General features: G+C 64.6%; 51 protein-coding genes (1 of these 51 cut by a window edge). 7 read left to right on the top strand and 44 right to left on the bottom strand.

Translation table 11 applies throughout. The annotated features are described in order from the left end of the window. From BraRD5C2_RS12550 to BraRD5C2_RS12505, 10 genes are all read right to left on the bottom strand, one after another. A protein-coding gene (locus BraRD5C2_RS12550) for an ABC transporter ATP-binding protein (protein ID WP_223968729.1) crosses the window boundary here: on the bottom strand, positions 1 to 393 show its 5' portion. Its footprint begins 306 nt before the window's first position; 393 of the gene's 699 nt are visible here — the first part of the coding sequence; its start codon is at positions 391 to 393; the stop codon falls past the left edge of the window. Beyond that, positions 380 to 1,111 (bottom strand): ABC transporter ATP-binding protein, encoded by a 732-nt coding sequence (locus BraRD5C2_RS12545; protein WP_223968727.1) that lies wholly within the window; start codon positions 1,109 to 1,111, stop codon positions 380 to 382. Before BraRD5C2_RS12545 ends, BraRD5C2_RS12550 begins: the two co-directional genes overlap by 14 nt. Position 1,112: 1 nt before the next feature. Next, a complete protein-coding gene (locus tag BraRD5C2_RS12540; protein WP_223968724.1) occupies positions 1,113 to 2,426 on the bottom strand; it encodes an ABC transporter substrate-binding protein in 1,314 nt (437 codons plus the stop codon). 46 nt (positions 2,427 to 2,472) lie between these two features. Continuing rightward, on the bottom strand, positions 2,473 to 3,561 hold the full coding sequence (locus tag BraRD5C2_RS12535; RefSeq protein ID WP_223968722.1) for a CobW family GTP-binding protein: 1,089 nt from the start codon (positions 3,559 to 3,561) through the stop codon (positions 2,473 to 2,475). Continuing rightward, positions 3,561 to 5,228, bottom strand: coding sequence for an amidohydrolase (locus tag BraRD5C2_RS12530; RefSeq protein WP_223968720.1), 1,668 nt, complete (start codon positions 5,226 to 5,228; stop codon positions 3,561 to 3,563). The genes BraRD5C2_RS12535 and BraRD5C2_RS12530 overlap by 1 nt, the downstream gene beginning before the upstream one ends. 247 nt (positions 5,229 to 5,475) lie before the next feature. After that, the gene (locus tag BraRD5C2_RS12525) at positions 5,476 to 6,477 is read right to left on the bottom strand and encodes a SphA family protein (RefSeq protein WP_223968718.1); all 1,002 of its coding nucleotides are present in this window, start codon (positions 6,475 to 6,477) and stop codon (positions 5,476 to 5,478) included. Positions 6,478 to 6,625: 148 nt separating this feature from the next. After that, the gene (locus BraRD5C2_RS12520) at positions 6,626 to 6,940 is read right to left on the bottom strand and encodes a helix-turn-helix domain-containing protein (RefSeq protein ID WP_223968716.1); all 315 of its coding nucleotides are present in this window, start codon (positions 6,938 to 6,940) and stop codon (positions 6,626 to 6,628) included. Positions 6,941 to 6,964: 24 nt separating this feature from the next. Continuing rightward, a complete protein-coding gene (locus BraRD5C2_RS12515) occupies positions 6,965 to 7,621 on the bottom strand; it encodes a hypothetical protein (protein ID WP_223968714.1) in 657 nt (218 codons plus the stop codon). Between the two features lie 91 nt (positions 7,622 to 7,712). After that, positions 7,713 to 9,290 carry a gamma-glutamyltransferase family protein gene (locus tag BraRD5C2_RS12510; protein WP_223968713.1) on the bottom strand — a complete coding sequence of 526 codons (1,578 nt, stop codon included), beginning with the start codon at positions 9,288 to 9,290 and terminating at the stop codon, positions 7,713 to 7,715. A gap of 356 nt (positions 9,291 to 9,646) precedes the next feature. Further along, entirely contained in the window at positions 9,647 to 10,321 is a 675-nt protein-coding gene (locus BraRD5C2_RS12505; RefSeq protein ID WP_223968711.1) for a helix-turn-helix transcriptional regulator, read from the bottom strand. 224 nt (positions 10,322 to 10,545) lie between these two features. Here BraRD5C2_RS12505 and BraRD5C2_RS12500 point away from each other — a divergent pair, with 224 nt between their 5' ends. After that, on the top strand, positions 10,546 to 11,748 hold the full coding sequence (locus tag BraRD5C2_RS12500) for a serine hydrolase domain-containing protein (RefSeq protein WP_223968709.1): 1,203 nt from the start codon (positions 10,546 to 10,548) through the stop codon (positions 11,746 to 11,748). A 22-nt stretch (positions 11,749 to 11,770) separates the two neighbouring features. Beyond that, positions 11,771 to 13,360, top strand: coding sequence for an ABC transporter substrate-binding protein (locus tag BraRD5C2_RS12495; RefSeq protein WP_223968706.1), 1,590 nt, complete (start codon positions 11,771 to 11,773; stop codon positions 13,358 to 13,360). Between the two features lie 108 nt (positions 13,361 to 13,468). Here BraRD5C2_RS12495 and BraRD5C2_RS12490 read toward each other — a convergent pair whose 3' ends face one another. From BraRD5C2_RS12490 to BraRD5C2_RS12450, 9 genes are all read right to left on the bottom strand, one after another. Next, positions 13,469 to 14,872: an amidase gene (locus BraRD5C2_RS12490; RefSeq protein ID WP_223968704.1), complete on the bottom strand. Its 1,404-nt coding sequence runs from the start codon at positions 14,870 to 14,872 to the stop codon at positions 13,469 to 13,471. A gap of 16 nt (positions 14,873 to 14,888) precedes the next feature. Further along, positions 14,889 to 15,650 carry an SDR family NAD(P)-dependent oxidoreductase gene (locus tag BraRD5C2_RS12485; RefSeq protein WP_223968702.1) on the bottom strand — a complete coding sequence of 254 codons (762 nt, stop codon included), beginning with the start codon at positions 15,648 to 15,650 and terminating at the stop codon, positions 14,889 to 14,891. A 63-nt stretch (positions 15,651 to 15,713) separates the two neighbouring features. Continuing rightward, complete coding sequence (locus BraRD5C2_RS12480) at positions 15,714 to 16,424, bottom strand: ABC transporter ATP-binding protein (protein ID WP_223968700.1); 711 nt, start codon at positions 16,422 to 16,424, stop codon at positions 15,714 to 15,716. Continuing rightward, positions 16,414 to 17,133 (bottom strand): ABC transporter ATP-binding protein, encoded by a 720-nt coding sequence (locus BraRD5C2_RS12475; protein ID WP_223968698.1) that lies wholly within the window; start codon positions 17,131 to 17,133, stop codon positions 16,414 to 16,416. Before BraRD5C2_RS12475 ends, BraRD5C2_RS12480 begins: the two co-directional genes overlap by 11 nt. 3 nt (positions 17,134 to 17,136) lie before the next feature. Continuing rightward, complete coding sequence (locus BraRD5C2_RS12470) at positions 17,137 to 18,210, bottom strand: branched-chain amino acid ABC transporter permease (protein WP_223968696.1); 1,074 nt, start codon at positions 18,208 to 18,210, stop codon at positions 17,137 to 17,139. Between the two features lie 13 nt (positions 18,211 to 18,223). Next, positions 18,224 to 19,090 carry an ABC transporter permease subunit gene (locus BraRD5C2_RS12465; protein ID WP_223968694.1) on the bottom strand — a complete coding sequence of 289 codons (867 nt, stop codon included), beginning with the start codon at positions 19,088 to 19,090 and terminating at the stop codon, positions 18,224 to 18,226. Between the two features lie 94 nt (positions 19,091 to 19,184). Continuing rightward, entirely contained in the window at positions 19,185 to 20,399 is a 1,215-nt protein-coding gene (locus BraRD5C2_RS12460) for an urea ABC transporter substrate-binding protein (protein WP_223968692.1), read from the bottom strand. Between the two features lie 55 nt (positions 20,400 to 20,454). Further along, positions 20,455 to 21,450, bottom strand: a complete 996-nt coding sequence (locus BraRD5C2_RS12455) for an acetamidase/formamidase family protein (RefSeq protein ID WP_223968690.1) — start codon at positions 21,448 to 21,450, stop codon at positions 20,455 to 20,457. Between the two features lie 17 nt (positions 21,451 to 21,467). Then, positions 21,468 to 22,868, bottom strand: coding sequence for an amidase (locus BraRD5C2_RS12450; protein ID WP_223968688.1), 1,401 nt, complete (start codon positions 22,866 to 22,868; stop codon positions 21,468 to 21,470). Positions 22,869 to 23,287: 419 nt separating this feature from the next. On the opposite strand from BraRD5C2_RS12450, the gene BraRD5C2_RS12445 reads away from it, so the two are divergent. Continuing rightward, positions 23,288 to 24,451, top strand: a complete 1,164-nt coding sequence (locus BraRD5C2_RS12445) for a transporter substrate-binding domain-containing protein (protein WP_223968686.1) — start codon at positions 23,288 to 23,290, stop codon at positions 24,449 to 24,451. Continuing rightward, on the top strand, positions 24,448 to 25,035 hold the full coding sequence (locus BraRD5C2_RS12440; protein ID WP_223968684.1) for an ANTAR domain-containing response regulator: 588 nt from the start codon (positions 24,448 to 24,450) through the stop codon (positions 25,033 to 25,035). Before BraRD5C2_RS12445 ends, BraRD5C2_RS12440 begins: the two co-directional genes overlap by 4 nt. A gap of 9 nt (positions 25,036 to 25,044) precedes the next feature. Here BraRD5C2_RS12440 and BraRD5C2_RS12435 read toward each other — a convergent pair whose 3' ends face one another. The 19 genes from BraRD5C2_RS12435 to BraRD5C2_RS12345 form a co-directional block, all read right to left on the bottom strand. After that, on the bottom strand, positions 25,045 to 27,333 hold the full coding sequence (locus BraRD5C2_RS12435) for a nitric oxide reductase activation protein NorD (protein ID WP_223968682.1): 2,289 nt from the start codon (positions 27,331 to 27,333) through the stop codon (positions 25,045 to 25,047). 14 nt (positions 27,334 to 27,347) lie between these two features. Then, positions 27,348 to 28,160 (bottom strand): CbbQ/NirQ/NorQ/GpvN family protein, encoded by an 813-nt coding sequence (locus tag BraRD5C2_RS12430; protein ID WP_275945287.1) that lies wholly within the window; start codon positions 28,158 to 28,160, stop codon positions 27,348 to 27,350. Between the two features lie 49 nt (positions 28,161 to 28,209). Next, positions 28,210 to 29,229, bottom strand: a complete 1,020-nt coding sequence (locus BraRD5C2_RS12425) for an alpha/beta fold hydrolase (RefSeq protein ID WP_223968680.1) — start codon at positions 29,227 to 29,229, stop codon at positions 28,210 to 28,212. A 34-nt stretch (positions 29,230 to 29,263) separates the two neighbouring features. Continuing rightward, positions 29,264 to 30,595 carry a purine-cytosine permease family protein gene (locus tag BraRD5C2_RS12420; protein WP_223968678.1) on the bottom strand — a complete coding sequence of 444 codons (1,332 nt, stop codon included), beginning with the start codon at positions 30,593 to 30,595 and terminating at the stop codon, positions 29,264 to 29,266. An 81-nt stretch (positions 30,596 to 30,676) separates the two neighbouring features. Then, positions 30,677 to 31,714 carry an aliphatic amidase gene (locus tag BraRD5C2_RS12415; protein WP_092125395.1) on the bottom strand — a complete coding sequence of 346 codons (1,038 nt, stop codon included), beginning with the start codon at positions 31,712 to 31,714 and terminating at the stop codon, positions 30,677 to 30,679. A 32-nt stretch (positions 31,715 to 31,746) separates the two neighbouring features. After that, entirely contained in the window at positions 31,747 to 32,439 is a 693-nt protein-coding gene (gene urtE, locus BraRD5C2_RS12410) for an urea ABC transporter ATP-binding subunit UrtE (protein WP_092125394.1), read from the bottom strand. Beyond that, positions 32,432 to 33,184 (bottom strand): urea ABC transporter ATP-binding protein UrtD, encoded by a 753-nt coding sequence (urtD, locus tag BraRD5C2_RS12405; protein WP_223968676.1) that lies wholly within the window; start codon positions 33,182 to 33,184, stop codon positions 32,432 to 32,434. Before urtD ends, urtE begins: the two co-directional genes overlap by 8 nt. Continuing rightward, positions 33,181 to 34,320, bottom strand: coding sequence for an urea ABC transporter permease subunit UrtC (gene urtC / locus BraRD5C2_RS12400; RefSeq protein WP_223968674.1), 1,140 nt, complete (start codon positions 34,318 to 34,320; stop codon positions 33,181 to 33,183). The genes urtD and urtC overlap by 4 nt, the downstream gene beginning before the upstream one ends. A 16-nt stretch (positions 34,321 to 34,336) precedes the next feature. Further along, on the bottom strand, positions 34,337 to 35,206 hold the full coding sequence (gene urtB, locus BraRD5C2_RS12395) for an urea ABC transporter permease subunit UrtB (RefSeq protein ID WP_223968672.1): 870 nt from the start codon (positions 35,204 to 35,206) through the stop codon (positions 34,337 to 34,339). 122 nt (positions 35,207 to 35,328) lie between these two features. Next, positions 35,329 to 36,579, bottom strand: coding sequence for a transporter substrate-binding domain-containing protein (locus BraRD5C2_RS12390; RefSeq protein WP_223968670.1), 1,251 nt, complete (start codon positions 36,577 to 36,579; stop codon positions 35,329 to 35,331). 127 nt (positions 36,580 to 36,706) lie between these two features. Next, a complete protein-coding gene (locus tag BraRD5C2_RS12385) occupies positions 36,707 to 37,348 on the bottom strand; it encodes an ANTAR domain-containing response regulator (RefSeq protein WP_092125390.1) in 642 nt (213 codons plus the stop codon). Beyond that, complete coding sequence (locus BraRD5C2_RS12380; RefSeq protein WP_223968668.1) at positions 37,345 to 38,499, bottom strand: transporter substrate-binding domain-containing protein; 1,155 nt, start codon at positions 38,497 to 38,499, stop codon at positions 37,345 to 37,347. The genes BraRD5C2_RS12385 and BraRD5C2_RS12380 overlap by 4 nt, the downstream gene beginning before the upstream one ends. Positions 38,500 to 38,773: 274 nt before the next feature. Further along, positions 38,774 to 39,223, bottom strand: coding sequence for a Zn-ribbon domain-containing OB-fold protein (locus BraRD5C2_RS12375; protein WP_223968666.1), 450 nt, complete (start codon positions 39,221 to 39,223; stop codon positions 38,774 to 38,776). Then, complete coding sequence (locus BraRD5C2_RS12370) at positions 39,220 to 40,416, bottom strand: thiolase C-terminal domain-containing protein (protein WP_223968664.1); 1,197 nt, start codon at positions 40,414 to 40,416, stop codon at positions 39,220 to 39,222. Before BraRD5C2_RS12370 ends, BraRD5C2_RS12375 begins: the two co-directional genes overlap by 4 nt. Further along, positions 40,413 to 41,696: a CaiB/BaiF CoA transferase family protein gene (locus BraRD5C2_RS12365; protein WP_223968663.1), complete on the bottom strand. Its 1,284-nt coding sequence runs from the start codon at positions 41,694 to 41,696 to the stop codon at positions 40,413 to 40,415. Before BraRD5C2_RS12365 ends, BraRD5C2_RS12370 begins: the two co-directional genes overlap by 4 nt. 53 nt (positions 41,697 to 41,749) lie before the next feature. Next, positions 41,750 to 42,973 carry an ABC transporter substrate-binding protein gene (locus BraRD5C2_RS12360; protein ID WP_223968661.1) on the bottom strand — a complete coding sequence of 408 codons (1,224 nt, stop codon included), beginning with the start codon at positions 42,971 to 42,973 and terminating at the stop codon, positions 41,750 to 41,752. A 24-nt stretch (positions 42,974 to 42,997) separates the two neighbouring features. Further along, entirely contained in the window at positions 42,998 to 43,960 is a 963-nt protein-coding gene (locus BraRD5C2_RS12355) for a PDR/VanB family oxidoreductase (protein ID WP_223968659.1), read from the bottom strand. A gap of 12 nt (positions 43,961 to 43,972) precedes the next feature. Next, positions 43,973 to 45,292, bottom strand: a complete 1,320-nt coding sequence (locus tag BraRD5C2_RS12350; protein ID WP_223968657.1) for a Rieske 2Fe-2S domain-containing protein — start codon at positions 45,290 to 45,292, stop codon at positions 43,973 to 43,975. 13 nt (positions 45,293 to 45,305) lie between these two features. Continuing rightward, positions 45,306 to 45,632 carry a hypothetical protein gene (locus BraRD5C2_RS12345; RefSeq protein WP_223968655.1) on the bottom strand — a complete coding sequence of 109 codons (327 nt, stop codon included), beginning with the start codon at positions 45,630 to 45,632 and terminating at the stop codon, positions 45,306 to 45,308. Between the two features lie 214 nt (positions 45,633 to 45,846). Here BraRD5C2_RS12345 and BraRD5C2_RS12340 point away from each other — a divergent pair, with 214 nt between their 5' ends. Next, on the top strand, positions 45,847 to 46,323 hold the full coding sequence (locus BraRD5C2_RS12340; RefSeq protein ID WP_223968653.1) for a MarR family winged helix-turn-helix transcriptional regulator: 477 nt from the start codon (positions 45,847 to 45,849) through the stop codon (positions 46,321 to 46,323). 20 nt (positions 46,324 to 46,343) lie between these two features. Here the strand turns inward: BraRD5C2_RS12340 and BraRD5C2_RS12335 are convergent, their stop codons facing one another. The 4 genes from BraRD5C2_RS12335 to BraRD5C2_RS12320 are packed head-to-tail and all read right to left on the bottom strand — an operon-like array spanning position 46,344 to position 51,532. Next, entirely contained in the window at positions 46,344 to 47,537 is a 1,194-nt protein-coding gene (locus BraRD5C2_RS12335) for a CaiB/BaiF CoA transferase family protein (protein ID WP_223968651.1), read from the bottom strand. 10 nt (positions 47,538 to 47,547) lie between these two features. Continuing rightward, complete coding sequence (locus tag BraRD5C2_RS12330) at positions 47,548 to 49,785, bottom strand: acyl-CoA dehydrogenase (RefSeq protein WP_223968649.1); 2,238 nt, start codon at positions 49,783 to 49,785, stop codon at positions 47,548 to 47,550. A gap of 14 nt (positions 49,786 to 49,799) precedes the next feature. Continuing rightward, complete coding sequence (locus tag BraRD5C2_RS12325) at positions 49,800 to 50,609, bottom strand: enoyl-CoA hydratase/isomerase family protein (protein WP_223968647.1); 810 nt, start codon at positions 50,607 to 50,609, stop codon at positions 49,800 to 49,802. 56 nt (positions 50,610 to 50,665) lie between these two features. Further along, on the bottom strand, positions 50,666 to 51,532 hold the full coding sequence (locus tag BraRD5C2_RS12320) for a FadR/GntR family transcriptional regulator (protein WP_223968645.1): 867 nt from the start codon (positions 51,530 to 51,532) through the stop codon (positions 50,666 to 50,668). An 80-nt stretch (positions 51,533 to 51,612) separates the two neighbouring features. Between BraRD5C2_RS12320 and BraRD5C2_RS12315 the strand changes: the two genes are divergently transcribed. Continuing rightward, on the top strand, positions 51,613 to 52,752 hold the full coding sequence (locus BraRD5C2_RS12315) for an acyl-CoA dehydrogenase family protein (protein ID WP_223968643.1): 1,140 nt from the start codon (positions 51,613 to 51,615) through the stop codon (positions 52,750 to 52,752). A gap of 43 nt (positions 52,753 to 52,795) precedes the next feature. Further along, positions 52,796 to 53,998 (top strand): ABC transporter substrate-binding protein, encoded by a 1,203-nt coding sequence (locus tag BraRD5C2_RS12310; RefSeq protein ID WP_223968834.1) that lies wholly within the window; start codon positions 52,796 to 52,798, stop codon positions 53,996 to 53,998. A gap of 47 nt (positions 53,999 to 54,045) precedes the next feature. Here the strand turns inward: BraRD5C2_RS12310 and hutU are convergent, their stop codons facing one another. Both hutU and hutH read right to left on the bottom strand, forming a co-directional pair. Beyond that, positions 54,046 to 55,716 (bottom strand): urocanate hydratase, encoded by a 1,671-nt coding sequence (hutU, locus tag BraRD5C2_RS12305; protein ID WP_223968641.1) that lies wholly within the window; start codon positions 55,714 to 55,716, stop codon positions 54,046 to 54,048. A gap of 18 nt (positions 55,717 to 55,734) precedes the next feature. Beyond that, a complete protein-coding gene (gene hutH / locus BraRD5C2_RS12300; protein WP_223968833.1) occupies positions 55,735 to 57,273 on the bottom strand; it encodes a histidine ammonia-lyase in 1,539 nt (512 codons plus the stop codon). Positions 57,274 to 57,286 lie beyond the last annotated feature (13 nt).

Here is a 57,286-nt window from a genome sequence, read left to right as displayed (position 1 = left end):
CGGAAACATCCGCCGCCGCTCATCCAGGATCGGGAACAGGTCGAACACCCGCCGCAGCGTCCAGCTGCCCTTGCGACGGTTGACGCTGCCCATCAGCAGGTTCTCCTCGATGGTCAGCGAATCGAACAGCAGCCGCCCCTCGGGCACTATGATGAGGCCGAGCCGCGACACCTCTTCGGCCGGCATCTGCGAGATGTCGATGCCGTCGAAATGTACCGTACCGCGCCGCTCCTCATTGAGCCCGACCAGCGCCTTCAGGAACGTCGATTTGCCGGCGCCGTTGGCACCGACCAGCGCCACCGCCTCGCCGTCGGCGACGGTGAAATTCATGTCGAACACGGCCTGGAGATCGCCGTAGAAGATCTGCAGGCCGTTCACATCAAGCAACGCCATCGGCCTTCAATCCCATGTAGATCTCGCGCACCACGGCGCTATCCATCACCTCGGCCGGCGGCCCTTCCAGCACCTTGCGGCCGAAATCGAGCACCAGGATCCGATCCGAGACCGCGCGCAGCGCGTGCGGAATGTGCTCGATCCAGATCATGGCGTGATCTGCCTTCACCGACTTGATGATGGCAACGAGGCGCTCGACCTCAGGCTCGGTCAGCCCCGCGGCGATCTCGTCGAGCAGGATCAGTTTTGGCTTCGAGGCCAGCGCCTTGGCGAATTCCAGCCGCTTGCGGTCGATCAGCGGCAAGGCGCCCGCGAGTTTGTCCGCTTTGGCGTCGAGCCCGGTCCGCTGCAGCACCTCCATCGTCCAGTCGGACGCCGCGTCGCCATAGAGGCCCGCACCGTAGGACGCTGCCACCAGCGCGTTCTCGTAGACCGACAGATGCGGAAACGGTTGCGGGATCTGGAACGCGCGCCCGAGCCCCATCCGCGCCCGGCGATGCGGCGGCAGGCTTGATATCTCCCTGTCGTCGAGCATGATCGAACCGCCGTCGGCCGCGAGCAGGCCGACGATCAGGTTCAATAGCGAGCTCTTGCCGGCACCGTTCGGGCCGATCACGCCAAGGCATTCGCCGCGCGCCAGCTCGAAACTGACGTTGTCGGCGACCACGATCTCGCCGAAACGCTTCGACAGCCCGCTGACGCGCAGAAGCGGTGCCATCTCAGGCCAGCTTGGAGAGCAGCTGGAGATCGGCCTGCTTCGGGATGAACGGCGCCGTCCCGTTGTGCACGATGAGCAGCTCGTATTTCGCCTTGCCGCCCTTAGTCTTGCGCCATTGCCCGCCCGACAGCGAGGTGACCGCGACGTTCTTGATCGGGCTGTCCTTGAACTTCACCCGGCCGACGACCGTCTCCATGTCGAGACCGGCGATCGCATCGCGCAGCGAGTTCTTGTCCTTGGGATCGCTGTTCTGCAGCGCCGCGAGCCCGACCTCCCACAGCGCATGCGCGTAGCCGATCGGCTGGGTCCACTGCTTGCCGGTGGTCTTCTCCCACTCCGCGGCGAGCTCGGCGGCGCTCTGCCCGGTCAGCGAGGACTTGAACGGATAGGCCGGCGTCCACCACACCTCAGTCGACATGCCGTCGCCGCGATCGCCGAGCGCGTTCACCGCGGCCGGGAACAGGAAGGCTGCCGCCACGGTGCAGATCTGCGGCTTGAAGCCGGCCTGCGCCGCCTGGTTCCACAGCGTCACCCAGTGATTGCTGAAGGTGAAGCCGGAGACGATGTCGACGCCGTTGTTCTTGAACGAAGCGATCTGGTTGGTGAAGTCGTCGGTCGCGATCTGGAATTTGCCGGCCGAGAATTCCTGATAGCCGGCGCCCGAGATGCCCGCCGGCAGGCCGAGCTTCGGATCGGAGAACGCCTGGCCCGGCGGGTTGTCAATGTAGAGCGTGCCAACCTTCTTGTTGGTCTCGACCGACTGCCACATGCCGAGAAAATTCCTGGCGACGTCATCGGCACCCCAGAAGAAATGGTAGCTGTAGGGGAAGCCCTTGTCCGGCGTCGACTTGCGCGGGAACATCCAGCCCTGCCACGGCACCTGGGTCGAGATGGTGGGAATGCCGCGGGCGTCGGCGAGCTCCTGCACCGGCGGCTGGGCGTCACCGTCCTCGATCAGGATCAGGTCGCACTTTTCACGGAGTACCAGTTCACTTGCGATCACCGACGAGCGGTTCGGGTCGGATTGATTGTCCTTGAATACCAGCTCGACCTGATAGGTCTTGCCGCCGATCTTCAGGCCATCCTTCAGCCGCGCCTTGATGCGCTCGTGGATCCAGGGATCGGGCTCGGCGAACTGGGCACGGACGCCGGAGAGGCAGCCGACCCAGCCGATCTTGATCGTGTTGCCGGCGGCCCGCGCGATGTTGACCAGCGGCACATTCATCGCAGATGCGAGGCCCGTGGCACCGGCCGCTTTCAGCAGCGTGCGCCGGTCGAGCCGGCCGGACGTCTTGTCATTCTTTGTCTCAGTCATGTCCCTCTCCCTCCATAACCAATGATGAAATTGTTCGATCTCGGGTTCACGCCGCCGATCGCTGGATCGCTGCGCGGCTCACCGCGCCAAACTTGCACAATGTGTTTTCGATGATCTGGCGCGGGATGCCGCGTACGATGAAGACGAGCCGCGAGCGCCGGTCCGCAGATGGCCAGCTGGCAAGCGTGATCGGCGGATGGAACACGTGCTGGACGCCATGCACCACGACCGGCGCATCGGGCTGTTCGGCGACATGCACGATCGCCTTGAAGCGCAGCAGGTCTTCGCCCCTCAGCGCCGCGACATAGTCCAGCCAGCGCGCAAACGCCTCGCGCTGGATCGGCTCGTCGATGATCAGGCTGTAGGAAGATACGCCGGCATCATGCGCATGGTGACTATGGTGGCCGCAGTCTGCGCCATCGCAATCGTGATCGGCGTGACGATGCGGCGCGTTCGCCGCCTGCGACGCCAAATCGAACCAGCGCACCACGTCTGCCGAGCGGGCCGACGGATCGAACAGTCCGGCATCGAGCACCTTTGCCGGATCGACCATCCCGTTCCGCACCTGCGCGCGCGTCGCGACCGGATTGATCGCAGCGAGCCGCGCCTCGAGCCGCGCCAGCGCATCTTCGCTGGCAAGATCGGTCTTGGTCACCAGCAGCCGGTCGGCGACCGCGATCTGCCTGACGGCTTCACTGTGCGCCTCGAGCGTATGTGCGCCATTGACGGCATCGACGGTCGCGACCACGCCGTCGATCCGGTAGCGACTGAGGACATCGGGCGCCGTCATCAGCGTGTGCAGCACCGGCACGGGATCCGCGAGCCCGGTGGTCTCGACCAGCACGCGGTGGAACGGCGGGATCCTGCCATCAGCGCGGCGTGCCGCGAGATCGGCCAGCGTCTCGATCAGATCCTCGCGCACCGAGCAGCAGACGCAGCCATTGTCGAGCAGCGCGAGGCGGTCCTCACTGCTCTCGACCAGCAGATGATCTACGGCCACCTCGCCGAACTCATTGATGATTGCGACGACGCCATTGAGCTCCGGCTGGCGCAGCAGATGGTTCAGCACCGTGGTCTTGCCGCTGCCGAGGAAACCGGTCAGCACCGTGACCGGGATCTGATCCGCCGTGTCCATCACGCGCCCCGCTGGTAGACCTTGCGGCCCTCGAAGAAGGTCATCTCGACCCGCGTGTCGGCAAGCTGGTCCGGCGGGATGTCGAAGATCATCTGGTCGAGCACGATCAGGTCGGCCGACTTGCCCACCTCGATCGAGCCGATCGATTGGCCGAGACCGGCCGCGCGCGCGGCGTCGATGGTGTAGATGTCGATCACGGTGGCGAGATCGAGCGCCTGCTCCGCCCACAGCGACTTGCCGGGAAAATCCCCGGTGGGATTTTGCCGGGTCACCATGCCTTCGATGCCCTGCCAGGGATCCGGGATCGGGATCACCGGCCAGTCCGAGCCGCCCGCCATCAGCGCGCCGGCCGCCTTCAGGTCCTTGTTCGGCCAGAAGCGCTGCGCGCGCTCCTCGCCCATCGCGGCCTTGTGCGCCTCAAGGAAGACGGTCGGATACCAGATGATCGGCGACAGATCGGCTGCGACGCCGAGCTCGGCGAAGCGCTTGATGTCGTCGGGCGCGATGTAGCTCGCATGCGCGATCTGGTGGACCAGATGGGTCGCCCCGTTGAAGCTGCGCACGACATCGATCGCGTCCAGCGCCTGCGTCACCGCGGCATCGCCCGCGCAGTGGATCTTCGCCGCGAGGCCGAGCTTCTCGCAGCGCCCGAGCCAGCGGATCAGATCGGGCACGGTCAGCATGGTCGATCCGCGGAAGCAGCAGCCGCGCACGGGATCGGCCAGATAAGGCTCGTGGAACGCCGCGGTCTTGGCGCCAGGCACGCCGTCGAGGAACACCTTCACATAATCCGGCTTCACATGCGCACCGCGATACTGCTCGCGCAGCGCGAACAGGTCCTCGCCGGCCTTGCCGAACATGAAGCCCGGCTCGACCACCGGCATTGCGCAGACCGCCCAGGCGGTCAGCTCGCCGCGATCGTCGAGCCCCTTCAGCGCCGCCATGATCGGCTGCATGCTGGCGGCGTCGATGAAGGCGGTGACTCCATACGTGTTGAGCACCGAGATCGAGCGCGCCACCGCCGCGCGGTCCATCTCGGCTGTGTAGTGACCGGAGGCCGCGAGCGCCCGCTCGACCAGGCCGGAGGCGGCCTCGATCATGATCCCGGTGAGCGTCCCGGTCTTGAGGTCGCGGCCGATCTCGCCATCGGTCGGATCGGGGGTGTCGGCCTGCACGCCGGCCAGCCGCAGCGCCGCCGAGCTAGCCCAGCGATTGTGATAGGTGTCGTCGCGCAGCACGACGGGATGCCCGAGGCACGCCGCGTCCAGCAGCGCACAGGACTCCGTGGTGTTCATCTCGTTCAGGAGATTGTTGCCGAACTGCCCGCCGACGATCCAGGCGCCGGGCGCAGCCGCGGACGCCGCCTTGTGCAGGGTCTCGGCGATCCTGGGCACACTGTCGGCGTTGGAGAAGCGCAGCTCGTAGAGATCGGCCTGCCCGCCCATCATGATGTGATTGTGGATGTCGACGATCCCCGGCATCGCCATGCGTCCACCGAGATCGACGGTCTTGGTCCCCTCGCCGATCAGCGCGGCGACGTCGCGCTCGTCACCGACGGCGACGAACCGGCCCGCCTTGACCGCCGCGCATGTGGCCCACGGCAACTCCCGGTTCGACGTGTAGATCCAGCCGTTGCGGAAGACCGTGTCGGCGAATGTCCTGTTCATACGGAGCAACTTCTCGATTGGGAAAGTCCGGAGCGATCAGCCTTCGCCGTGCGGTGCACAGGTCGGAACCGCGTACGGCGCCGGCATGATGACAAGGGTTCGGCATGTCAGCGTCGGGAACAATCCACCATCCGGTGGATGCTACGGCCTGACGGATTCAACAGGCGGAAACGGGCAGCCGTCGGGGAGCCGCGCGATCGACGCAGCTCCCCTTTTCTCCGTCCGGTGCTGTACGCCGGCGCGTGCGCTACTTGGTGAACATCGGACGTTTTGGCGGCGTCGCCGGCTCGTCCGGCGCCCACAACCGGAAGCTCAGATTGGCGAACACCGAGTAGCCCTTGGTGATCGACGCGGTATCGATTCCGGGCGGGCCCGCGGTGCCGCCGGAGGCGTTCGAGGAGAACTCATGCGTCGCCCAGACCGTCAGCGCGGCCGGTCCGAAATTGTAGCCGACCAGGCCGCCGCCGGCCCAGATGTTGTACCGATTGACGTTGATCGCGCCGTTGTAGAACGCGCTCGACGTATCGCCGGTCACCTGCCCCGCATAGTAGGCGATCGGCCCGAAGGTCCAGTTGCCGATCGTCTTGGCGGCGGTGAACTCGGCGTGGAAGACGTCGCCCGAGCGATAGCCGGTGATCGAGTTCCTGGTATTGATCTCATGGTACAGATTGGCCGTGAGATTCCAGCCGTCCTTCAGGTAGGACACGACCAGCTCGGGCTGGAACGTCCACCAGGGATTGCCGACATTGTTCAGGCCGGACGGACCGCTGATCGACCCGTTCGGCACATACATGCCGAGGCCGGTCTTGACGAAGAAGCCGCTGTCGCCGAGCTTCCAACTCAACTCCCCCGGCACGATGAAGGTGTTGTGCATCCCGGCCTGCTGGACATTAATCGGCCCGCCGACATCGGCCATGATCCAGGGCTGCACGATCACCGCGTCATACGTCGCGCCGAGGAACGTCCAGCCCGGCACCCACAACAGACCGGATGCTTCGACGGCGGCGTGGACCGGCGTCGACGCGCCACCGACGTTGGGCGCACCCGGGCCGACGATGTTCGCCTGATAGGTGAAGACCTGATTGAAGCTGTAAAGTCCGGGCGGCGGCGTGCCGGCCGTGCCTCCGCCAAGCGTGATGCCCGGCTTCTGCGCCCAACCGGGAGAACCGAACTCGTACGCATTGGCCGATGTTGCACCCGCACTCGCCACGATCAGCACGGCAATGGCAATCTTTCGATGTGTTGTCATGTAGCCCCCTTGTCCCCACCGCGCTGCGCTGCATTGCGATCGACGATCGATCGTGCAGGCTCCGCGCGGAGCGGGCGAAATCTAGGAAGGGGATTTCAACCGGCGTTATCCGGAATCGGCAGAAGCAACCACCGTGCAGTGAATATTCCTAGCGTGAGGCGGATGCGACACGCTGCACGGTGTGCGAGGGCAGCTCGCCGAACAGCTGCCGATAATTTTCGGTGAAGCGGCTCCAGTGCCAAAAGCCCCACCGCGCCGCGACGTCGCCGATCGAGACCGGCTGGCCGGTCGCGGCAAGCGCACGGAGCTCGCGGCGCACCGCGTTCAGCCGCAGCGTGCGCAGATATTGCAACGGCGTCAGCCCGAGCGCGTCCTGAAAGCATCCTTGCAGCGTCCTGCGGCTGATGCCGACATGACGGCAGAGTTCGGCGATGCGCGGCGGATCCTCGACCCGCTCGAACACATATTCGCGGATGCGATCGACCGTCTACTTTTGTGCGGTGCAGCTGCGAACGTCGGTCCGGTCGTTCTCCGACAAGACGTCGGCCAACGCATCGACGAGGGTGTCTTGAAGCGAACTGCGCACGTGCTCGAACCCGAGCGCCGGTCCCAGCCGCTCGCCCTGATCGCAGAGCCGGCGAAGGCCATGCTGAAGACCGACGAGCCCGGGTCCGCTGAAGAAGTGCTGCTGCCCGCGAAGTCCCGCGATGAAGTCGGCGGCGCGGGTCTCGCCGAGCCCATCCAGGCATGAAAACAGCCGATCGCGGGCGACCGCAACCGACACGACGTCGACCCGCGTCGACGTCAGCAACGGCAGCAGGTTTGCGCCGTCGCTCAGCAAGAGCTGCGGAAACTCCAGCGGACGGCCGTTGTAGTATCCGGGATTGGATATCGCGAGCGGCAGGCTGAAGACGAGTGCATCCGGCCAGGCAGAGTCTTGCTTGAGCAGGGCCTGCGTCGTCGTCTCCCGGACGATCTCCAGACCGCGAAGGCGGATCATCACGAGGCGCCCGGCAAACCTTCCCGACGACACCTGGTCCATCCGCATGTTCCAGCCGCTCATACGACCGGCATAGTCGTTCGCATCGACCGACTCGACGATCGACACGCCGGCCATGTCGGCCGCGGCGCGCTTGTCGCTCATGATGCACTCCCCCAGCATCCAGCTTGGTGGGCGCGGAGGGCGGTAACAATCAACCGTTAGAACGATACCGTCGAGGTAACCTGGTTTGTCCCTAGAAACCGAGTGCGAGCCCGTCCTTGCGATGGTCGGAGGCGCCGAGCAGAACGCCGCGCGCATGGTCGATGCGGATCGCCTGGCAGCCGCCGATCGGCTCCTCGGAGAAGCGGGCATCGTGGCCGCGGGCGCGAAGATCGTCGCGGATCGCTGGCGATATCGTCGTCTCCAGCGACAGCGCGCCGTCGAAGGCAAACGAGCGCGGTGCCTCGGCGGCGGCCTGGATGTCCATCTTCAGATCGAAGATGTTCGACAGCAGATTGGCATGGCCGGCGGCCTGGTAGTGCCCGCCCATCACCCCGAACGACATCACGGTCTTGCCGTCCTTGCGCAGCAGGCCCGGAATGATGGTGTGCATCGGGCGCTTGCGCGGCCCGAGCGAATTGAGGTGTCCGGGCCTGGCGCGGAAGCTCCAACCACGGTTGTGCAGCAGGATGCCGGACTTCGGCGCGTAGATGCCGCTGCCGAACGGATAGAACAGCGAATTGATCAGCGAGACGGCGTTGAGGTCGCGGTCGACCACCGTGACATAGACGGTGTCGCGATGCTCGATATCGTCCCAGATCGCGGGCGCGGAGGCGCGGCTCATGTCGATCTTGCTGCGGATCCTCCCGATATAGTCTTCGGCAAGGAATGCGGCCGGATCGACCTTGCTGGTCGAGGGATCGCAGAAGAAGGCATCGCGCGCGCGGTAGGCCGCCTTGGTCGCTTCGGCCAGCAAATGGATCCGATCGGCCTGCGCCAGCGTGCCGACATCGAAGCCGGCGAGTGTCCGCAGGATCATCAGCGCCGCCAGGCCCTGCCCGTTCGGCGGGCACTCGATCACGTCATGATCATGGTAGCGCGCCGAGATCGGCCGCACGTAGTCCGAGCTCTGCGCGGCGAAATCCTCGGTGCTGTGGGCACCACCCAATCCACGCAGGATGCCGGCCATCTCGTCGGCGGCCTCGCCTGCGTAGAACGCCTCGCGCCCGTGCTGCGCGATCCGGTGCAGGGTCCGGCCAAGCGCAGGCTGCGTGCGGATGTCGCCGACCTCAGGCGCCTTGCCGCCGGGAAGGAATTGCGCAGCGGCATTGGCGTCGATCTCGATCCGCGCCCGGAAGCGGCGCCAGTCTTCCGCGACGCGCGGTGTCACGCAAAAGCCCTGCTCGGCCGCAGCGATCGCCGGCCGGAAGATCTCCTCCAGCGACCTGCTGCCGTGATCGGCGACCAGCCTGCACCATGCGTCGATGGCGCCCGGCACGGTCACAGACTCGGGCGCGGTCGGCGGAATGTCGCGCGCGCCGCCGCCGGCATATTTTTCAGTATCAGTGCCGGCGGGCGTGCGGCCCGAGCCGTTCAGCGCGATCGGCTCGCCGGCCTTGGGCGAATACAGCGCAAAGCAGTCGCCGCCGATCCCGGACATCTGCGGCTCGACCACGCCCTGCAGCGCCACCGCGGCTACCGCGGCATCGACGGCATTGCCACCGGCCTTCAACATCTCGACCGCGGCAAGCGTCGCCTGCGGGTGCGAGGTCGCGGCCATGCCCCGCTCCGCAACCGCCACCGAGCGGCCGATGGCCATGAAATCACGCATGTCGAATCCTTCAATGTTCGTGAGCGGCAGCCGCTCGCCAACATTGTCGAAAACGACACCGGTCCTTGGGGGATTCTCTGCCGGCCGCGCGGTGAGCGGCAATCCACCTAACGGTGGAGCGGGTGAACGCGCGAGCGAAGCGAATAGCGAAGCTCGGACAGATCATGTCACGAGAATGCGGATGCTTGACCCACAGGCCGTGCAACAAACTCGGCGTCGTCCCGGCGAAGGCCGGGACCCATTACCACCGAAGGTGATTGTTGCGCGACGCTGGGGCCACATCTTTCCGTACCAACACAACCCTGTGGTTATGGGTCCCGGCCTTCGCCGGGACGACGGGAGGAAAGAGCCGGCCCTCAATGCGGCCGCGACATCAGCGCGACGACGGCGGAGCGGGTCTCGACGCCGAGCTTCTCGAAGATATGGATCAGGTGAGTCTTCACCGTCGCAAGACCGATGCTCAGGCACTCGCCGATCTCGCGGTTGGTGCGGCCGCAGCACAGCAGCTCGACCACTTCCATCTCGCGCGAGGTCAGCCCGTAGCGCGCCGGCTCGTCGGCGTTCGACGACAAGCGGCTGGTCAGGTTGAATTCGAGGTAATCGTGGATTTTCTCGGCAATGTGCATGCTGCCGTCGGGGATCGCGCAGCCCGGCGCCCAGAGCACGCTCATTCCGGCCACGATCCGGTCGTTGCGGCGGAAGAAGAACTCGATCATGTCGGCGACGCCGCACTGGCCGGCGAAGGCACGGTAGGTCGCCGCCTCTTGCGATGCGCACTGGTTGAGCGCGACGCTCAGCCGGGCAATCGGCCGGTTGCTCGCGGAGCGCGGATGCAACGGATCGAGCCGGTTCATGCCCGCAAGATACTGGTCGTGGAAACTCGGCGGGACGTTGCTAGAGAGCACGAAGCGGTTGAGGGTCAGATTGCCGTCGACCTCGTAGAACGCGGTTGCCGAGCCCTCGAGAATCCCCCGTGCGAACTGAATGGCCTGTGTGGTCGCCGGATCCGGTCGGCCCAGAAGCGCGATCATGACCTACCTCCCGATGTTTCCCGATGGCGAACGTCTGCGCGTCGCATGGCCGGCACGCTGGGGCAGACGCAAGGCGTAGTCAAGCAAATTGCGGGCCAAACACACATCCCGGAAACGGTTACGCCGGAGTAACCTGATAACCCCCTCCACCATCCGGTTGATTGCGGGCAACGCGACCGACGCGGAACTTTCGCACACCTCCCAATGTCATTGCTGGATCAAGAATGAATTCGCGTCGCATCATGGCCGCCTTCCCGTCGGCGGCCGACGAACAAGTCACGCTCGCCAACTGGCGTCAGCACCCGTTCAGCGAGTGGGCATTCCGCAACGTCCGCGAGCTGCTACCCACCGCCAACATCCCGCGCGCCTCGACGCCGGCGCCGCTGTCCTTTGCGCCGCGCTATGTCGACGACGTCAGCTTCGCTGACCCGCGCGGCGAGACGATCGGCGTCGGCCAGGCCCTGCGCGCAAGCCACACCGACGGCATCGTCGTGTCGCATCGCGGACAGGTCGCCTTCGAATGGTATGCCCACGGCCTGACGCCGGACACCCCGCATCTGATCTTCTCGGTGAGCAAGTCGGTCGCCGGAACGCTCGGCGGCATCCTGGCCGATCACGGCAAGCTCGATCCCGACGCGCCGGTGACGCGCTATATCCCGGAGATGGAGGGATCGGTCTATGGCGGCGGCTGCACGGTGCGCCACCTGCTCGACATGAGCGTCGGCATCCGCTTCGACGAGGACTACATGGCGCGCGACGGCGACGTCATGAACTACCGGCGCGCGACCGGCTGGGAGCCACCGGACCCGACCGTGCCGCCGAGCAATCTGCGCGACTATCTGCGCACGCTGCGGCCGAATGGCACGCCGCATGGGCAAACCTTCCACTACGTCTCGACCAACACCGACGTGCTGGGCTGGGTCTATGAGCGCGCTTGCGGTGTGTCCTACGCGAAAATCCTCGCGCAATATCTGTGGCAGCCGATGGGCGCCGAGCACGATGCCTACATCGCCGTCGATTCGCGCGGCGCGGCGCGCGTCGCCGGCGGCATCTGCGCAACACTGCGCGATCTCGCCCGTTTCGGCGAGATGATGCGCAATCACGGCATCAGCAACGGACGGCAGGTGGTGCCTGGCTGGTGGGTCGACGACATCAGGCAGAACGGCAATGCCGAGGCCTGGTCGCGCGGAGACCTGACCAAGGTGTTTCCGAACGGAAACTACCGCAACAAGTGGTACACGCTCGACAGGCGCGAAACGCCGTTTGCTGCGGTCGGTATCCACGGCCAGTGGATCTACATCGACCCGGTTAGCGAGACGGTGATCGCGCGCGTCTCCTCGCAGCCGCTGCCGATGGATCTCGATCTCGACCACATGTGGATGCGCGGCTATCGCGCGATCGCGGCCAGACTTGCCGGCCAGGCCTGACGGCTTGCGACGGGGGGACATCATGGGACCATCGATCAACCGCCGCCGTCTCCTGCAGATCGGCGCGGGCGCAGGCCTCGGCATTACAATGCCACCCATTGCACGCGCCAGCACAAAGACGATCACGGCGGTCATGCACGCACCACTGCGCGCCACCGATCCGATCATGACGACAGCGTGGACCGCACGTAACCACGGCTACATGATCTACGACACGCTGTTCTCGACCAACTCGAAATTCGAGATCAAGCCGCAGATGGTCGAAGCCTGGGAGGTCTCCGCCGACAGCCTGACCTATACGTTCCGCCTGCGGCCCGGCCTCAAATTCCATGACGGCAGCGCGGTGACGTCGGCCGACGTGATCCCCTCGCTGCTGCGCTGGGCCAGGCGCGATACGATGGGTCAGAAGCTGTTCGAATTCGTCGCGGAGCTGAAGGCGGTCGACGAGCGGACCTTCCGCATGGTGCTGAAGGAGCCGTGCGGCTTCGTGCTGGCAGCGCTCGGCAAGCCGACCGCCAACGTGCCCTTCATCGTGCCGGCGCGGATTGCCGCAACGCCCGCGGACCAGGCGATCACGGATCATCTCGGCTCCGGGCCGTTCCGCTTCGTGACCGCGGAATTCCAGCCAGGCGTCAAGGCCGCCTACGAGAGAAATCCGGACTATGTTTCGCGCGACGAGCCGTCTGATGGCACCGGCGGCGGCAAGATCGTCAAGATCGGCCGCTACGAATGGATCAGCGTGCCGGACTTCCAGATCGCGACCAATGCGCTGCTGAACGACGAGATCGACTATTTCGAGGTGCCGCCGCACGACCATCATCCGATGATCGCGCGCGCCTCGAATGTCGAGCTGACCGATTACAACACGCTCGGCTTCTCCGGCATGTGCCGGATGAACTGGCTGGTTCCGCCGTTCGACCGGCCGGAGATCCGCCAGGCGGTGCTGCACGCCGTGAACCAGAAGGACTGGCTCGACACCCAGATCGGCAATCCCGACTACTACAAGGTCACGCCCGCGATCTTCATCGCCGGTACGCCGTTCGAAAGCGCGGTCGGCTGGTCGACCAAGTCCGACACGGCAAAAGCCAACGATCTGCTCAAGCAAGGCGGCTACAAGGGCGAGCCGATCACGATCCTGCATGCGACCGACGCCCCGATCATCACCGCGCTCGGCACGGTCACGGCGGAGGCGCTGCGTTCGATCGGGATGAACGTCAACCTGCTGGCGATGGACTGGGGCTCGGTGGTGGCACGGCGCGCCAAGCAGTCGATGCCGGCCGAGGGCGGCTGGTCGCTGTACCATTCGACCTGGGCCAGCGCCGATCTCGTCAACCCGATCGGCAATGCCTGCGTCAACGGCAAGGGCAAGAATGGCGGCTTCTTCGGCTGGGTCGAGGACGCCGAGTTGGAGCGGCTGCGCGACGGCTTTGCCCGCACCGCGGCGCCGCCGGACCAGAAGGCGCTGGCTGACAAGATCCAGGCGCGTGCCTACGAGGTGGTCACGCACGTCCCGACCGGCCAGTACAACCAGCCGGCCGCGACGCGGAGGGCGCTGAAGGACGTCGTCCGCGCGCCGGTGCCGTTGTTCTGGAACGTCGACAAGACCGGCTGACGGCGCGCTAAAGCGCGATGAAATTCGGTTGAATCGTCATCGCGCTTTAGCTTGTTATCTAAGCATGATCTTTTCGGAAAACCGCTTCGCACTTTTCCGGATCATGCTCTATTCGATCGGCGGCCGCCGCGTATGCCAGTCCGTCACCGACTGGAATGCGGCGCCGGCGCGGACCAGCACGTCCTCAGAGAGATGCGGGCCGACCAGCTGCATGCTGAGCGGCATCTGGTCCGACGCCATGCCCATCGGCAGCGTGATGGTCGGGCTGCCCGAGAAGTCGAATACCGCCGTGAAGCGCAGGATGTTCAGGAGGACGTTGGGGTCGGCGCCGTATTCGCTCATCTTGGTGAGCGTCGGGATCGGCACCGGCATCGTCGGGATCAGCAAGAGATCGATATCCTCGAACATCGCGGCGAGGCTGCCTGCGAACTTCAGGCGCTCGTGATGGATCGCGGCGATGTCGACGCCGCTGGTCGCCCTGCCCTGCTCGATCAGCTGCGCGAGGTCCGGCCCATATTCCGACTTCCGGGCCGGATAGGTGTCGAGGTGCGCCTCCGCCGTCTCCACCGAGCACATCGCAATCCACTGGCTGACCAGCTTCTGATAGGGCGGGAAATGCACCTCGCGGATCTCTGCGCCGAGATCGGCGAGCGTGCGCTCGGCCTGCACCAAAGCGGCGACGACCTGCCGGTCGATCCCCTCCTGGGTGTACCTGCGATCGACGCCGATCCTCAAGCCCCGGATGCTCTCGCCGACGCTGGCCAGGTAGTTCGGCACCGGCGCGCGTAAGGCAGTCGGATCGTTGACATCCGCGCCCGCGATGACGCCGAGTATTGCTCCGGCGTCGGCCGCGCTGCGGCACATCGGGCCGACGTGATCGAGCGAGTCCGCCAACGGGAAGATGCCGTGCCGGCTGACGCGGCCCCAGGTCGGCTTGATGCCGGTCAGGCCGCAGGTCGCCGACGGAAACCTGATCGAGCCGCCGGTGTCGCTGCCGATCGAGCCGTAGCAGAGGCCCGCCGACGTCGCGACACCCGACCCGCTCGACGAGGAGCCGACCCAGTAGTTCACATTCCACGGATTGAGCGGGGCCTGCACGGCCGGATGGTGACCGGTATAGGCACCCTCCGTCATCTTGAGCTTGCCGAGCGTGACTGCACCGGCGACTTCGAGCCGGTCCACGATCGTGGCATTGAAGGACGGCACGAACTTCGCATGGATCGTCGTGCCGCCGGCGGTCGGCGCAAACGTCGTGAAGCAGAGGTCCTTCAGCCCGATCGGAACGCCATGCAGCGGACCGCGCCAGATGCCCCTGGCGATCTCCGCATCGCGCTGCTTTGCCTGCGCCATGGCCCGCTCCGCAAGGACGAGCGCGTAGCCATGAAACTGCCCATCGAGCTTCGCGATCCGGCCGAGGATCGCCTCTGTGATCTCCGAGGATTTCGCTTCGCCGCGGCGAATGAGCCCGGAGATCTCGGTGATGGACTTGTAGTGCAATGGATCCGCTGACATTTCGTTGTGGCCCCGGCTAGAACTGGACGCCGCGCGTCAGGGCACCGTCCACGACGAGGTTGGTCCCCGTGATGAAGCTCGCCGCCTTGCTCGCTAAGAACACCGCGGCGTTCGCCATCTCCTGCGGCGTGCCCATGCGGCCGGTCGGGTTGAGCGCCAGTGCGGTCTTGTACAGTTCGGGATTGCCGTCCTTGATCATGTTCCAGACGCCGCCCTCGAAATAGGTGTTGCCCGGCGATACCGAATTGGCCCTGATGCCCTTGGCCGCGAGCTGGTAAGCCAGCCCCTGCGTGTAGTGGATGATCGCGGCCTTGAACGTGCCGTAAGGACCGCTGGCAAAATCGACCTCGCGCCCCGACACGCTGGCGATGGTGACGATCGCCGCCGCGGCGCTCTTCTCGAGATACGGCATCGCCGCATTGACGAGGCGCACCGTTCCCATCATGTCGGTGGAGAATTCCTTCTCCCAGCTCTCCTCGTCCTGCCCGATCGACAGCGCGCTGACATTGGCGACCACGACGTCGATGCCGCCGAGCTTTCCAGCCATGTCGGCGACCCAGGCCTTCAGCGCCGGTCCGTTCGAGACGTCGACCGCACCACCGAACGCCGCACCGCCCTTGGTCTTGATCGCGGCAACCGCAGCGTCGACATCCGCCTGGTTGCGCGCGCAGATGCCGACATTGGCACCCTCCGCTGCGAATGTGTCGGCGATCGCTCTGCCGATCCCCTTGGTGCTGCCGGTCACGAGAACCTTTGCTCCCTTGAGTCCCAGATCCATGTCCATTCCCTCCGTTGTTATCGATTATGGAACGCGTACTTCCTCACCACATGGTGTGGCCGATCAGAGCAGCAATTGCGCACGAACATTGTCCGCGTTGACCTCCTCACCGGTCAGCGATCGCGTGATCTTGCCCTTCTCCATGATGTAGCAGCGCTGGGCGATCGCCAGGATGGTGTCGAGGTTCTGCTCGACGAAGATGATCGTTGTTCCGAGCTCGCTGCGGAACGATTGGAGCGCCTCGCAGATATGCTGCACGATCGAGGGCTGTACGCCCTCGGACGGCTCGTCGAGGATCATCAGCGACGGATTGCCGATCAGCGCGCGGCCGATCGCAAGCTGCTGCTGCTCGCCGCCCGACATGGTGCCCGCGATCTGCCGCCGGCGCTCCTTCAGGCGTGGAAAATAGGTGTAGACGAGCTCCGGCAGCTTCTTTCCGTCGGGGCCGCCGATCAGCTCGCCGACCTGCAGGTTCTCCTCGACACTCATCTGCGGAAACACGTCGCGGCCCTGCGGGATGTAGCCGAAGCCGGCGCGCGCCCGCGCATCGGCCTCGAGCGGCGTCACATCCTGATCCATGAAGGTGATGGTGCCGCGCCAGCTCTGCAGCAGCCCGATCAGGCAGCGCATCAAGGTCGACTTGCCGACGCCATTACGACCGATCACGCCGACGATCTCGCCACGCGCGACCTGCATGCTGACGCCCTGCAGGATCGGCGTCGCGCCGTAGCCCGCCCAAAGTCCGGATACGTCCAGAATGCGATCAGTGGGCATGAGTCTTACCCAAATAGATTTCCGCGACCTTCTCGTCTTCCAAAATTGCGTCGAGGCTGCCGCGCGCGAAGATCTTGCCAAGATGCAGAACGGTGATGCGCTGGGCGACCTGACGCACGAATGCCATGTCGTGCTCGACGACGAGGACCGTCATGCCCTCGGCGTTGAACGACTTGATCAGCTCGCCGGTCTTGTAGGTCTCCTCCGGCGACATGCCAGCGGTCGGCTCGTCCAGCAGCAGAAGCTGCGGCTGCAATGCCAGCGCCATCCCGATCTCCAGCCATTGCTGCTGGCCATGCGACAGCGCACCGGCAAGCTTACCAGAGTCCTCCGCCAGATTGAGCAGCGCCAGCAGCCGCTCCTCCTCGGTCCGGCACTCCGCGCCCGAGAGCCGCTCCTGCAGCGCGATCTGGATGTTCTGCCGCACCGGCAATTCCTTGAACACGCTCGGCGCCTGCATCTTGATGCTCATGCCGCGCTGCACCCGCGCGTAGGGACGCTCGGCGGTGATATCGACGGAGTCGAAGAAGATGCTGCCGGTGGTCGGCGGATAAAGGCCGACGATCAGCTTGAACAGCGTGCTCTTCCCGGCCCCATTGGGCCCGATCAGGCAATGGACCTCCCCGGCACTGACCGTCAGGTCGACATCGGAGACGGCGGTCAACCCACCGAAGCGCTTGGAGACGCCTTTTACATCGACCAGCGCCATGGATCAGGTCTCATCCGATTGCAGACGGCTGGCGTCCGCCAGCGCAGGGGCCTCGTCGCGCCGCCGGCGCCTCGTCCACCAATCGACGACGAGCTTGCCGATGCCGAGCACGAAGCCCTGCGGCGCCAGCATCACGGTGGCAAGCAGAAGCACGCCCATCAGCACCAGTGCCGCCTGCTGGCTGTAGACCGTGATGGTCTGGAAGCCGAACAGCAGCAGGAACGACCCGACCAGGGTCGCGGTCAGATCATTGCGTCCGGAGAACGCCACCCAGACGATCGGCATCGCCGCCGCCGGCAGGCCGATGCTGGACGGCGTGATGAACTGCCCCCAGGACGTGTACAGCGCGCCACTGAGACCCGCGAGGCCGCTGCCGATCACGAAGGTCAGGAGTTGGTACTTGCGGACGTCGTAGCCGAGCATCTCGGCGCGCTGCGGGTTTTCCCGCGTCGCCACGATCACGTTGCCGATGCTCGAGTTCACCAGCATGCGCAGCGCGACGTAGACGATCACGATCAGTGCAATCATGAGGTAATAGAGCGCCGCCCCCTCGATATCGAAGCTGCCGACGGTGAGCGGATCCATCCCCTTCATGCCGTTGAAGCCGTTCAGCCGCGCCGGACCGATATGCCATTCGGGTCCTGCGGTCTGCCCGAGGAAGAAGGCCAACACCAGCGTCGCCGACAGCGTCACGATGCCGAAGAAGATGCCGCTGATGCCGCCCCAGATCATGAAATAGCCGAGGATCCCTGCCGCGATCATCGCGATGATGACCGAGAGCACGAGCGCGGCGATGGTGGCCGTTCCCCCACCCATGTTGATGGCGAGCACGCCATAGCCATAACCGGCGATGCCGAAGAAGAAGGTCTGGCCGAACGACAGCATGCCGCCATACCCCCACATCAGGCAGAGCCCGAGCGCCATGAATATCCAGATCAGAAAGTAGGCAAAGTTGCCGACATCGTAGGAATCGGCGAACAGCGGATAGATCAGCGCGCCCGCCAGCACGGCGAGGAAGCAGGACCAGAAGATCTTTCCGCGTCCGAGCGTCTGCGGACCGTCGAGCAGCTTCAACATCAGAAATTCCCGTCTAGCGCCCACGACGAACCAGCACGCTGGATAGCCCTTCAGGCAGCACCCGTATGATCAGGATGACGGCAAACAGCATGCCGATCTGCCCAATGATTTGCCCATAGCTCGCATTCAACGCCATCCTGATCATGGCCAGGAACACCGCGGCCGGCGCGGTTCCGAGCAGGACATTGGCGCCGCCGATCACCACGGTGACAAAGCTCTCGACCACGAAGGTCGCGCCCATGGTCGGGATCAGCGTCATGGTCGGCGCGTAGAGCGCACCGCAGAGCCCCGCGAGCGCCGTACCGATCCCGAAGCTGATGGAATAGATGCGCCCGGTGCGCGCGCCGAGCGCTTTTGCCATTGCTGCATTCTGCATCGTGGCGCGCGCGATCACGCCGAAGCGCGTCTTCATGAAGATGATGTAGAGCCCGGCCAGCACCGCCACCGCGCAGCCGAACAGCACAAGGCGATAGGTCGAGAACGTGTAGCCTCCGATCGCAAAACTTCCTTCCGGTGTACCGATTCCGCGCACCGCGGAGCCTACGATCAGCAGCATCGACTGGGTCACGATCAGGCTGAGACCCCAGGTCGCGAGCAGCGAGTCCAGCGGACGCTTGTAGAAGCGCCGCACGATCAGCAACTCGACGATCATGCCGATGATCCCCGCGGTCAGAGCCGCCAGGATCTGGGCGATCGGGAGCGGCACGCCGAGATTGACGAGCCCGACCGTCACATAGGCGCCGCACATGATGAACTCGCCATGCGCCATGTTGATGACGCCCATCATGCCGAACACGATGGCAAGGCCCGCCGCCGACAGGATCAGGAACGCGAAGACATCGGCGAACTGATAGAATAGCGAGAAGAGTTCAGCCGACATTCCGCTCTCCGTGATCACGGCGCCGCATCATTGCGGCGCCGGTTCGCTTCAAACTCGAGATGCAAAACACGAGCAAGATTCGTGCCCGTACGCGTCACGATTTGCTGGGAAGATGACTCGGCGTGTACTGATCCTTGTCGTTCTTCTTGGTGAGATCGCAGCCGATCTCGCCAAGCCAGTATGGCTGGATCGTCCCGTAGTCCTTCTCGACGGTCACCTCGTGCTTGGGCCCGACCGAGATCAGGCGCATGCGGTGCGACGTATGCTGGCTCTTCGGATCGATGCAGACTTTGCCCTCCGGCGCGTCGATGCAGGCATCGCCAGTTGCGATCACCTTGCGCATGTCCTCGAGCTTGGTCGACTTCGCCTTCTCGACCAGCGCCTTGTACATGTAGAGCGCGTTATAGGCGTTGTAGCCCATGTCGTTGATGTAGAGCTCGTCCGGGAACTTGGCGTGCCAGCGCTTTTTGAAATCGTTGGCTTCGGGCGTGTCGATCTCCTCGAACCAGTTGGCGGTCGCATGCATGTTATTGAGCGCCGGCGGCTTGAACCGCTTGTGCTCGAAGCCGAGCATGACCTTGATCGAGGACCCCATCGGCAGATTGAGGTTGGCGGCGGCCGCCTGCTCGAAGAACGAGTCCTGCGCGGCGCCGACATTAATCGTGAGCAGCCAATCCGGCTTCGCCTTCTGGATGTTCTGGATCGTCTGCGCGAATTGCGACACGCCGAGCGGGATGAACTCCTCGCCCACCACCTCGCCGCCGAGGTCCTTCATGATCTTGCGGTTCCACTCGGCGGAGATCTGGCCGAAATTATAGTCGGCCGCGATAACGTAGACCTTTTTGCCGAACTTCTGGACCATCCAGGGGATCAGCGTCGAGAACTGCTGCTCAGGCACCGCGCCCATGCTGACCATGGAGGCATCGCACACGCCGCCTTCATACTGGTTGGTGTAGAAGTATGGCGTCGAGGTGCGATCGACGATCGGACGCAACGCCTCGCGCGACGCAGAGGTGATGCCGCCGATCAGCACATCGACCTTGTCGCGGTTGAGCAGCCTTCGGCCGAACTCCTGGTAGCGGGCATTGTCACCTTGCGGATCAAGGTGGATCAGCTCGATCTGGCGGCCGAGAATGCCGCCGCTCTTGTTGATCTCCTCGACCGCGAGTTGCGATCCGTGCAGCTTCGGCATGCCCATGAATGCCAGGTCGCCGGAGACATCCTCCAGCAAGCCGACCTTCAGCGGCGGGTCGGCCGCCTGAGCGGCACCAATTGCAGCCGTCCCGAGCACGGCACCAAGCAAAGCCATTCCAAATATACGCCCCGAATTCATCGCGATGTTCCTTGTTGAAAGATGTTGGACGTCACGCCTTGAGGTAATTCTTCAGGATCGACGCCCCCATCGTGTATTTGGGGTCGACCATGTTACCGAGCCGCATGCGGCCGGCCTGGCTGAGCAGCATGTAGGCGTCGATCTCGTCAAAGCCGTAGTCGGCACTCATCCACCGCACGAGCTCGCGATAGGCGATGCGCGCGGCGTCTTCGAGCGGCCGCGCGCTGCCGATCGTCATGATGAAGTCGCGCGTCTCGAGCCGCGGCCAGGCGAAGCTCCAGTTCTTGATCAGATCGATCTGCAGCGTGACGGTGGCGCGTTGTTCGAGCGCGACGCCCGAGAGCTCGCCGTCGCCTTGCGTGGCGTGGCAGTCGCCGACATAGAGCAGCCCGCCTTCGGTATGCACCGGAAAATAGATAATCGAGCCAGGTGCGACGTCGGGCAGGTCCATGTTGCCGCCGTGATAGTCGGGCTGCAGCGAGGAGATCGCCTCGATCTCGGGCGACACGCCGATCGTACCGATGAACGGCTCATAGGGCAGCGTGATCTTGTCGTTCCAGCGCACGCCGTTGCGATCGACGTGCAGCTTCTTGACGCGCTCCGGCAGCGGCGGATTGAGTAGCGCGGTAGACGCGGTTCCGACCAGGCCGCCGAACTCCGGAATGATACAAGTGGTGCCTGCCGGCTGTGCGCCGCGGGTCTCGACGTCGCGGATATAGACGGCGAGGCAATCGCCCTTCCTGGCGCCCTTCACCGCGATCGGCCCGCATTGCGGGTTCAGATAAGGGAAGTTCAGCTTTGCCGTCGGGCTGTCGCTTTCGCTGGTGAGCACGCCGCCGAAGGCATCCTCGGTCTCGACGACGACCACCCCGCCCGGATCGATCGACAGCGTCGGCTTGGCGTAGGGTCCATAGACGTAATGGAAGCCGCCCTGCTGCTCGATCGTCAAACTATGGGTCGTGCCTGTCGCGCCCTTGGCGACGGCCCGCTTGGCCATGATGGAACTCTTCAACCAGTCTTCGGTCATGCGAACGGCTCCTCAACTCAGATCGCGGGATGGCGCTTGTGCCAGTCGGTGACGCGCTGGAAGGCATCGCCCGCACGGACGAGACTTGTCTCGTCGAAATGGCGGCCGACAAACTGGAAGGCGACCGGACCGCCGTTCGGCGCGAAGCCGCCGGGAAGCGTCACGGTCGGGCTGCCCGTCATGTCGAACGGGCAGGTGAAGCGCAGCAGCCCGGTAATCAGCGATGGGTCTTCGCCCAGCGCCGCCATCTTGGCCAATGTCGGCGCCGCGAATGCCTGGGCCGGGACCGCGATGAGATCGACCGTGTCGAACAGCAGCCGCACGGCGCCGCGAAACGCTTCGCGCCGCAGCACGATCTTCTGATAATCCATGCCGGACTGCGCGCGGCCGAGGTCGAGCAGGCCGGCGAGCGCCGGACCGTATTCGTCCTTGCGCGCGGGATAGGTTTCTTCGTGCGCAACGGCCACTTCGATGCCGCACAGCGGGAACCAATCCTCGATCACCGCTTTCGGATCAGGGAACGTGATGTCCTTGATCTTCGCGCCGAGATCAGCAGCAACCCGCAACCCTTCGCTGAGCACCTTGCCGGCAGCCTCGTCAGTGCCCTCGCTGGTCCAGCGCCGATCGACGCCGATCGTCATGCTGCGCAGGTCTCCGGACATACCGGCGAGATAGTCCGGCACGGCCAACGGCACCGACGTGGTGTCCTTGGGATCCTGGCCGGCGATCACGGCGAGGATCGCGCCGCAATCGGCCGCGCTGCGCGCCATCGGGCCGATGTGATCGAGCGTGGCCGCGAGTTCGAAAGCGCCGTAACGGCTGACACGGCCCCAGGTCGGCTTCAGCCCGGTGATGCCATTGGCAGCCGAGGGAAAGCGGATCGAGCCGCCGGTATCGGTTCCAAGCGATCCGAAGCAAAGCCCCGCCGCGGTGGCGACGCCGGAACCGCTCGACGATGCGCCGGACCACAGATCGGCATTCCACGGGTTCTTCGGCGGATCGATCTTCGGGTGATGATCGGCATAGGCGCCCTCGGTCTGCTGCAGCTTGCCGAGGATCACAGCACCGGCATCCTTCAGCCGCGCGACCACCGTGGCATCCTCACCCGGACGGAACTCGCGATGAATGGTCATGCCGTGCGCGGCGGGCGCGCCCTTGACCCAGCACAAATCCTTGACGGCGATCGGCACGCCGTGCAGCGGCCCCTTGATCTTGCCGGAGGCGATCTCCTTTTCGGCTGCCGCGGCGTCAGCAAGCGCTGCCTCGCCCATCACATGGGCATAGCTCTTGAGCTTGCCGTCGAGCTGCTCGATCCGCCCGAGCATCGCTCTTGTCACCTCAATCGACGAGAGCTTTTTGGCCTGGATTTGCTGCCCGACCTCAATGAGCCCGAGATTGTGAAGTTCCGTTGTCGGCATCGTTTCTCATCCCCGCACTTGGCACGACGCAAGCGCAGGCACTGCCCATCACCGCGCATGCGCCTCCGGCTTGGCGACACGGATGTGTCGCCAATTTGTTTTGGCGGCAAAAGCAAAAAGCCACCCGCCCCTCCAAACGAAGGTGACGAATGGCCCAAATGCCGCGGCTATGAACTATCGCGTGGGTCCGGGATCGAACGGAGCACTCTGCGCGGCGATCGGGACGTCATCGGCCAAATCGACGCACGCAAGGTTCGACAGGAAGCCCTGTAGGAGAAAATTCTAAGGAGGTGTGCAGCGCGTTGTCAACGAGGCTGGCTGCACAAATTTCGCGAGGTGCTGCGCAGCAAATCGGCATGACCTCTTGCACCGGCCTCTGCGAAGATGGTTTCCTGCATGAGTTGCACTGAAAGTCTTCGATGACAAAGCCGTCCATTCCCGTTGGGATTATCTGCTCGCAGCATGGGCCCTATCAGGCCATGGGGCGCGAGATCCTGAAGAGCGCCATGATGGCGGTCGACGAGATCAACGAGCAGGACGAGTTCGACTTCGCGATATCGGCACATGTCCGCGATCCCCGCGGCATCATTTCAGAATACCATACGGTCTGCGATGATCTCATTCGCAATGTCGGGGTCGAGCACATCATCGGCTGCTACACCTCGGCCTCGCGCAAACAGGTTCTTCCGATCGTCGAGCGCACCGACCGCCTGCTCTGGTATCCGGCGCGCTACGAGGGGTTCGAGTGCTCCGACAACGTCATCTATGTCGGCGCCTCGCCCAATCACAACGTGCTGCCGCTGGTGCGCTACGTGCTCGACAATCTGTCGCGCGAGATCTTCTGCGTCGGCTCCAACTATGTCTGGACCTGGGAAACCAATCGCGTCACCCGCGAACTGGTGACGGCGGCGCGGGGACGGATTCTGGCGGAACGCCTGCTCGAGCTCGGTGAAAGCGCGGTTACGCACATCGTCGACGAGATCGTGCGGCGCCGGCCGCCGGTCGTGTTCAACACGCTGGTCGGCAGTTCGAGCTATGATTTCATCCGTGCGTTTCATGCCGCAACCCTTGCTGCGGGTCTCGACATCCCGATGCTGAGCTGCAGCCTGTGCGAGCCCGAGCTCAAGATCGCAGGTCCCGCATCGGCCGGCTGCATCACGTCGTCGGCCTATTTCGAAAGCATTCGCCTCCCCGAGAACCAGGCCTTCGTCGCGCGCTGGAAGGCGCGTCACGGCGAGCACAGCAGCCCGTCGGTGGACGGGCAATCCGCCTATGTCGCGGTCTATCTGCTGGCCCGCGCGCTGCAACGTGCCGGCACATCCAATATCGGCGAGGTGCGGCGCGCCGCAGCCGGCCATCGCTACAATTCGCCACAGGGTCCGGTCTGGATCGACGGCAGCAACAACCACTGCGTCTTGACGCCGCGGCTCGCCGTCTCCAACGCCGAAGGACAGTTTGACATCTTCTGGGAAGCTGAAGCTCCGGTTAGACCGGATCCCTATCTGACGCAGCTCGACATCGCCGCCGGTCCCGCAAGGGATGGAACGTTGCCGAATGCGCCGCATTTGCGGGTTGTGAAATGAGCAAGCCGTCATCATTTTCGCTGCGCGGACGCAAGGCGCTCGTCGCCATCAAGGACGAGCGCGACGCCACCATCGTCAGGCGTCAGTTCGAGCGTCTCGGGATCGACATCGTCACATGGGATGGCGACGCCGATATCGACTGCCGGCCGGATGTGACGCTGATCGACGACGAGTTCCTTCCGCTCACCTCGCCGGCGCAGCGCGCATCGCTTGGGCGAAGCCCGGTCATCGCCCTGCTCGGCACCGAGACGCCGAGCCGCCTGAAGCTGGTACTCGACCTCGATCCGGCCTCGTTCCTGGTCAAGCCACTGCGCTCGGCCGGCATCTATGCCGCGCTTGTCCTGGCCTTCGAGCGAAGCGAGCGCACCAGCGAGCTGAAGCAGCAGGTGCTCAAGCTCGAACAGCGTCTTCGATCTCGCCGCGTGGTGCTCGCAGCCGTCCTTCAGGTCATGCACACGCATGCGCTGGCCGAGCCGGCCGCCTTTGCGATGATCCGCCGGGCCGCCATGGAGCAGCGCAAGACCATCGAGGAGCTCTCGGCCGAGATCACGGCAAATGGTTCCCTGCCCCGCGCAGCCGGCTAGACCTTACGACTATTTCTTCAGTTCCGCATAAAGCTGCATCACCCGTTGCGGCAATACCTCGATGCGGGGCACCCGGAGCGCATGGCGCTCGCCGAAAATGCGATCGAGCTGCGGAAATCTGTCCTCACCGATGCCGAAGGCAAAAATATCGGCGCCGCGCCGCCGCAGCTGCTGAGCGGCACGGCGCGCGTCCTCCACCAGATATTGCGGATCGGGCACGTCGACGTCGGACGGCTCGCCATCGGTCAGAACCAGCAACACTTTGCGGAATGCGCGTCGTCCCGCGAGGTAGCCCCCGGCGTGGCGCAACGCGGCACCGAGCCGGGTGGAATGGCTGCTGCCAAGGCCCGCGAGACGGGAACGCACCACGGCGTCCATCGGCTCCTCGAAGCTCTTGATGCGGAGATAGCGCACGCGCTCGCGGCCGTCGGAGCTGAAGCCGTGCACCGCGATGGCATCATTGGCGGCCTCGACCGCCGTCGCCATGATCGCGGCGGCCTTGCGCTCGACGTCGAGAACGGTCCGGCCGCGACGATCACGGTCCGCGGTCGATTGCGACAGGTCGAGCAGCAGCAGAACGGCAAGATCGCGCGGTCCCGGCGCATCGCGCTGGTAGACCCTGGGCTCGCTGATACTGCCGGCACGGCGCTCGATCGTCAGCGCGATCGCCGCATCGATGTCGAGCGCTTCGCCGTCGCGCTGACCTTTGTGTCTGATGCGGCGGCCGATCGAGGCGTCGCGGGTCAACTCGGTGATCCAGCGCATCGCCTCGGCATCCGTCGAAGGGTCGAACGGCTGGGCGGATACCGCTGCATCAGCCTCCAGGATCGTGGTCCAGTCCGCCCGCTCGATGCGCGTGGCATAGTCCCATTCCGGGTAGGTCGCGGCCGGAAATCCATCCAGCAGGGTCACTGCCGCAGCCTTCGCGCGCAGCGTCTCGTCGGGCCTTGCATCGTTGTCGGTGGATTTTCCATCGGCGTCGTCGCGGCGCTCGATCCGCACGGAATCGACCGCAAGTTCGATCGTCTCGGCCGGGCTGTCCGGCTGATCGCCAAAATCCCACAGCGCCAGATTGTCATCGCGATAGGCCGGTTCGACGACGTAGCTCTTGGCATTGAACTGCAGCCGCATCTGCCCGATGTCGTTGCCGAGCAGCCCGCCGATCTCGCGGCTGATGGCCGGATCAATCCAGCGGTCGGCGGCTTCGGCAAACAGCGCGCGCCCCTTGGTCACCCACGCATCCGGATCCTGATAGTCCGGATCGATCAGCGCCCGCGCCAACCGCGTCATCAGTCCGGCGGCAGTTGCCTGGCCGGTTGGCGTTGCAGTGTGAAACGGCAACCACAGCCGGCGCAGCCCGGGCATCTCGCGAAGCGCCAGCGTCTCGACCCTGGCATCCTCGATCAGCGAGACCAGCGCAATCTGCAGCGCCTTCAGCCGCCCCATCGGAAAGCGGACGGTGGAATGCACCACATGCGCGCCGGCATGCGCGACCGCGGCGAGATAGATGGTGTCCGCCGCCTCGCCCGCGAATCCTGGAAAGGTCTCCGGGAGCCCGATCAGGCCCGCGGCGAGCGAGGCGCGCCGCGGCACAGGCGTCGGCGCCATGGTAAGCTTGCGGAAACGCGGCTTCCTGTTCCACAGCGCAAGCGTGGTTGCGGCGAGGCGCTTTTCCAGCCGTGCAAAATCATCGCCGGTCCGGCCGACCGCGAACAGCCGCACCGAGAGCGGATCGTCGAGCGCGAAATAGGCGCGCCGGCGCGATGCGCGGCCGCCACTTGCGCGCAGGCCGGCCGAAACCCAGGCGGAAAAATCGTCGGCCCCGGCATGTGCGAGCAGCGGCTCCAGCCGGCCGATCGCAAGGCCCACCGATTCCGGGCCTGCATCTGCGAGTTGGCCAAGCGCTGCAAGAACCGCGGTGAGTTCTCCAGCACCCGCAAGCCGCGACAGCACTTTGGACAATTCGGTCAGCAGCCCATGGGCAGTGCGGCTTCCGGCGCTGCGGCCGATATCGCCCACGGCGCGTCCGATCGCGATCAGATCATCGGTCGATCGCGGCGCCTGCCATTGCTCCGATAGCTTTAGAAAACCCAGCACCACGGCCTGGCCGAGGTTGGCCTCGAACAGGTCGTGCACCGCCTCGTCCCAGGCCGTCAGACGATCGAACGAACCCATCCGGTGCAAGGTGGCCCGCGCCGACTGCACCGCCAAGGCGATCTCATCGTGGCCGCGCAACAGTGCCGCAAGCCGGCGTCCGGATCGGAAGCCATCGAGCGAACTGATTTGCGCGACCGCCACCTCCGGGCTTCCATTCACGCAGAGGCCGAAATCACGTCACGCAACGTGTTCCTGGTGTCCGCATCATCGGTCAATGGAACCACGATGGTGGTCTCGCACGCCTTTTCGAGGCTGATGCCGCATCCGATCAAGCGGCCGGCATTGACCAGCATCCGGGTGGAGGCGCCTTCGTCGAGGCCCTGGCCTTTCAGATTGCGGCTGTGCTGGGCGATCTTCACCAGCAGATCGGCGAGATTGGGCTCGATGCCGGCCTCGCGCGACACCACCTCGGTTTCCGCCGACCGGTCGGGGTAGCCGAAGTCCAGCGCCGCGAAGCGCTGCTTGGTGGATTCCTTGAGGTCCTTGATCGCGCTCTGGTAGCCCGGATTGTAGGAAATCACGAGCTGAAAGTCCGAATGCGCGTGGATCAGCTCGCCACGCTTTTCGAGCGGCAGTACACGCCGATCGTCGGTCAGGGGATGGATCACGACCGTGGTGTCCTGACGCGCCTCGACGATCTCGTCGAGGTAGCAGATCGCGCCGAGACGCACGGCCGTCGTCAGCGGCCCGTCACTCCATACCGTACCCTCGGCATCGAGCAGCCAGCGTCCCACCAGATCCGCCGCTGTCATGTCCTCATGACAGGCGACCGTAATCAGCGGACGGCCGAGCCGCCAGGCCATGTATTCGATGAAGCGGGTCTTGCCGCAGCCGGTGGGGCCTTTCAGCATCACCGGCATGCGGTTCGCATAGGCTGCACCGAACAGCTCGACCTCATCCTTGAGCGGCCGGTAATACGGCTCCTGGCGGATGCGGTACTGATCGAGCAGCAAAGCGGGATTGGACAAGCTCACGCCTCCCATGATCGCGCAGGCAGCCGTTCGCAACCGTTCGAACTCACGATGCGAGCAGCTCCTTGAGCTTGGTATCGATGAAGGCGACATCGACCGGGTTAGTCCCCGGCCCGCCCGCGAAATGGCCCCAGATCGACGGCACCGGCACGAACTTGGCGTTCGGCATGTTCGCGACCTCGTTCTCGCTGTCTTCGGGCGGGAAGTAGAGATCGGTCTGCCCCGGCATGACATAGGCCTTGGCCTTGATCGCCTTCAACGCGGCCTTGAAGTCGCCATTGTAGATCTCGTTGGCGCTGATGTCGCCGTTCTGCCAGGTCCACAGCATGGTGAGCAGGTTGTTCGGGTCCTTCGGCAGGAAGAAGCCTTCCCAGAATGCCACCAGGAAATCCTCCAGCGACGAATAGCCCATCGTCTTGATGTCGAGCTGCTCGCGGTAGAAGGACTGCGAAAAGCCCCAGCCGGCATAGACCCGCGCGGCGGCGCGCAGGCCGCGAGCCGGCTTGTCGGTGTACCAGCCCTCCTTCCAGGCCGCGTCTGCCGTGAGCGCGGCTTTCACGCCTTCGAGGAACACATAATTGTGGCGCGAGCATTTCGCCGAGCCGCAGAACGGCGCCAGCAGATCCATCATATCGGGATAGAGCGCGCCCCAATGGAACGTCTGCAACGCGCCCATCGACCAGCCGACCACTAGACGGATGTGCTTGATGCCGAATTTTTCGGTCACCAGCCGGTGCTGGGCGCGGACATTGTCGTAGGCCGTTACCTGCGGAAAACGCGGCCCGTTGTAAGGCTCCGGCGTGTTGCTCGGCGACGACGACAGGCCGTTGCCCAGCATGTTGGGAATGATGATGAAGTACTTCGCCGGATCGAGCGCCATGCCCGGCCCGATCAGCCATTCATTGTCGTAGTGCTGGCCGGAGTACCAGGTCGGATAGACGATCACGTTGTCCTTTGCCGCGTTGAGCTGGCCAAACGTCTTGTAGGCGAGCTTGCAGTCGCGGAGGGTCGCACCGCGCTGCAAGGTCAGATTGCCGAGATCATAGATCTGATAGTCGACGCTCATTGATGTACCCTTCTTGCTTGATCGAGCTTGTCGCTTACGCGGGACGCGCCACCTTTTCGGTGGGCGATTCCACCCGTGCGATCGCCCCGTACACGATGCCGGCGACCAGCGCGGCTGATATCGCAGTGGACAGCCCCGGCATCAGATTTTCAACCGCAAATGCGCACAGCGACCCGATGCCCCAGGCGATGAACGGCTTCGCGCGCCAGTCGACGTCCGCACGCGACCCGGTGCGCAACAAATACTGATCGACCAGGATGATCGCACCGATCGGCGGCACGAGGATGCCGAGCAGCGACAGCCACTGGATGAAGAACGCCCAGACGTTGCCCGCGGCAACCACGATGCCAATGGCGCCGAGGATCACGGCCATCAGCCGCATGTTGGTCCCGAGGATACGCGACCAGCCGGTGGCCGCATTGTAAAGACAGTGCGAGCAGACCGATCCGAGATTGGCGTAGAGGAAGATGAAGGCGAGAATGCTGAGCCAGGTGAGCTGCTTGCCGTTCATGTAGCCGAACATGTTGTCGACGCCGAACGGGTTGGCGTTCGGAACCGCAAGCGCGGCCGTCATCACGCCGCCGACCAGCATCGCCACCAGATTGGCGAACGGAAACGCGCTGAATGTCGCAAACAGCGACGCCCGCGGGCTCGGCGCCCAACGGTTGAAGTCCGCGGTCACCGTGCCGGCGTCGATGAACAGCGCGAGCACAACCGTGAGGCCAACGCCCATCGACATGCTGGCGACGCCATTATTGCCGGCATAGCTGAAGATCGCCGCTGCCGTCGTGGTCGAGGCCGCGTCGGCCGCGACCCAGAGGCCGAGGACGACAAAGAGCGGCACCGACGCCAGCCCGATATAGTGCAATCCTTTCACGCCGACGAAGGTGATCCCGATATAGAGCACGCCCGCGACGATGGTCATCGCCACATAGTTGAGGCCGTAGGTCGAGGAGATCAACGCGCCGGTGATGCCGGTCTGCACCGCATACCAGCCGAGCAGCAGGGTCGACAGCAGGCCGGACGCCAGCACATAACCCTTCTTTCCGAACACGATGCTCGCGATCAGCGCGAAGTTCATGCCCTTCCGCGTGCCGATCAGGCCGAGTGCGCCCACATAGGCGAACATGATCAGATTGCCGATGATCATGGCCGCCAGTGCGTTCTTGAAGCCCATGCCCAGCACCAGCAACGATCCCGTCATGGCGCCGGTGATGATCATCGGAAAGCCTAGCCACACCATGGTGACCGAAAAGGCGCTGCGCCGGGCGCTGATCGGCACCGGCTCGTGCTCGAATTCATGGCCGAGAAGGTCGTCGATCTGCCCTTCGGACTGCACCAGCCCGCTATTTGCTTCGCTGCTCATGGTAACCCCCGTTTCCCGTTGCAACAGTTTCAGAACCGCGCCGGTGCGAATGATCGCGCCGGCACGGCTCGGCTTTTCCAATCAACGATGTGCGACTTTCTGGTTCGGAATGCCCTCGATCGGACACTCGTCGGTCCCGACGGTCGGACGCGTCATGGCTTCAACCATCTCCCGCGTACCTTCGGGGTCCGTGATCCAGTTCTTGTAGAAGGTGTACGGACAGACCGCGTGGCCGCGATCGCCCTCTCCCGAGTTGATCAGGCCGGTGTAGCCGCGGTGCATCAGCTTGAAGAGATGGTTCTGCGACTGCATGTTGCGGCGGGCATCGCGGATCAGCGACACCGAGAGCTGGGCGTACTGGATGCCGTTCTCCTCGGTGCCGCACTCGCCGAGCGTCCGACCGTCGAAGCCGATGAGCGCAGAATGGCCGAAGTAGGAATAGACGCCGTCGAAACCGGAAGCGTTGGCGACCGCGACGTAGCAGTTGTTGGCCCAGGCCATCGATTTCGAGATCTGGATCTGCTGCTCCTTGGCCGGATACATGTAGCCCTGGCAGCGGACGATCAGCTCGGCGCCGCGCATCGCGCAGTCACGCCAGATCTCCGGATAGTTGCCGTCGTCGCAGATGATCAGGCTGATCTTCAGGCCCTTCGGCCCCTCCGAGACGTAGGTGCAATCACCGGGATACCAGCCCTCGATCGGCACCCACGGCATGATCTTGCGATACTTCTGGACGATCTCGCCCTTGTCGTTCATCAGGATCAGCGTGTTGTACGGCGCCTTGTTGGGATGCTCCTCGTGGCGCTCGCCCGTCAGCGAGAACACGCCCCAGACCTTGGCCTTGCGGCAGGCATCGGCGAAGATGCGGGTTTCCTCGCCCGGCACCGACGAAGCCGTCTCGTACATCTCCTTGGAGTCGTACATGATGCCGTGAGTCGAGTATTCCGGGAAGATCACGAGATCCATGCCCGGCAGGCCGAGCTTCATCCCCTCAACCATCTTGGCGATGTTGCGCGCGTTATCCAGCACCTCGGCCTTGGTGTGCAGGCGCGGCATCTTGTAATTGACCACGGCGACGCCGACCGTGTCCTTGCTGCTCGATATATCTCCATGCAACATGTCTCGACTCCCTTTCTGAACGATAATTCCCGCTACACGGCCATGTGCAGCTGGATGAGATCATCGGTGAGCTCACCGATCGCGCCCTTGGCGACGACGCGTCCCTTTTCGAGTAACGCGAAGCGGTGAGACGCGCGCCGCGCGAACGCGACATTCTGTTCGACCAGCACGACCGTGATGCCGCGCTCGCGATTGAGCTTGACGATCACGTCCTCGATCTGCTCGACGATGTTCGGCTGGATGCCCTCGGTCGGCTCGTCCAGTAGGATGACCTTGGGCTGGGCAAGCAGCGCGCGCGCGATCGCAAGCTGCTGCTGCTGACCGCCGGAGAGATTGCCGCCGTAGCGGTTGAGAAAATCCTTGAGCACCGGAAACAGCTCGAGCACCCACTCCTCGATGCCGTTGGCCGATTTCGCCGCGAAGGTCCCGAGCGTCAAATTCTCCCGCACGGTAAAGCGCGGCAAGATGCCGCGGCCCTGCGGCACATAGGCGATGCCGGCCTTGGCGCGCTGATGGGTCCGCAATGGCGAGATGTCGGCGCCGTCGAGCGACAAACGTCCGGTGCACCGGTCCATCAGGCCGAGGATGCTGCGCATCAGCGTGGTCTTGCCGACGCCGTTGCGGCCGAGCACCGACAGGAACTCGCCGTTGCCGACCATCAGGTTGATGCCCTGCAAGGCGCGGCTATTGCCATAGAATGCGTCGACGTCGGTCAGCTCAAGCATGGCTGATGCCTCCCGATCCGAGATAGGCGCGGCGCACTTCCGGATGCGCCTCCACCTCCGCGGCGGTGCCCTCGGCCAGCATCTGGCCCATATGCATCACCGAGATGATGTCGCCGATCGCCTTGACGAAGCCCATGTCGTGCTCGACCACGATCAGCGTGTGCTTGCCCTTCAGCCGTACGAACAGTTCGGCGGTCTTGCGGGTTTCCTGCGCCGTCATGCCGGCAGTCGGCTCGTCCATCAGGATCAGCTCGGCGTCCTGGGCGACCAGCATGCCGATCTCCAGCCATTGGGTCTGGCCGTGCGACAGATACGCGGCCGGCCGGTCGAGCTGTTCGGTGAGCCCGACCAGCTCGGCCAGACGCTCGATGTCGTTGCGCGCGGCATTGCCGATACTCCAGCGCAGATTGCCGAACACGGAGGTGCGGCGCGCCCGCGCCACTTCGAGATTGTCGCTGACCGAGAGCTCGCGGAAGACGCTCGGCACCTGGAACTTGCGGCCGACACCGGCGCGGGCGATCTCGTATTCCTCGAGCTCCTGCAGCGCGGTGCCGTCAAAGCTGACGCTGCCGGCGCTCGGTTTGACCTTGCCGCAGATGATGTCCAGCGCCGTGGTCTTGCCGGCGCCGTTCGGCCCGATCAGGCAGCGCAGCTCGCCCTTGCGCACGCTCATGTTGAGCGAATTGAGCGCCTTGAAACCGTTGAAGCTGACCGAGACGTCGCGGAGATCGAGATGGGAGTTCACGTGCTGCCCTCCGTCTGGCTGACACCCCGTGCAACCGCGCCGCCGGCGGCCTGTCTGCGCTGGGCAACCCAGCGCCAGGTGGACTGCGCGAGGCCGGCGAGCCCCTTCGGCAGGAACAGCACCACGAGCACGAACAGCGCGCCCATCACCAGCGTCCAGGTTTCCAGGAACGCCGCCGATTCCGACAGCGCGCCCTGCATGCCGGCGACCAGCACCGCGCCGAGGAACGCACCGACCAGGCTCTGCCTGCCGCCGACGGCGCACCACACCACCACCGAGAGCGAGAGCTGCACGCCAAGGAAAGTCGGCGAGGCAAACTCCATCACGACCGTGTAGAGCATGCCGGCGAGGCCTGCGATCGCAGCCGAGAGCGCAAATACGAAGATCTGGTAGAGCGCGACGTCGTAGCCGAAATAGCGCACCCGGCTCTCGTGATCGCGGATCGCCTGCACGATCAGGCCGGCCCTGGACTTGGTGAAGGCAAAGGCCACCAGCAGACTGAGCAGCACGCATCCGGCGACAAGATAATAGGTCGCGCGGCCATAGGCATCGAACGCGACGCCGAACAGCTCGAGCTGAGCGAGATCGGTGATGCCGTTGAAGCCGCCGGTGTAGCTCTGCTGGTCGATGATCACGAGATTGATCACCACCATGGTGGCGAGCGTGATGATCGAGACGTAGACGCCCGTGACCCGTCCGCGGAACATGAACCAGCCGAGTGCTGCTGCAACCAGCGCCGGCACGATCAGCCCCGCCGCGATGGCGAAGCTGAGCGACCGGAACGGCTCCCAGAACCACGGCAGATGCTGGACATTGTTCCAGACCATGAAGTCCGGCAGTCCGCTCGCTCCCGTATGCACCGGCACGGTCTTGAGCTTCAGGGCCATCGCCATCGCGTAGGAGCCGAGCCCGAAGCTCATGGCCTGGCCGAGATTCAGGATGCCGCCGAAGCCCCAGGACAGCCCAAGGGATATCGTGAGGATACCCAGCACTAGATAGCGCGCGACCTTGTTGAGCAGGAAGTCGTTGTTGAGCAGCACCGGGAGCGCGAACACCAGCGCGGAAACGATCAGCAACGGTGCAAGTTGCGCGATCAGGCGCTGCAATCCGCTGGAATTGGAAGCATTCGACGGCATAGATGAGCGATCTGTCTCAGGCCCGCACGCGTGCGGTGAAAAGCCCCTCGGGGCGGAAACGGATGAGCACGACGATGGCGAGCAGCACGATCGTCTTGGCGACGGTGTCGTTCTGCAGGAAGGCGATGCCGCCGGAGAGCTCGCCGAGGATGAAGGCGCTCGCCACGGTGCCGGCGAGGCTCTGCACGCCGCCGAGCACGACCACCATGAAGGCGTCGACCACGTAGCCGGTGCCCATATCGGGCGACACGCTCTTGAGCGGCGACACCAGCGCGCCGGCAAGTCCGGCAAGGCCCGCGCCATAGGCGAAGGTCAGCGCGTAAACCCGCTTGGCGTTGATGCCGAACGAGGCGGCGACCGAGCGGTCCTGGATGATGGCCCGCAGCTTCATCCCGACCGTGGTGCGGTTCATGAGCACCCAGGTCGCCCCGAACAGCGCGATCGACACGACGAACAGGAACACCCGATACGACGATATCGGGATGCCGAACACGTTCATGCTGTCGGCCAGCGCCGGCGGCAGCTGCACATAGCGGAGTTCGCTGCCGACCATCAGCCGCACCGCCTGCTGCAGCATGATTCCGACGCCCCAGGTCGCAAGAATCGTATCGAGCGGTCGGTTGTTGAGCAGGCTGAGGACGTAGCGTTCGATGACCCAGCCGAAGGTTGCCACCACCAGGAAGATCGGAACGAGGCTCGCGAGCAGGCCGAGCCCGAGATAGGTGTGAAACACCCAGGCGGCATAAGCGCCGAGCATCACGAACTCGCCATGGGCGAGATTGATGATGCCCATCGAGCCGTAGATGATCGACAGTCCCAGCGCCACCAGCAGCAGGATGGATCCGATGCTGAGGCCGGTGACGATTTGTTCGATGAGTTGGTCCACGTCGGGATCCGCTTTCGATGTTCGTTTGGGCGCCTGCGCCCCTCGCATGTGTGCGAGAGGCGGCTTTCGTTGCGGGAAGCCGGCCGCCGGCGCCGCACGCCGACGGCCGTCGTCAGCCCCCGTCAGCTCTTCTCGACCAGGCCCTTCTCGGTGCAGGACTGCCCGGGATAGGCCGCGTAAGGCACCGGCTTCAGCCAATCCTTGGCCTCGACGAGAATCTCGAACTGGCCGTTCGACTTCGCCTGCGCGATCTTGGGCCACAGCCAGGTGTGCAGATTCTCCGGCTCGATCCGGACCTTGCCTTGCGGCGCAGTCACTTCCTGGCCCTTGACCGCGTCGCGGATGTTCGGCGGCGTGAGGTCGCTGGTGGCGAGCTTTTCGACCGCCTGCTTGAACAGATAGGTCTGGAAGTAGCAGGCCTCCGAGACGAAATGCGTCACCTTGTCGGCGCCCCAGCGCTTCTTGTAGGCCTCGACGAATTTCTCGTTCTCAGGCGACTTGTGCACCATGAAGTACGGCGCCGAGGTGAAGTGACCGGCGGCAGCCTCGCCGCCCATCGCCGCGACCTCGTTCTCGGAGGTCGTGAGACTAGCCATCGGCATCTTCTCGGGATCGAGGCCGGCAGCCTTGTACTGACGATGCAGCGCGACCACGGAATCGCCGACCACGGTGGAAAAGATCACGTTCGGCTGCGTCGAGCGGATCTTGTTGATGACGGAAGAGAATTCGGAATGGCCGAGCGGCACATATTCTTCCGCCACGACCTCGCCGCCGAGTTTCTCAAGCAGCTTCTTGCAGTAGTTGTTCTCTTCCTTCGGATAGATGTAGTTGGAGCCGATCAGATAGAACTTCTTGCCGAACTTCTTGACCAGCCAGGGCACGAACTCGTCCTGCTGCTGGTTCGGCACTGCGCCGGTGTAGATGACGTTCTTCGAGCACTCGCGGCCCTCATAGAGCGTCGGATACCAATAGAGATTGTTCTGTCGTTCGAAGACCGGAAGCACCGCCTTGCGGCTCGCCGAGGTATATGAGCCGAACACGCTCACGCATTTGTCGCCGACGACGAGCTTGCGGGCCTTCTCCGAGAAGGTCGCCGGATCCGACGCAGGATCCTCGACGATCGGCACGATCTTGCTGCCCTTGATGCCGCCTGCGGCGTTGATTTCCTCGATCGCGAGCAGCGTCGCCTTGTTGAGCGATTCCTCGATGATCGCGGTCGTTCCCGTCAGCGAGAACAGCACACCGACCTTGATCTCGCCGCCCGCGGCGTAAGCGAGATCGGCGTTCTTGATCCAGATATGCGGCAGTCCGGCGCCGGCAAATGCGCCAAGCGCCGCGGTATTCCTCAGCAAAGTCCGCCGTGAAATGCTCATCCCTAGCTCCCTTCAGGACTGAAAAAACAAAAAGCCCTCCCGATGCGCGCTTACGCGAGCATTGGGAGGGCTTTGTTGCCGGTTGTGTCGAAGGCGGCGCTGTCGCCGCCGGCCCCGCTATTGGGGCTTACTGTTGATGATCGTAGCCAAGCAGTTCGAACGAGTCAACAATCGCTGCGGCGACTGCGCTTGCCGACACGCGACGATCCATCGCCTGTCGTCTGATGAAGCCATAGGCTTCGGTTTCCGGCATCTGGCGCGTCGCCATCAGGATCGCCTTGGCGCGTTCCACCGTGCGCATCGAGCGCAGATTGTCGTCGAGCTTCTCGATCTTGCTGCGCAGCCGCCGTTCGTAGCTGAACTGGCTGCGCGCCAACACGAGGCTGGACAACACCGCATTCTGCGTAAACGGCCGCGGCAGAACGGCGTTGGGCGTTGCATGACACAGCGCATCGGCGTGAACGGCTTCCGTCGCCGGCAGGATCACGACCAGCGCGGAACGCGCATCGCCTGGAATCCACGGCAAACGCCGCGCCAGATCAGGCGAATATTCGCAGTACACCACGTCGGCATCGGCCGGCACGCTCTCCGGCATCGGCCAGACCTGACGCACCCGCATCCTGAACCGCTGCAATTCGCGCAGCAACATGCCGACCTGATCATCGACCGGCGCGACCACGACGGCCGACAGATCGGCAAGTTCCTGAACCATGGTCTTGCGTCCGCCGACGTCTCGGCTCAGCGACGGCTTACGCGACTGCTCGTTCATTGGACGCTTCCTGTTTGCGTTGCACGACCATACCCGATCAGGAATGGATCCGCATGCACCGGCTCCTTCGATTGGCTGACCACGTCGAACTGCCCCTGGCGGTTGGCACGTCCGATGCGTGTCCACAGATCGGTGTGGCCCGACATTGGGTTGACGGTGACGGCACCTTGCGGTGCATCAAAACTGGTACCGAACACCATGGAGCGGAGGACTTCCGTATCGAGCGAATTAACCTGCTCGAGCGCTTTCGCAAACAGATGCAGCTGGAAATAGGATGCCTCGGCGCACATGTTGGTGGAGATGTCGGCGCCGAACCGCTTCTTGAAGCGCTGCACAAACGCGTTGTTGGCGCTGCCCTCGACGCCCTGGAAGTAGGATGCCGCGGTGACGTGTCCTGCGCCGACGTCGAAGCCCATGGCGGCGATTTCGGCTTCCGTCGTGGTCAGGCTGGCGATCGGCACTTGCTTTGGATCGAGCCCGACATTCGCGTAAGCCTGATAGAGGAAGACCGTGCCCTCCCCCACGACGGTCGAGAAGATCACGTCGGGCCTGACCCGCTTGATGTCCTGGATGATCGGGACAAAGTCCTGCCAGCGCGCGTAGACGTTGACGTAGCGTTCGCCGACGACCGAGCCGCCGTTGCTCTTCAGCAGCTCCCGCATCACCCGGTTGGACTCGCGCGGATAAATGTAGTCCGAACCCACGAAATAGAATCGTGTTCCGAACGTATCCATCAGATAGCGGCACAGCGCGAGGCTGTTCTGATTCGGCGAGGCGCCGGTGTAGATGACGTTCGGCGACGCCTCGAAACCCTCATAGAGCGTCGGGTACCAAAGCAGGCCGTTCAGCCGTTCGACCACCGGCAGCACCGCCTTGCGGCTCGACGAGGTGTAACAGCCGAATATAGTGCTGACCTGATCCTCCACCATCAACCGTTTGGCGTAGTGGCCATAGGCGGCCGAATCCGAGCCGGGGTCGTAGGCGACGGGAACCAGCTCGCGGCCGCAGACCCCGCCCGCCTCGTTCACCTCCTCGATCGCAAGCTGCGTGCCCTGATACTGGGTCTCCTCGATCACCGACATGAAGCCGGTTCGCGAGAACAGCACGCCTATCCGCCATGGAGCGGAGGTCGCTTGGGTAGGATTCGACATGATCAGGCCCTCGACAGAATTGGAGGGACGAGAGGGGTTATTGTTCTTGTTGCTCTCGAACAGCATTGCCGGGGGCGGAAGATTGCATGTCATCTGCCGTGAGACAAGGACCCACGAAGCTCATCCTGTCAGCGGCGCTGACGCGAAAGCAGGCAAACCAGATATCACCCGTGATGGATCAAAGGTGCAGCGATCCACGGACTATCTATCTCCGGTAGATGTGCGATCGATTGCGCGTATCAAGCGAACGGATCGATAGTAACTCCTAAAAAACCTACGGCCGGCGCCATTGCAGCAAAGAGTAAGGCGGATCCGACTCCAGGTGATGCTCGAAGACCCCTTCGACATCTGCACCGATTGCAACCGCCTGTTCGGGATCGCCGAGCAGATTGCCGACCATGCGAACGCCGCCGGCCTGCGGCAGTTCGACAAGCACCGCGATGTAAGGTCCATGCCCTTTCAGCGCGGCATGCGATGGATGCCACGCGCGTTCCCAGCTGAATATCCGGCCGCGCGGCGCGACTTCGGTCCATGCCGGATCGAAGGCGTGGCAGCGATGACAGAGCCATTCGGGTCCGAACTGCCACGTATTGCAGTGGCCGCAGCGTTGCACCAGCAGCTTGCCCTGACGCAATCCTTGCCAATAGGGCGCGGACAGGCCGTCGGGCTCCGCGACCGGGATCGGCAGGCCTGCCGGGAGATAGCGCGCACTTGGCTTGCTCATAAGGTGGCCTCCGAACCCAGAATGAGGTCGCTCGCAGGAGAGACCATCGGACCTCCGATGACCATTGCGACGTCGCTGCGTCGCGCCGGGTTCGTCGAGGTGCCGCGCACCTGGCGAACCGCTTCCAGGACGAGCTCAAAGCCGTGCATGTAACATTCGGCGAGGTTGCCGCCGCTGGTGTTGAGCGGCAGCCGTCCGGACGGCGCGATCAGGTTCTCGACGGTCAGGAAGTCGTTGGCCTCCTCTGGCTTGAAAAAGCCGTGCTCAGCCAGCGCCATCACGACACCGCCGGTGAAATTCTCGTAGGCCTGGACCACACCGACATCCGACGGTCCTACTCCGGCCATGCGATAGAGATCGGGGGCAACGGTGTCGAAACTCGCCGTGGCGTAGAGCGGCGCGTTGTGCGCCGTCGCGGCCGCGCGATGTCCGGATCCGAAGGCGGCACCGAGCAGATAGGCCGGCTTATTCCGGAATTCGGCGGCGCGCTCCGCCGATACCAGCACCAAGGCCGCCGCGCCGTCATTCTCCATGCAGCAATCGTAGAGATGGAAGGGCTCCACGATCCAGCGCGAGGCGTCGTATTTCTCGACGTCCAGCGGCTTGCCGTGCATCACGGCACGCGGGTTGGCCTGGGCATGGTGATAGGAGGCGAGCGCAATCGCGCGCAACGCCTCTTGGCGCACGCCATGCTCGTGCATGTAGCGCTGCACCCGCATGGCAAAGCGCTGCGGCGGTGCCAGCACGCCGTAAGGCATCAGGTAGGACCGCTCGCCTGAAACGGTGTGGATCCCACCCGCCTGTCCGAACCGACCATACTGGCCCTGCGCCAGCGAGCGGAACACCACGACACAATCGGCGAGGCCCGCGACGATCGCGGCCGCCGCGTTGGCAACCGCGGCACAGCAACCGCCGCCGCCTCCGCCCCATTGCATGGTGGCGGCGCGCAATCGATGCGTCCCCAGCGCCGCGGCGAGCCGCGAGGCCTCGCTGCGATCGTCGCTGTAGGACGAGAATCCGTCGATCTCGCGGGGATCGAGCCCGGCATCTTCGCAAGCCGCCAGAATCGCTTTCAGCGCGAGCTTGAACTCCGGGTCGGGAGAACCGCCGTGGCGATAGTATTCTGTTTCGCCGATCCCGATCACGGCGACACGACCCCGCAGCGTCCGCTCGTCTCGCCCGCGCCCCGTCACGGCTTGGTCTCCTGTCGCGAGGGTTGGCTGCCGAAGGCCCCACTTGCGGCAAGGCGCGCGATCTCGGCCTCATCGTAGTTGAGCAATTCGCGCAGCACGTTTTCGGTGTGCTGTCCAACCGCTGGTGCCGCAACGGGATCGACGATCGGGGTCCGCGAATAGCGGATCGGAAGGTTTACGTTCGGCACCCAACCCAGCGTCTCGTGCGGTATCCGGGTGACGATCCCGCGCTCCCTTGCCTCCGGGGAGCGGATCGCCTCGCCGACGGTGCGCACCTGACCGCAGGGCACCCCGGCCGCCCGCATCCGCGACTGCCAGTGCGACCAGGGCTGCCGGGCAAAGGCATCGCCGAGAATCGCAAACAGCTCCTCGCGCCGACGGATTCGATCAGGGCCGGCTGCATAGATCTCGGCCGCGGCGAGATCCTCGCGCTCGAGAACTTGCGCCATCAGGCGCTGAAAGATCTTGTCGTTGCCGCAATTGATATAGAAGGCGCAATCGCTGGCCTGAAACACACCCGACGGACACGTATCCGGGCTGGTGTTGCCGCTTCGCTTCGGATCGGCATTGTTGAAAAGCGACTGCATGGTGGCGTAGCCGGTCATCAGGACGGCATTCTCGAACAACGAGACCTCGATGGCCTGGCCCTGCCCACTCCGCTCCCGCGCGAACAACGCGCCAAGGATCGCATTGCTGGCCATCATTGCGGTGCTGATATCCATCACCGGCGACAATGCGCGCACGCCCTCGCGATCGGCGTAGCCATTCATGGAGACAAAGCCGCTCTCGACCTGCGCGATCGGATCGAAGCCGAGCCGGTCCGAAAACGCTCCGTCGCGGCCATAGGCCGACACCGAGCAATAGATGATCTCGGGCTTGATCTTGCGGCAGCTCTCATAATCGAGCCCCAGCCGCGCCATCACGCTGGCCGAAAAGTTCTCGACAACGACGTCTGCCGTCGCGACCAGCTCGCGCGCGACCTTCAGGCCCTCCGGCGATTTGAGATCGAGGGCAATGCTGCGCTTGTTGCGGTTGGTCCAGAGGAACGGCGCACCGTGCCTGAGATCCGGATGCACCGGGGGATAGCGGCGCAAATCGTCGCCGCGGCCGGGCGCTTCGACCTTGATCACCTCGGCGCCCATGTCGGCGAGGATCATGGTCGCAAACGGTCCCGCAATGAAATGCGAGAAATCGATCACCCGGACCCCCTCGAGCGCCCTTGGCGCATCGGCAGGGCGCGGCGTGTGCTCGGGGAAGTCGGCTTCAAGCTGATCCAGCATCGGGAGGTCCGTCAGTTTGAGAAGTGTTGATCCGAAGGTCGCTTCCGTCGTCGTCAATTGCTCTTCGGCGGCTCGACGAGCGAGCATCCGCCCTGGTCGAGCGGCCGAAACGCCTCCGGCCCGGACAGCACGCCGACCTGCTCCAGCAGGTCCCACTTGCTCTTCGACTCATTCGGGCTCTTCACTTTGAAGATGTACATGTTGTGAATGGTGCGGCCGTCCGCGCGCACCACGACCGGCCCGAACAAGGCGTCGTCGATCGGCTTCTCCTTCAACTTCCGGATCACCGCCGGCGCGTCATTGGTTCCTGCCGCCAGCGCCGCGTTCAGGTAAGCCAGCACGGAGGAATAGACGCCGGCATGGAACGCGGTCGGCGATTGCCCGTGCTGACGCGCGCTGAACCTCACCGACCAGGCACGGCTGGCATCGTTGAGGTCCCAGTAGAACGGCTGGGTGATGATCAGCCCCTCCCCAACCGCAAGGCCGCTCGACTCGACATCGTTGGTGGTGGTCAGCAGCGCCGCGAAGGTGCGCCCGCTCTGTTTCAGCCCGAACTCGGCGGATTGCTTGATCAGGCTGACCGTGTCGCCGCCGGCGGTCGCGAACGCGATCACGTCGGCGCCCGAGCTATCCGCCTGCAGGATGAACGAGGCATAGTCTGCATTGTTGATCGGCACGTTGACCGATCCGAGCACGGTGCCGCCGCCGGCGCCGATCACCGCCGTGCCGTCGCGCACCATCGACTTGCCGAGCGCATTGTCGGTCGCAATGAAATACCATTTCTTGCCGCCGTGACGCACGAGGTAGGTGCCGATGGTGTGCGAGGCCGCCCAGGTATCGAAGGTCCACTGGATCGTGTTGGGCGAGCAGTATTTCCCGGTCAGGTCGGAGGATGCCGCGCTCGATGCAATCAGCGCCGCCTTGGTGCCGCGCACGACTTCGTTGACGGCGAGCCCGACGGCCGAGTTCGGCACGTCGGCGACCGCATCGACCTTCTCCTGATCGATCCAGCGCCGCGCGATTGCGGCGCCGACATCCGCCTTGTTTTGGTGGTCGGCGGAGACGATCTCGATCTTGAAATCCGAGTGAAGCCGCATGAAATCCTCGGCAGCCATCCTGGCCGCCGTCACCGAGCCTTCGCCGGCATTGTCCGAATAAGGGCCGGATGCGTCGTTGAGCACGCCGATCTTGAGGAAGCGCGCAGCGTCCGCCGATGCGGGCGAACCGGCGCAAACGGCCAGTAGGGCCATTCCGGCGATTTGCGAAAGATACTTCATTGTTTCCACCCGTCGTCTGTTGTTCTAGAGATCGAGCACGAGCGTGCGGGACTTGGCGCCCGAACAGCAGATCATGACGCTCTTGTTCGCCGCTTGCTCTTCCTTGCTCAGAAACTGATCGCGATGGTCAGGCGTGCCCTCGAGCACGCGCGTCTCGCAGGTGCCGCAGACTCCCTCGGTGCAGGCGTAGTTCGCGGTGATGCCGGCATCCAGCAACGCATCGAGGATCGTCTTGCCGGGCTCGACCGCAATCGTGCGATTGCTTCGCGCGAGCTTGACGTCGAAGCCGCCCTCGGTAGCAGGCGCTTCGCGCGCCTGGAAATATTCGACATGCACGCGGTCCGAAGGCCGATCAGCCGCCGCTGCCTCGAATGCCGCGAGCATGGGCACCGGGCCGCAACAATAAAGATGCGCGTGGGCCGGTGCGTTGCCGACGATTGCCGGCAGGTCGAACAGAAGCCCCGAACGCTCATCGTCGAAATCGAGATGTATCCTGGAATGAAGATCGGATCGGAATGCGTCGAGCTCGTCGAGGAACGCGGCAGCGGTGCGCGTCCTCGCGGCGTAGAACAGCTCCCAGCGGCGTCCGAGCGCCTCCAGGCGCCGGATCATGGACAATAACGGCGTGATGCCGATGCCTCCCGCGATCAGGACCGAATGCTCTGCCGCTTCGTGCAGCGCGAAATTGTTGTGCGGCTCCGAGATCGTCACGATGTCCCCGACCTTCATGGAGTCGTGGACGAAGCTAGAGCCGCCCCGGCTCTCGGCATCCTTGTTGACGGCGATCACATAGCGATGCCGCTCGCGCTGATCGTTGACCAGCGAATAGCTGCGGATCATGCCGTTCGGCAGATGCAAGTCGATATGGCTCCCGGCCGTGAACGGCCGGAGCTCGCCGCCTGTCCGGGCGATCAGCTCATAGGAATTGATCCGTTCGGCCTCATAGCCGATGCGCTTGACCAGCACGTCCTGCGTCATTTCAGCCATGGCGGGATGCGCTCACAATTCGTACCCGAAGTCGGCACCAAGCTTCGCCCGCATGAACGGCGCGCCGACGTCGACCCAGGAATCCTCCGGCGGCAGCCGCAGCGACACCGCGCGCACCATGAACACGTCGGGATCCGAGACGCCCTTGGGCTTCATCCCGTGATCGCGATAGGCGCCGACCGCTTCCAGAATGAAGCGCCGCGTCATCGCAATTCCGGTATCGCTCGAGCACAGCGTCTCTTTGGTGCGATCGAAGATCGGCGAGACGCCACTCTGGCAGGCGCCGTCCTGCACCCACAGCCCCGGCAGGCCCGAGAACCAGGTGGTGCGCTGCGCCTCGTAGTCGAATTGAAAGCCGTTCTGCGGATTGTATTTGGTCCAGTAGCCTGCATAGGGGACCGTCACCGGGTGCTGAACCAGCGCGTGGCGGCTGGCATGACCGCTCTCGCGGCCCTTGTGTCCTTCGGCGAACACCTGCCGCGTTTTCTCCAGCAGCGGTTCCGACGGATGATAGGAGAACATGATGCAGAGCGTATTCTCGTCATCGATCGGCACCCAGGCGTGCCCGCTCAGATCCGGGAATGGCGACAGCGGGGGCACCAGCGTATAGAACGGCAGCATGAACTGGTTGACCCGCCAGTACAGCGTATTGGCATCGTAGTTGCGCCGCGCGGCGATACTCATGCCGAAGTCCTGCTTGATGCATTCGAAGGTCGGCCGCAGGTCGCGCTTCTGGATCCAGGCGCTGGTCGTGCCCTGCGCGTCCAGCCGGCCATGAAGCAGCGGCGCGTGCGCCGAGTCGATCTCGCCTTCGACAGCCTGCAGCCAGTTGCACTCCTGGACCCGCACCGAGATGTGCACCTGCTCGGCCGGCACCAAATTCCATTCGAGGTTCGGCAGCGGCGGAAGCTCGGCCTGGTCGGGGCCCATATAGGTCCAGATCATCCCGTTGCGCTCCTTGCAGGGATAGGCCTTGATCCGCACCCGCTCCTTGAGGCGGCTGCGCACCGGCTCCGCGGGCATATCCGTCACCGCGCCGGCGAAGTCGAATTTCCAGCCGTGATAGACGCAGCGCAGCCCGCAATCCTCGTTCCGTGCGAAGATCAGCGGCGCGCCGCGATGCGGGCAGGCCTGATCGACCAGCCCGACCCGCCCCTCGGTGTCGCGGAAGGCGACCAGATCCTCGCCAAGCAGCCGGATGCGCTTCGGCTGTCCGCCCTTGGCGAGGTCCGCCGACGGCAGGAAGGGAATCCAGTAAAGCCGAAACAGGTCGCCAAGCGGCGTGCCCTTGCCGACCCTCACCAGGCGTTCATTGTCTTCGCGCGAGAGCATGAATTTGCCTCCTTCAATTGCGTGTGGCCGGACCCGCCGCACCGCCGAGAAGCGCTGCGACGCGGTCAGACAGTCCGAGATCCTGAGCGGTCCATAGCGGATCGGATGCGGAGAGCGGCTTGCGCGGAATGGGAGGCTGCTTGCCCGCCTCCACGAGGCCGACGATCAATTCGATGCGGCGCCGCTCGAGCTCCCGTAAGGCGTCCTCGACGACGGCGGCTTCCGCCGTGCATCCCGGCAGCTCCGGATAGGCAAGACGAACCCGCCACTGCCCCGGCTCGGTTTCGACCGCCTCAGCCTCGAGCAAATAAGGAATCGACAGCAGCTCACGCAGGTCCAAGTTCAACCTCCCTGCACGATGTCTTGGCATCGCATTTGATACGTATACGTACTACATTGCCAAATGCCTGACAAGGCCGAAAGCAGTTGCATCGTGCCACGAACAGACCGGGGGGCGGTTCACCGCAGGGTTGAGAACGTCAGGCCAAGCTGCTAACGGCTAACGCGAATTCGAAAAATCGGAGTCCAACGACGGCATGGCAGCCGACAAGAATATGAAACCGAGTTCGGCGACGGACATTGCGCGCGACTGGCAGCTCGAAGGCGGCGTCGGGTTTCTGCTGCGGCTGCTGGAAGCCCGCTATGACGGGCTTTATCAGAGCATAACCCGCCAGAGCGACATCACGCCGCGGCAATTCGGCGTGCTGATGGCGCTGTACCAATTGGGTCCTCTCACCCCCTCGGTGTTGGCAGACCGGATCAGCTGCGACCGCAACACGCTCAGCGAGATGCTGAAGCGGATGGCGGCGCGCCGGCTGGTCTCGAAGAAGAACAATCCGGACGACCGCCGCTCGCTCCAGGTGCAGATCACCGCCAAGGGCGAGGAAGCGTTGCTCGCCGTCATCCCAGCCGCTGCCGAGCTGCAAAACATCATGCTGGCGCCCTTGCGCAAGGAAGACCGCGCGCATTTCCTGAAATGCCTGCTCGCGATCGCGAAGGCTCCGCCGCCAGACGCTCCGTCCGATAGCTGAGATCGCCGGCGTCCGGCTGCCTAGGCCGGCGTCCTGCCAAACGTGCCCGCAGCCGCGAGCGCCGCAATTGCGTCCGGCGACAATCTGAGGATCCGCGACAGCACATCGTCCCGTTGCGCGCCGACCCCGGGAACTTGACTTCCGATCGACGTATCGGCCCCCGACATCTGCCATGGCGCGTTGACGCCGACGAACTCGCCGGCACCATCCGAGACCGTCCCGAACACGCCACGTTGACGCAGATGGGCGTCGGTCAGCGCGGCACCCGGCGTCCGGTACTCGGCGCAGGGAACGCCGGCTCGATCCAGCGCCGCGATGCATTCGGCGACGGTGTGGCGGTCGGTCCATTGCTCGATCACCTGCATCATGGCGGTCCAGTGGGCGCCTCGCGCCGGAATGGTCGCAAAGCGCGGATCGTTCGCCAGCTCGGCCTGCCCCGTGACCTCACATAGCGCCGCAAAATTGCGCGGCGTGACTGGGGCGATCAGGATATCGCCATCGCGGGTGCGGACCGGCCCATAGGTCGGACGCGGCGAGCGGATCGGGAATTGGGCTTCCTGGAGCTCATAGACCAGCAGGTTGAGCATACAGTCCATCAACGCCACATCGACGCGCTGCCCCTTGCCGGTGCGTTCGCGCTGGACCATCGCGGTCTGGATCGCGGAATAGCCGAAGATGCCGCCGAGGATGTCGGCAACAAAGATCGCTCCGGCCGCGGGACGCTCCCGGTCACCGGCATAACGCATCAGCGAGGTATCGAATCCGCTTTCGGCGTGCACGATCATCGCGTATGCCGCGCGCTCGGCGGCAGGGCCCGACTGGCCATAGCCCGAGATCGAGCAATAGATCAAACGCGGGTTGATTTCGCGCAGCGCGTCGTAGCCGAGGCCGAGCCGCTCCATCACTCCTGGACGGAAATTCTCGACAAGGATGTCCGCCTCCGCGACCATGCGATGCACGAGCTTGATGGCATCGGCGTTCTTCAGGTCCAGCGCCAGGCTGCGCTTGCCGGCATTGAGCTGGCCGAAATAGGTGCTGTGGCCTTCGCGCAGCGGCGTCCGCAGCCGCATGTCGTCGCCTTCCGGCGGCTCGATCTTGATGACCTCGGCGCCGACGTCGGCGAGCAGCCGCGCGCAATAGGGCCCCGCCACCATGATGGAAAAATCCAGCACCCGCACCCGGGCGAGCGGCGTCCTGTCGTCATCCTTCTGCATCCGATCTCTCCTACCTCGGCAGCCCGAGCGCGCGTTGCGCGATCAGGCTGCGCTGGATCTCGTTGGTCCCGATGCTGATGACCCACATCAGCGAATGCCGCAGATTCTGCTCGAAGCGACCGTTGTCGACCACGCCCGGCATCTGCTCGGACAGCGCGGCGCGCATCCCGAGAATATCGAGCGCGACCTCGCCGAAACGCTCCATAAGCTCTCCGGAGAACACCTTGCTGATCGCGCCATATTCCGGCGGCGTCACGCCGTCGGCGGCAAGCTCGGCACAATGCATCATCAAGAGACGGCCGATCTCGATCTCGGATGCCAGGGTCGCCATCCTGTCGCGGACGATGGGGTCGTCGGCCAGAGACCGCTCGCCCTCCTTGGCCATCACATGCGCACGCAGCTGCTCGAAGGCGTGCGCGACCTTCAGGACGATGCCGCCACCGACCAGCCCTCGCTCGAAGGCCAGCGCGCCGGTCAGCACCTTCCAGCCGCCATTGACCTCGCCAACCAGGTTCTCGGCGGGAATCCGGACATTGTCGTAGAAGATGTTTGCAAACGTGCCGTCATACATGGTGACAGATGGACGGATGGTGATGCCCGATGCATCCATCGGCACGATGAACATGCTGACGCCCGCGTGCGGCGGCTTGGCATCCTTGTCGGTTCGCGCGGCAAGGAACATGTATTTGCCCCACCAGGTGGTGGTCCAGATCTTCTGGCCGTTGATCACCCAGTGATCGCCGTCCTTGATCGCACTGGTGCGCAGCGCCGCGAGGTCCGAGCCCGCCTGCGGCTCGCTGTAACCCATGCCGTGCATGGCTTCGCCGCGCAGGATCTCCGGCAAGTATTTCCGCTGCTGTTCTGCCGTGCCGAACATCATCAGTGCATTGGCCTGGATCGCCGCACCGATCCGGGGCGCCTCGCCCCGCTCCATCGTCTCCATGAAGGCGATCTGCTCCAGCGGAGAGCGGGCCTGGCCGCCGAATTGCTCCGGCCATCCGAGGCCAATCCACCCGGTCTCGCCCACATCGCGCGCGAAGCTCGCATCGAACTCGCGCTTGGCGAATGGCCTCTGGTCGAACGCCTGCTTCGTGTCACCGGTCCAGTTTTGCGCGAGCCAGAGCCGGACCTGCTCGCGAAACGCATTTCCGGCGGAGCCGAGGTCGTATTGCGGCAGCCCGGCGCCGTCCGCATCCAACAGCCGTGCGGCCAATCTCTGTTTCGCATCCGCGGCGCCGCCGAGCACTATGGTATCGAGGTGCACGCGCTTGAAATGGATCGGCGCCTCGTGCTCCTCGGCATAGCCGATCGCACCGAATGTATGCTGGGTCTCCAGCGAGACCTGTCGCAGCGCATTGCAGGAGAATGCCGACGCGCAATCGGCGAAGTAGCGCCAGTCGTCGTTGCCGCCATCATGCAGTCTGGCGGCATGCTCGAGGATCAGCCTGACGCCTTCGAGCGAGATCAGGCAATTCGCCAGCTTGTGCTGGATCGCCTGGAACTTGCCGATCGGTTGTCCGAACTGGTGCCGTTCCTTGGCGTAGTCCACGGCCAGCTCAAACGCACGCCGCGCCGCGCCGTAGGCACGCGCGGTCAACGCCGCTCTGCCCTTGATGCGGAGATCGTCCAGATCAACCCTCCCGACCGGAATGCGCGTGAACGGCGCTGCGCTCAGCCTGACCTCGTAGTGTCCCCACGCCCCCAACGCGCGGGTCGCGACGCATTCGACACTGACACCGCCAAGATCGATCAGCGCAAGATGGGCCTGATCGAGCGCGACCAGAAGATCCGTGGCGTCTCCCGCTGCCTCGACAAAGCGAAGCACTCCTGTTGCTGTGCTGTTCGTGGCCTCGACCGAACCAGTCCCGCGATCGGGATCCAACGCCCCGAACGAGAAGGCGACGATGGCCTTCCCGGAATGCAGCCGCTCCAGCAGATCCTCCACGACGTCGGCCTGCGATCCGGAGATCGCAAGATTGGCCATAGCTGCAGACCACATCGGCGCCGGACATCCGGCCCGGCCGAGCTCCGCCATGACGACGAGAATCTCGGCGAGGCCGCCTTCGCCACGTTCCGCACCGAGCGCGGCGACGCCCTGCCCGACCAGCTTGCGCCAGATCGCCGACACCTCATCCGGCGAGGACGACGCCGTTGCGCCGCGCGAACGCCAATGCTCGTCGAGGAAGCCGCGCAAGGAATCGCGCAACATCCCTGCGACATCGTCATTCGACGCTTCGGTCGTCGTCATTGCCCAGCCTCGAGCTACGCCTGGCCGAACCTGGGCTTGCGCTTCTCCTTGAACGACATCGTCGCTTCCTTGTGGTCGGCGGTCTCGAACGTCACCTGCTCCAGCGCCATCGAGGCCTCCAGCAGCATGTTCACGCGCTCCTTGACGATCTGGTTGATCGACAGCTTGGTCCAGCGAATGGCCCAGGTCGGGCCGTTCGCTAGCTCGATTGCGATCGCGCGGGCCTTGGCCAATACCTCGGCGCGCGGCGCGACATGGTTGACCAGCCCGATCCGCTCCGCCTCATTGCCCTTCAACAGGGTGCCGCGGATCAGGAATTCCTTGGCCTTGTTGATGCCGATCAGCAGCGGCCAGATCACCGTGCCGCCGTCGCCCGCCACCAGCCCGACGCGCGAGACGTGGGTGTCGCCGATCCGGGCATCCTCCGCCATCACGGTGATGTCGCAGAGCAGCGCGTGGGTCGCAGCCAGGCCGATGGCGTCGCCGTTGATTGCCGCAATGATCGGCTTGTCGAGCTCGAGCTGGCGGGTCACGCCGCGCCGGCTGATCATGGGATCGTGCACCTCGCCCTCCTCGAGCACGTCGCCGCCAGGCCGCTCCGACATCGCCTTTACGTCACCACCGACGCTGAAGAAATCGCCGGCGCCGGTCAGCACCACGGCATTGACGGCATGATCGTCGGCAAGGTCGTCCCAGATCGTCCGCAGCTCGCGGATCAGCTTCTGATTGATGGCATTTCGCGCCTGCGGGCGATTCAAGGTCACGGTCGCGACCTTGTCCGCGACCTCGACCGTCAGGCATTCATACTTGGCGTAGTTGGACACGTTTGCCTCCATTGTTATTGCCGTTTGAGTGTTGATCTATTTGCCCGCGCCGCGCGTTACCGGCGCATCCCGGGCTGCACGTCGGCCAATGCCACGTGAAGCGACATGGCTCCCGGATCCTGCTCCAGCATGCGCTGCACGGATTCGAGGTGCGAGCGCAGCAGCCGGCTCGCCAGCGCCACGTCTCGCTCGCTGAGCGCCGCCAGGAATTGCCGCCGCTTCTCCGCGAGCCGCGCCATCGCAACCCCGCTGGAAGCGACCTTGGCGTAGACGAAGCGCATGTGGATCTCGGTGACCGAGTCCACGATCATCGCAATCACCTTGTTGCCGGTCGAAGCCGCGAGCAGCTTGTAGAACTCGCGCGAGCATTCGACCCGATCGAGCAGCCTGCCTTCCTTCGTCGCAAGCTCCGTCCGCTCAATATTGGCTTCCAGCGCATCGAGGTCGGCCCGGCGTGCATTTGCGCATGCCAGCTGCACCACAAGGTCGAGTACGTGGACCCGCGCCTCCGACAATTCCCGCACCGATATCGTCCCGAGGCTCAGCATGTCGCGCATGACCTCGTTCATGCGCCGGGTGTCGCCCTGCTGGATGAAGGCGCCGCCCTTGACGCCCTTCTGCAGCCGCAGCACGCCGGCCATCTCCAGGCTGCGCAGCGCCTCCCGCAGCACATTCCGGCTGACGCCGAGCTGCTGTGCGAGTTCGCGCTCGGCCGGCAGCTTGTCGCCGGGCTTCAGCACGCCGAGCGCCAGCTGCTCGCGAATGCGCTCGCAGATCTCCTCGAACGTCCGCCTGGTGTGGATCGGCTTGAATGTCGGCGTGGCCGCGGTGGCGGCGGCACGGAGATCGGTGGCCCGCTCCCGCCGGTTCGGCGATGCGGTGCGCGGGCGCTGCGGCGCGCGAGGGCTTGACTTGGTGCTCATGCGGTGAATTATTAAATGGATCACCCATTCAATGGAAGCCCCTTTTTGGCTTCCGGCAAAGAAAACAAGCGGGAGCCCGTATGAGTTTTTCCGAGGAGCAGGTCGCGTTCCGCGACAATTTGCGCAGGATGGTCGCCAGGCACGTGGCGCCGATTGCCGCCGAAATCGACGAGACCGACCGCTTCCCGCTCGAGCTGGTCAAGCTGTTCGGCGAGATGGGATTGATGCAGCTCTGGGTGCCGGAGCGCTATGGCGGCCCGAACGGCAACCTCACCATGGCCTGCATCGCGCGCGAGGAGATCTCGAAGGTCTCGCCCGCCTGCGCATCGATTGCTGCGCTCAACACCATGTTCATCATGCCGCTGCTGCATTTCGGCTCGGAAGAGCAGCGCCAGAAATATTTGCCGATCATCGCCCAGGGCGGCGTGGTCACGGCGATCGCGATCTCGGAGCCACAGGCCGGCTCCGACGTTGCCGCGCTCAACACCCGCGCCCGGAAGGACGGCGACAGCTATGTCCTGAACGGCCGCAAGCAATGGTGCAGCTACGGCGTCGTCGCCGACTACATCGTGGTGATGGCGCGGACCAGTGACGGCGCCGGTGCGGACGGAATCAGCGCCTTCATCGTCGAGCCGAAGAAGATGCCGGGCATCACGTTCGGCCGCCACGAGCGCAAGATGGGCTTTCGCGGCGCGCCCAACACCCCGATCTTCTTCGACAATGCGCGGGTGCCGGCCGAAAACCTCGTCGGTGAAGAAGGCAAGGGCTTTCGCGCGTCGATGCGCGCGCTCGACCTCAACCGCCCGACCATCGGCGCGCAGTCGGTCGGCCTTGCCCAGGGTGCGCTCGATGCATGCGTCGCCTACGCCAAGGAACGCAAGCAGTTCAAGCAGCCGATCGCCGAGTTCCAAGGCGTGCAGTTCATGCTTGCCGACATGGCGATGCAGATCGAGGCGGCCCGCGCGCTGGTCTACGAATGCGCCCGCGCCGGCGATGCCGGCGACTGGAAGCGGCTCAACGTGCTTGCCAGCATGGCCAAATGCGTCGGCAGCGACATGGCCATGAAGGTGACGACCGACGCGGTCCAGATCTTCGGCGGCTACGGCTACACCATGGACTACCCGGTCGAACGCATGATGCGCGACGCCAAGCTGACCCAGATCTTCGAAGGCACCAACCAGATCCAGCGCGTGGTGATCGCCCGCGAGCTGCTGCGCTAGCGCAACAAGAAACGAATTACAGGGAGGAACGACCTTGAACCACATCATCGACCGGGCTTTGGCGGCCGTCGCGCTGTCAGCCCTGCTGGCGGCGCCTGCCTACGCGCAGAAGGCCTATGGACCCGGCGCCAGCGACACCGAGATCAAGCTCGGTCAATCGACGCCGCTGAGCGGCCCCGCCTCCGCCTTCGGCGCCGGCGCCGGGCGTGCCGTGGTCGGCTATTTCGAGATGCTGAATACGAAGGGCGGCATCAACGGGCGCAAGATCAACTTCACCCAGCTCGACAACGCCTACAGCGCGCCGAAGGCGGTCGAGCAATCGCGCAAGCTGATCGAGGATGTCGGCGTCTTGGCCGAGGTCGGTACGATCGGAACCGCGCCCAATGTCGCGATCCAGAAATACCTCAACGCCAAGCAGGTGCCGCAGCTCTTCATCACCGCCGGCGGACGCCGCTTCAACGATCCCAAGACGTTTCCGTGGACGATCCCGCTCTATCCGGACTTCGAAACCGAAGGCCGCGTCGTCGCCAAGTACATCCTGAAGGCAAAGCCCGACGCCAGGATCGGCGTGCTCTACCAGAACGACGACTACGGCAAGGACTATCTCAAAGGCCTCCGCGACGGTCTCGGTCCGAAGGCCGAACTGATCGTCGCCCAGGCCTCCTACGAACTTGCCGACCCGACGATCGACTCGCAAATCGTCCAGCTGAAGGCCGCTGGTGTCGACACGCTGATCGAGCAGTCGTCGTCGAAGGCCGCCGCGCAGTCGATCCGCAAAGTCTACGAGCTCGGCTGGAAGCCGCTGCACGTGATCGGCGGCTCGACGGCATCGGTCGAAACCATCCTGAAGCCCGCAGGCCTCGAAGCATCGAAAGGGCTGGTCACCACGCAATTCCTCAAGCAGCCCGGCGACCCGGCCTGGGCCAATGACGACGAGGTCAAGGCCTACAAGGATTTCCTGAAGACGTACGCCCCCTCGGCCAACCCGGACGACTATTCCGTGCTGGTTGCCTATATGAACGTGCACGCCGTCGAGCTGGCGTTACGCAAATGCGGCGACGATCTCACCCGCGAGAACCTGATCAAGCAGGCGACGTCGCTCAGCGGCGCGCGGCTGCCGATGATGCTGCCGGGCGTCTCGATCAGCACCCGGCCCGGCGACTACACGCCGTTTCGGACCCTGCGGATCGCGACGTTTGATGGCGAGAGTTGGTCGCTGACGGGCGAGCCGCTGTCGGCCGATTGAGCCGGGTTGGCGAGAACCGTCATCAGCGGCTTCTCGCCAACGCCATCTCAGGCGCGCAGGCTCGGCAGATCAAGGCCATTGGCCTGGGCGCATTCGATCGCGGTTTCATAGCCAGCGTCGGCATGGCGCATGACCCCAGTCGCCGGATCGTTCCACAGTACGCGTTCGAGCCGGCGCGCCGCCTCCGGCGTGCCGTCCGCGACGATCACCATGCCGGCGTGCTGCGAATAGCCGATGCCGACGCCGCCACCGTGGTGCAGCGACACCCAGGTGGCGCCGCTCGCACAGTTAAGCAGCGCATTGAGCAACGGCCAGTCGGACACCGCGTCCGATCCGTCGCGCATCGCCTCGGTCTCCCGGTTCGGGCTCGCCACCGAGCCACTGTCGAGGTGATCGCGCCCGATCACGATCGGCGCCTTGAGCTCACCACGCGCCACCATCTCGTTGAAGGCAAGGCCAAGGCGATGGCGGTCGCCGAGCCCGACCCAGCAAATCCGCGCCGGCAGTCCCTGAAACTTGATGCGCGCCTTCGCCATGTCGAGCCAGTTGTGCAGATGGCCATCGTTGGGCATCAGCTCCTTGACCTTGGCATCGGTCTTGAAGATGTCCTCGGGGTCGCCCGACAACGCCGCCCAGCGGAATGGCCCGACGCCGCGGCAGAACAACGGACGTATATAGGCCGGAACGAAACCCGGAAAGTCGAACGCCTGCTTCAGGCCCATGTCCTTGGCCATCTGGCGGATGTTGTTGCCATAGTCGAGCGTCGGGATTCCCTGCGCGTGGAAATCCAGCATGGCCTGCACATGATCGACCATCGAGGTCTTGGCCGCCGTCTCGACCGCCTTCGGATCGGCGGCGCGCCGCGCCTCCCATTCGGCGAGCGTCCACCCCTTGGGCAGATAGCCGTTGATCGGATCATGCGCGCTGGTCTGGTCGGTGACGATGTCCGGCCGCACGCCGCGGCGCACCAGCTCGGGGAAGATCTCGGCCGCATTGCCGAGCAGGCCGACCGACACCGGCTTATGGGTCTTGGCCGCGTCGGCAATGATTGCGAGGGCTTCATCGAGCGTCGTCGCCTGGCGATCGAGGTATCCCGTGCGCAGCCGCATCTCGATGCGGCTCGGCTGGCACTCGACGGCGAGCATCGAGGCGCCGGCCATGGTCGCGGCCAGCGGCTGGGCGCCACCCATGCCGCCGAGGCCCGCGGTAAGAATCCATTTGCCGGCGAGACTGCCGCCATAGTGCCGGCGGCCGACTTCGACAAACGTCTCATAGGTGCCCTGCACGATCCCCTGGCTGCCGATATAGATCCACGAGCCTGCCGTCATCTGGCCGAACATCATCAGGCCCTGGCGATCGAGCTCGTTGAAATGATCGAGCGTCGCCCAATGCGGCACCAGGTTCGAGTTCGCGATCAGGACGCGCGGTGCATCCGCATGGGTGCGGAAGATGCCGACCGGCTTGCCGGATTGCACGAGGAGCGTCTGATCACCTTCGAGCTTGCGCAAGGAGGTAGCGATCCGGTCAAAACTCTCCCAGTCGCGCGCCGCACGGCCGATGCCGCCATAGACCACGAGCTCGCTCGGACGCTCGGCGACGTCAGGGTCCAGATTGTTCATCAGCATGCGCAGCGGCGCTTCGGTCAGCCAGCTCTTCGCGCTGATCTCGGAGCCGCGGGGCGCGCGGATGATACGTTCGTTATCCAGTCGGCGGTTCATGACGGATGTCCCTGTCGGCTACGCAAGTTTTGGAAATGGATCGGACGAAAGGGCCGCGATCGCAGCGGCGGGCAACGCGTCGGCTTCGATCAACGACGCTGCCCGCGCGAGATCGTCGGCCATGTAGCGGTCGGCGGCGAGCGCCGGAACATGCGCGCGCAACGCGGCAATCACCGCAGCGAGCGATACGCTTGTCGCGTGTGGTGCGCGCAGCGTGATGCCCTGCGCGGCGACCAGAAGCTCGATGCCCAAGATGGCCGCGAGGTTGTCGGCCATGTCGGACAGCCGGCGCGCGGCATGCGCGGCCATCGAGACATGATCCTCCTGATTGGCGCTGGTCGGCGTGGAGTCGATCGAGCACGGCATCGCGCGCTGCTTGTTCTCGGCATAGAGCGCCGCCGCCGTCACCTCAGCGATCATGAACCCGGAATTGATGCCGGGCTCGGGTGTCAGGAACGGCGGCAGGCCGAAGTTGAGCGCGGGATCGACGAGGGTCGCGATCCGGCGCTCGCTGGTGGCGCCGATCTCCGAGAGCGCGAGCGCGATCTGGTCGGCGGCGAACGCCACCGGCTCAGCATGGAAATTGCCGCCTGAGACGATCTCGCCGGTATCGACCAGGACCAGCGGGTTGTCCGTCACGGCATTGGCCTCAATCGTCAGTCCGCGCGCGGCGTGCACGAGCAGATCGAGCACGGCGCCCGCGACCTGCGGCTGGCAGCGCAGGCAATACGGGTCCTGCACCCGCTCATCGCCTTCGAGATGCGATTGCCTGATGTCGCTGCCGTCGAGCAGCGCGGTCAGGGCCGCGGCCGCAGCGATCTGTCCATCATGGCCGCGCAAGGACTGGATTTCGGGACGGAACGGCACCGTGGAAGCCATCGCCGCATCGACCGACAGCGCACCGGTCACCAGCGCGGCACGCGCCAGGCGATGCGCACGCAGCAGGCCGGAAATCGCATAGGCGGTCGAAAACTGCGTGCCGTTGATCAGCGCGAGTCCTTCCTTGGGGCCGAGCGTCAGCGGCGCAAGACCGGCGGCGGCAAGCGCTTCATGACCCGGCACGATCTTGCCATCAAGGAATGCCTGCCCCTCCCCGATCATGACGGCGGTCATGTGGGCGAGCGGCGCCAGATCGCCGGAGGCGCCGACCGAGCCCTGTTGTGGGACCAGCGGTGAGACGCCGCGCGCCAGCATGCCCTGCAGCTGCTCGATGACGTCGCGGCGCACACCCGACGCGCCGCGCCCGAGCGAGATCACTTTCAACGCCATCATCAAGCGCACGATCGGCTCAGGCGTGGCCGGTCCAACTCCGCAGCAATGCGACAGGATGAGGTTGCGTTGCAGCAGCGCGGTCTGATCAGGTGCGATCCGCGTCGACGCCAGTTTCCCGAAACCGGTATTGATGCCGTAGGCGGGCACGTCGGTCTGCGCCGCTTTCGCCACGATCGCCGCGGCCGCCTCGACGCGCGGCCAGAACGATGGATCGAGCGCGATGGGCGCACCGTCAAGCACGCGCGCCAGCACGTCGAGGCCGACCGTTCCGGGCGTTACGACAATCGGCCCAGCCGGA

This window comes from Bradyrhizobium sp. RD5-C2 (assembly GCF_019972155.1).
Taxonomy (GTDB): domain Bacteria; phylum Pseudomonadota; class Alphaproteobacteria; order Rhizobiales; family Xanthobacteraceae; genus Bradyrhizobium.
The sequence above is the reverse complement of the archived record's forward strand: the minus strand, read 5'-3'. Positions and strand labels throughout refer to the sequence as shown.

What these genes read in the sequence shown, in the direction of transcription:
- BraRD5C2_RS12545 (WP_223968727.1), bottom strand. Translation starts at nt 1,111, where the DNA reads ATGGCACCGCTTCTGCGCGTCAGCGGGCTGTCGAAGCGTTTCGGCGAG.
- BraRD5C2_RS12540 (WP_223968724.1), bottom strand. Translation starts at nt 2,426, where the DNA reads ATGACTGAGACAAAGAATGACAAGACGTCCGGCCGGCTCGACCGGCGC.
- BraRD5C2_RS12535 (WP_223968722.1), bottom strand. Translation starts at nt 3,561, where the DNA reads ATGGACACGGCGGATCAGATCCCGGTCACGGTGCTGACCGGTTTCCTC.
- BraRD5C2_RS12530 (WP_223968720.1), bottom strand. Translation starts at nt 5,228, where the DNA reads ATGAACAGGACATTCGCCGACACGGTCTTCCGCAACGGCTGGATCTAC.
- BraRD5C2_RS12525 (WP_223968718.1), bottom strand. Translation starts at nt 6,477, where the DNA reads ATGACAACACATCGAAAGATTGCCATTGCCGTGCTGATCGTGGCGAGT.
- BraRD5C2_RS12515 (WP_223968714.1), bottom strand. Translation starts at nt 7,621, where the DNA reads ATGAGCGACAAGCGCGCCGCGGCCGACATGGCCGGCGTGTCGATCGTC.
- BraRD5C2_RS12510 (WP_223968713.1), bottom strand. Translation starts at nt 9,290, where the DNA reads ATGCGTGATTTCATGGCCATCGGCCGCTCGGTGGCGGTTGCGGAGCGG.
- BraRD5C2_RS12505 (WP_223968711.1), bottom strand. Translation starts at nt 10,321, where the DNA reads ATGATCGCGCTTCTGGGCCGACCGGATCCGGCGACCACACAGGCCATT.
- BraRD5C2_RS12500 (WP_223968709.1), top strand. Translation starts at nt 10,546, where the DNA reads ATGAATTCGCGTCGCATCATGGCCGCCTTCCCGTCGGCGGCCGACGAA.
- BraRD5C2_RS12495 (WP_223968706.1), top strand. Translation starts at nt 11,771, where the DNA reads ATGGGACCATCGATCAACCGCCGCCGTCTCCTGCAGATCGGCGCGGGC.
- BraRD5C2_RS12490 (WP_223968704.1), bottom strand. Translation starts at nt 14,872, where the DNA reads ATGTCAGCGGATCCATTGCACTACAAGTCCATCACCGAGATCTCCGGG.
- BraRD5C2_RS12485 (WP_223968702.1), bottom strand. Translation starts at nt 15,650, where the DNA reads ATGGATCTGGGACTCAAGGGAGCAAAGGTTCTCGTGACCGGCAGCACC.
- BraRD5C2_RS12480 (WP_223968700.1), bottom strand. Translation starts at nt 16,424, where the DNA reads ATGCCCACTGATCGCATTCTGGACGTATCCGGACTTTGGGCGGGCTAC.
- BraRD5C2_RS12475 (WP_223968698.1), bottom strand. Translation starts at nt 17,133, where the DNA reads ATGGCGCTGGTCGATGTAAAAGGCGTCTCCAAGCGCTTCGGTGGGTTG.
- BraRD5C2_RS12470 (WP_223968696.1), bottom strand. Translation starts at nt 18,210, where the DNA reads ATGTTGAAGCTGCTCGACGGTCCGCAGACGCTCGGACGCGGAAAGATC.
- BraRD5C2_RS12465 (WP_223968694.1), bottom strand. Translation starts at nt 19,090, where the DNA reads ATGTCGGCTGAACTCTTCTCGCTATTCTATCAGTTCGCCGATGTCTTC.
- BraRD5C2_RS12460 (WP_223968692.1), bottom strand. Translation starts at nt 20,399, where the DNA reads ATGGCTTTGCTTGGTGCCGTGCTCGGGACGGCTGCAATTGGTGCCGCT.
- BraRD5C2_RS12455 (WP_223968690.1), bottom strand. Translation starts at nt 21,450, where the DNA reads ATGACCGAAGACTGGTTGAAGAGTTCCATCATGGCCAAGCGGGCCGTC.
- BraRD5C2_RS12450 (WP_223968688.1), bottom strand. Translation starts at nt 22,868, where the DNA reads ATGCCGACAACGGAACTTCACAATCTCGGGCTCATTGAGGTCGGGCAG.
- BraRD5C2_RS12445 (WP_223968686.1), top strand. Translation starts at nt 23,288, where the DNA reads ATGACAAAGCCGTCCATTCCCGTTGGGATTATCTGCTCGCAGCATGGG.
- BraRD5C2_RS12440 (WP_223968684.1), top strand. Translation starts at nt 24,448, where the DNA reads ATGAGCAAGCCGTCATCATTTTCGCTGCGCGGACGCAAGGCGCTCGTC.
- BraRD5C2_RS12425 (WP_223968680.1), bottom strand. Translation starts at nt 29,229, where the DNA reads ATGAGCGTCGACTATCAGATCTATGATCTCGGCAATCTGACCTTGCAG.
- BraRD5C2_RS12420 (WP_223968678.1), bottom strand. Translation starts at nt 30,595, where the DNA reads ATGAGCAGCGAAGCAAATAGCGGGCTGGTGCAGTCCGAAGGGCAGATC.
- BraRD5C2_RS12415 (WP_092125395.1), bottom strand. Translation starts at nt 31,714, where the DNA reads ATGTTGCATGGAGATATATCGAGCAGCAAGGACACGGTCGGCGTCGCC.
- urtE (WP_092125394.1), bottom strand. Translation starts at nt 32,439, where the DNA reads ATGCTTGAGCTGACCGACGTCGACGCATTCTATGGCAATAGCCGCGCC.
- urtC (WP_223968674.1), bottom strand. Translation starts at nt 34,320, where the DNA reads ATGCCGTCGAATGCTTCCAATTCCAGCGGATTGCAGCGCCTGATCGCG.
- BraRD5C2_RS12390 (WP_223968670.1), bottom strand. Translation starts at nt 36,579, where the DNA reads ATGAGCATTTCACGGCGGACTTTGCTGAGGAATACCGCGGCGCTTGGC.
- BraRD5C2_RS12385 (WP_092125390.1), bottom strand. Translation starts at nt 37,348, where the DNA reads ATGAACGAGCAGTCGCGTAAGCCGTCGCTGAGCCGAGACGTCGGCGGA.
- BraRD5C2_RS12380 (WP_223968668.1), bottom strand. Translation starts at nt 38,499, where the DNA reads ATGTCGAATCCTACCCAAGCGACCTCCGCTCCATGGCGGATAGGCGTG.
- BraRD5C2_RS12375 (WP_223968666.1), bottom strand. Translation starts at nt 39,223, where the DNA reads ATGAGCAAGCCAAGTGCGCGCTATCTCCCGGCAGGCCTGCCGATCCCG.
- BraRD5C2_RS12365 (WP_223968663.1), bottom strand. Translation starts at nt 41,696, where the DNA reads ATGCTGGATCAGCTTGAAGCCGACTTCCCCGAGCACACGCCGCGCCCT.
- BraRD5C2_RS12360 (WP_223968661.1), bottom strand. Translation starts at nt 42,973, where the DNA reads ATGAAGTATCTTTCGCAAATCGCCGGAATGGCCCTACTGGCCGTTTGC.
- BraRD5C2_RS12355 (WP_223968659.1), bottom strand. Translation starts at nt 43,960, where the DNA reads ATGGCTGAAATGACGCAGGACGTGCTGGTCAAGCGCATCGGCTATGAG.
- BraRD5C2_RS12350 (WP_223968657.1), bottom strand. Translation starts at nt 45,292, where the DNA reads ATGCTCTCGCGCGAAGACAATGAACGCCTGGTGAGGGTCGGCAAGGGC.
- BraRD5C2_RS12340 (WP_223968653.1), top strand. Translation starts at nt 45,847, where the DNA reads ATGAAACCGAGTTCGGCGACGGACATTGCGCGCGACTGGCAGCTCGAA.
- BraRD5C2_RS12335 (WP_223968651.1), bottom strand. Translation starts at nt 47,537, where the DNA reads ATGCAGAAGGATGACGACAGGACGCCGCTCGCCCGGGTGCGGGTGCTG.
- BraRD5C2_RS12330 (WP_223968649.1), bottom strand. Translation starts at nt 49,785, where the DNA reads ATGACGACGACCGAAGCGTCGAATGACGATGTCGCAGGGATGTTGCGC.
- BraRD5C2_RS12320 (WP_223968645.1), bottom strand. Translation starts at nt 51,532, where the DNA reads ATGAGCACCAAGTCAAGCCCTCGCGCGCCGCAGCGCCCGCGCACCGCA.
- BraRD5C2_RS12315 (WP_223968643.1), top strand. Translation starts at nt 51,613, where the DNA reads ATGAGTTTTTCCGAGGAGCAGGTCGCGTTCCGCGACAATTTGCGCAGG.
- hutU (WP_223968641.1), bottom strand. Translation starts at nt 55,716, where the DNA reads ATGAACCGCCGACTGGATAACGAACGTATCATCCGCGCGCCCCGCGGC.